A 56,166-nucleotide genomic window follows, 5' to 3' on the forward strand; every position below is an offset into this window, starting at 1 on the left:
CCGCCGGCCGCCGGCGCCGGCGCGCCGCCGCCCTCGGGGCGGGTCTGGCTGCCCGGCTGCAGCGTGGCGGACACGCGGCACTGGGTGTTGCCCTTGCCGCACTCCACCCGCGACACGCCCGTCGTCATGTCGACCACCAGCCGGTCGCCCTTCACGGCGTTGGGGCCCTGCGAGATGACGACATTGCCGATCAGCGTCACCGTGTTGGTCTTCATGTCGAAAATGCCGTTGTCGCCGATCGCGGTCTGATCCTTCTGGGTGACGACGACGTCGCCGCGCGCCTCGATGCGGCGGATCTGCTGCGAGCCGGCCGGCCCGGCGGCTGCGCCGGCGGCCGGCTTGGCGCTCGCCGTCTGGGTGGCCTTCGGGTCGGCGGCTTTGGGATCGGGGGTTTTGGCGTCGGGCTCGTAGAACACGACGAGGCTGCGGCATTTCAGGGTGACGTCGCCCTGCACCAGATGCACGTCGCCCGCAAAGGTCGCCATCTTCTCCTTGTCGCGCACCTCGAGCGAGGCCGACTCGATCTTCACCGGCTTGTCGCGGTTCTGCGAGAAGCCCTGCAAGGCGTTCGGTGTGTTGTTGGCCGGCTGGGCCGCCGCCGGCCCGATGGTCGCGCCGACCGCCAGCGGTGCGACCACCAGCGGGCTCACCGCGAGCAGGCCGGCGATGGCGGCGGCCGCGAGGGTCCCGCGATACGGGGTTCGGGGTGGCGAGGACATCATCGGGCAATCGCCCGCGCCGCGGCGCTGGCTGTCGGCGTCCGGGTCACCGCGGGTGTCGGCACCGCGACCGGCGCCGGCACCGGTGCCGGCGCTGGCGTGGACGCGGTCAACCCGGCGGAATCCTTCGGAGCCTCCAAGTAGAGACGGGTGAGCACGCCTTTGCTGAATCGCACCACCGCACCGCCCTCGGAGATGTCGAGCCGGTTGGCATCGACGGTTCCGTTCGGCAGCTTCACGGTGACGGGCGCCTCCGACACGATCGTCCCTTTCTTGACGTCGAGCACGGCCTCCTCCAGGCGCGCCTCGAAGCCCTTGCCGGTCCGCACCACGATGTTCTCGGTCAGCTTCAGATTGTCCTTCTTGGAGTCGTAGAGGCCGTTGACGGCCGTGATCGTGATGGCGCCCTGGTCGTCGGTCTGCACCTGGGCGCGGAGCTCCTTGAGCTCGAGCAGGCTGGGATTCGCGAGATCCTGGGCGGCCGCCTGGGCGGTCAGCTCGTAGGGCTTCTGGTCGTTGGTGAAGCCGGCGAGCCGCGGCAGCTCCATGGTGATCTTGGTGCCGCTGACGACCAGCTTGCCGGGATCGATCGCCGTGTCCATTTTCTTGAACGGGTTGAAGAACACGGCCACCACCAGCACCGCGAAGCCGGCCACGATGGCGACCGGGATGGTGACCCGCATGACCCGGATGAACCGGCTGTGCCGGGCGGCGCGGCGGAACCGGCGATCGCTGTCGTCCGCCGGCAGGAACCGCGCGCGGGCGAAGTCTCGGTCCGTTGCGGCCACGGCGGTCAGGTGGTTCATCCCCAGCGTCTCGATCCGGAACCGCGCATCTCTCGCCCGGCCGAATACGGCCCGACAAGGTCGCCTTTGAATATGGCCGTCCCGCGGCGGCTGCGGATCTCACGAATGGGCGAAGATGTCCTCGCTCGCCCAGCCGGCGAGATCGAGCTTCGCCCGGGTGGGGAGAAACTCGAAGCAGGCCGCCGCGTAATCGGTCCGCCCCTCGCGCGCCAGCATCTCGTCGAGGCGCGTCTTCAGGGCATGCAGATGCAGCACGTCGGAGGCCGCATAGGCCACCTGGGCGTCGGTCAGCTCGCTGGCGCCCCAGTCGGAGAGCTGCTGCTGCTTCGACACGTCGACGCCCAGAACCTCCTTGGTGAGGTCCTTGAGGCCGTGCTTGTCCGTGTAGGTGCGGGTGAGCCGCGAGGCGATCTTGGTGCAGTAGACCGGCGCCGGCATCACGCCGAAGGTCTTGTACAGGATCGCCAGGTCGAAGCGGGCGAAGTGGAAGATCTTCAGCTTTCGCGGATCGGCGAGCAGCGCCTCCAGGTTGGGCGCGCGCGGGTTCTCGCGCGGAATCTGCACGACGTCGGCAGAGCCGTCGCCGGGCGAGAGCTGCACGACACACAGCCGGTCACGTCCGGGGACGAGGCCCATGGTCTCGGTGTCGATGGCGACGGCGCCCTGATAGCGCGCCAGGTCGGGCAGGTCGCCGCGGTGGAGACGGATCGTCATGGGCTCGCTTCGTGGTCGGCCGCCGAACACCGGAGCGGCGGCCGCGGGACCCGCGCCGTAGCTCCAATCATCTGATCGACAAGCGCTTTTGCCTCAATTCGGCCACCTGTGTAGCACACAGGGAAACGTGGTCAACGGCGCGGGTTCCAACGGTGCGCCGACGCCATGGGGGCAACGGCCTTCGGGCCGCACGAGGAACGGCTGCCGCGCCGACGACGTTGACGTCGGACGGGCGCACGGCCGTCGGGGGACATCGGCATGGCAGCCTTGTCGGCGCGTGCATCGATCAGACGTGCGCTTTTGCTGTGTGCGGCGGCTTCGGCCGCCTCGGTCGGCTTGTCCGGCGGGCTGGTGCTGCCCGACGCCACAGCGTCGGAGATCCGGCCGGCCCAGGCTCCCGTGCAACGGCTGGCCGCGGCCGAGCAGCTCTCCGCAGCCGAGACCGGCGACGACGTCGCGGCGGTTCCGATGCCGCGGCCCCGGCCGGCCGCCGCCGCCGCGCGGCCGGCGACAGAGCCCGTACCCGTCGCCCGAACCGCCTCCCTGGTTCCGCCGTCCATTCCGCTGCCGCGTGCTCGCCCGGCCGGCGCCACGGCGCCGATGCCGGGGCCGGCGGAAACCTCTCGCTGCGGCCCCAATGGCCGGCTGGTCCGCTCGGCCTATTACTGGCAGGGCTCCCACACGGCGAGCGGCCAGCGCTTCAACCCGGACGGGTTCACGGCGGCGCACCGGACCCTGCCGTTCGGCACCAAGCTCAAAGTGACCAATCCGCGCACCGGCCGCTCCGTCGAGGTGGTGGTCAACGACCGCGGCCCCTACACGGCCGGCCTGCACATCGACATCAGCCGCGGGGCGGCGCGGGCCATCGGCCTCCAGGGCACCGGCACGGTCTGCCTGCTGTGACGGCGAGACTGCCCCCCGCGGTCAGCGGCCGGCCGGCCTGACGCGGTCGAGTAGTGCCCGCCGGTAGGCGTCGCCGGGCGGCGATTCGTCGAACATGATCCGGTACACGATCGGCGCCACCACGTGGTCCATGACGGCGTCGATATCGACCGCCGGCTCGCCGCGCGCGGCGGCGCGCGCCGCGATGGTCTCGATCTGCCGGCGCGTGAAGGCCGAGCACTGCGGCGCCGCCCCGGCCGTGCAGGCCAGCACGTCGCGCGTCATCGCCCGACCCGGCGCCGAGGCCATCTCGTCGACGAACTGCTCCAGCCAGGCGTCGAGGTCGCCGCGCGCCGAGCCGGTGTCGGCGGGCTCGCCGTCCGGCCGCAGCCGCTCGACCGCGACGTCGGCGAGCAGGTCCTGGAGCGTGCCCCAGCGGCGATAGATGGTCGACGGCGTGACGCCCGCCCGCGCCGCCACGGCCGGAATGGTCAGCTCGGACCGCTCCACCTCGCCCAGCAGATCCTTGACGGCCTGGTGCACCGAGGTCTGCACCCGGGCGCTGCGTCCGCCCGGTCTAAGGCTTTCTTTGATCGCCATATTTTTTACTCCCAGCAGATCCGGGCGCATGTCTTCGCGGTGTCTGGCGCGCCCGGCTCCGTGCTGGCGTCAGTGCGTTTGGGGTCGCTAACGCAAAATATTTGCTTTTGTAGGCGGAGTGTCCTACATCCGGCGAACGCAAAGACTTTGCTTTAAGCCGCAGGAGCCCTCATGTCCACCCTGCCACGCCCCGATGCCGGCCCCGTGCGGCCCGATGATCTCCGTCGCGATGCGGAAACGCCCCGGCCGGGCGCCGCCCTGTTCTTCGCCGCCACGCTCGCCACCTTCATGGCTGCGTCGAGCGCACCGACGCCGCTCTACCGGCTCTACCAGGCCGAGTGGTCGTTCTCGCCGGCCGTGCTGACCGTGGTGTTCGGCATCTATGCGCTCGGCCTCCTAGCGGCCCTGCTCACCGTCGGGGGGCTGTCCGACCATCTCGGGCGCCGCCCGGTGATCTTCGCGGCCCTGCTGCTGCAGGCCGCCGCCATCGCGCTGTTCATCGCGGCCGACTCGACCGCCGCCCTGATGGTCGCCCGCGCCGTGCAGGGTTTTGCCACCGGCGCCGCGACCGGGGCACTGGCCGCCGCCCTGCTCGATGCCGACCGGGACCGCGGGCCGCTGATCAACAGCCTGATCAACCCGGTCGGCATGGCGCTGGGCGCGCTCGGCGCCAGCGTCCTGGTCGACTACGCGCCGTGGCCCATGCGGCTCGTCTACGGGGTGCTGCTGGCGGCCTTCGTGGTCCAGGCCGGCCTCGTCTGGCTGGTGCCGGAGACACTTGCGTCCGAATCTCCGTCGTCCCGTCCCGGCGCGCTGGCCTCGCTGCGCCCGAAGATCGCCGTCCCGCCGAGAGCGCGCGAGACGCTCGCCCGGATCACGCCCGTCAATGTCGCGGTGTGGGGGCTCGGCGGCTTCTACCTGTCGCTCGCCCCGTCGCTGCTGCGGGCCGCGACCGACGTCACCTCGGCGCTCGCCGGCGGCAGTCTGGTCGCCACCCTGACGGCGAGCGGCGCGCTGGCCATCCTGGTCCTGCGCGGCCGGCCGGCGCATGCGGTCCTGACGGCCGGCGCGGCCGTGCTGGCCGCGGGCGTGGCGACGATCCTGCTCGGCGTCCACGCGCACCACCTCGCCCTGCTGTTCATCGGTACGATGGTGGCGGGGTTCGGCTGGGGCGGGGCGTTCCTCGGCGTGCTGCGGGTGCTGCTGCCGCTGGCGGCGCCGGCCGAGCGCGCCGGGCTGATGTCCGCCTATTTCGTGCAGAGCTACCTCGCCATGAGCGTGCCGGCGATCTTGGCCGGCGTCTTGGCGCGCTCGATCGGCCTCGTCCCGGCGACCGACGTCTACGCGGCCGGGCTGCTCGCCCTCGTGGCGCTGGCGCTTGCCGGCGCGATCCCGCGCCGGATCACGGCGCCGTCGTGCCCGGCAGCTCGGCATCTTCCTGGGCCAGAGTGCGGATGATCTTGGCGAAGCGCGCCGCGATCGGCGACAGCTTCTCGCCGCGCCGCCACACCAGGCCGACCGGGCGCAGCGGCCCGACATCGTCCAGCCGGATCACCTTCAGCCGGCCGGCCGCCGCCTCGACCTCGACCAGCCGCGGCGAGATCACCGAGACGTAGCCGGACTTCATCACGATCGACTTGATCGCCAGGATCGAGTTGGTGCTGATGCCGCGGGCCGGCCAGTCGAGGCCGGCGGACGCGAATACCAGCTCCATCTGCTGGCGGAATGCGCTGCCGCCCGCCGGCAGCACCCATTGCACGTCCGCGAGGTCGCTCAACCGCACCGAGGCGCGCCCCGCGAGCGGGTGGTCGGGCGCCGTGATCAGCGACCAGTCGACGTCGAACAGCGGCTCTTCCTCGATGTCGGAATGCCGGGCTGCTATGCCGAGACGCCGCACCAGGAGGTCGAGCTGGCGGGTGCGCAGCATCTCGGTGATCTCCTGGTCGAGCCCGTCCACCACCGAGATGGCGATGGCGGGCGTCTCGCGGGTCAGGATCTCGATGCAGCGCGGCACCAGGTCGACGGCCGTGACCGGGGTGATCCCGATGGCGAGCGTGCCTTCGAGCCCCAGCGACCGCATGCGGATTTCCTCGCCGGCGCGGCCGAGCAGCGATTCCAGCGCCTGGGCGTAGAAGACGAGTGCATTGCCGAAATCGTTGAGCCGGGCGCCCTGGCGGCCGCGCTCCAGCACCTTCACGCCGACCTCCCGCTCCAGGAGGGCGATGCTCTGGGAGAGCGCCGGCTGCGACATGTTGACGGCCTCGGCCGCCCCGCTGATGGAGCCGTGCCGCGCCACCGCCAGCAACTCCAGGAGCCGGCGTGGTTCGATCTTCATCGGGGGGTCATCCTGGTCGGCGGTCGCGTCCGTTGCGCGCCACTATAATCCGGGCCGATAGCCTTGCCAAAAATCCGTATTGGACCTTCGTCGCACAACGCTCTTAATGTCCGCCCCGACGACGACCTTCAACCCCCGAAAGGTCGACATCGACAAGCCATTTCGAGCAGTCGGCGAACCACCGACGACGGTCGCCCCGCAGCGACCGTGACGACCGCTCCCGCGGTCGCCGGAGGTCGGGGAAAGTCACCGGAAACGCCTGCATTCGAGGAGAAGAGAGCATGAAGCTAGCCACATTCAAGGTCGGGTCCGAAGAGCTCGTCGGCGCCGTCGACGGCAACGAGATCGTCGCGATCGACGTGCCGGACATGCGCACGCTGTTCGCCCTCGGCACCCCCGTGAAGGCGCAGGCCGAGAAGCGCATGACCAACCGCCGGTTCAAGCTCGCCGACGTGAAGCTGTGCGCCCCGATCCAGCCGAAGAAGATCTTCCACACGGCCGGCAACTATGCCGAGCACGCCCACGAGGGCGACCGTTCCAACTGGGTCGCGGCGATCAAGCCGTGGATCGTGTTCTTCCAGAACGTCGACGCCGTCATCGGGCCGGACGACCCGGTCGTCTATCCGCAGCACCTCACCAAGTGCCTCGACTACGAGCTCGAGCTGTGCGTCGTCCTCGCCAAGCCGGGCAAGTTCTTCACCGAGAAGGAAGCCCCGGACTACATCGGCGGCTACGTGATCTTCAACGACATCACGGCGCGCGACATCCAGCGCCGCGAGATGGAATCGGCGAACTTCTGCTTCTCCAAGTCGATCGACACCTTCTGCCCGTTCGGTCCGTGGATCGTCACGCCGGACGAGATTCCGGACCCGTACAATCTCCATCTCGAGCTGCGGGTGAACGGCGAGAAGCGCCAGATCTCCAATTCGAGTCACATGTCGGTGACGATCCCGCAGCTTCTCTCGAAGTTCTCGCCGCTCGGCTACAACGCCGGCGACATCCTCACCACCGGCACGGTGTCGGGCGTGGCCGCCTTCAGCAAGGATCCGGAGGCCTGGTATCTCAAGCCGGGCGACGTGATGGAGGCCGAGATCGAGAAGATCGGCGTGCTGCGCAACAAGGTGATCTCCTGGAAGGACGCCTACGGCGTCGACGCCCCCGAATTCCAGCCGTTCTGAGAGGTCGACATGATCGATCGTTCCAAAGTCTGGTCCGGCACCATCAACGACGTCGCCCTCGCCGGCCGTCCGAAGCGCACGGCTCGTTTCTACGACACCACGTTGCGTGACGGCGAGCAGGCGGTCGGCGCCGCCTTCGATCCCGAACAGAAGCTCGAGATCGCCAAGCTCGTCGACGGGCTCGGCGTCGGCCGCATCGAGGCCGGCTTCCCGCGCGTCTCCGACGAGGACAAGGAGGCGATCGGAGCGATCGCCAAGGCCGGCCTGAAGGCCGAGGTGTGGGGCTTCTCCCGCGCCCTGGTCGACGACGTCGCGGCCGTGGTCGAGCTCGGCCTGAAGTACTGCGTCATCGAGGCGCCGATCTCCGATCCCAAGCTGGCGGCGCTCGGCGTCACCCGCGAGGCCGTGCTGGAGCGCATCAAGAAGGCCGTCTCGTTCGGAACCGAGAACGGCATCCACGTCTGCTTCTTCGGGGTCGACTCGACCCGTGCCGACCTCGGCTTCTTCGAGCATGTCTACAAGACGGCGCTCGACGTCGGCGCCAAGGAGATCGCGGTCGTCGACACGCTCGGCATCGCCACCCCCGAGGCGGTGTCGTTCCTGATCGGCAAGGCGCACGAGTGGGTCGGACCGAACGTGCCGATCCACTATCACGGCCACAACGACTTCGGGCTCGCCACGGCGAGCGCGGTGGCGGCGATCTATGCCGGCGCGTCGTGGATTCACGGCACGGTCGACGGGATCGGCGAGCGCGGCGGCAACGCCAACATCCCGGAAATCGCGCTCGCCCTCGAGCTGCTCTACGGGATCGATACCGGGCTCCGCCTCGATCTCGTGCGAAAAGCCTCCGAGCGGCTGCGGCAGATCGCCCACTACGGGCTCGAGCCGTGGAAGCCGGTGGTCGGCGAGAACCTGTTCGTGCGCGAGACCGGCGCCGTCGCGGCGCAGTTCCACATCCCGCAGGCGATCGAGCCCTACGCCGCCTCGCTGCTCGACACGCCGCGCGGCATCGTGCTCGGCAAGAAGAGCGGCGCCGCCTCGATCACGCTGAAATGCGAGGAGCTCGGGCTGAAGGCCGGGGACAACAAGATCCCGGTGCTGCTCGCCGAGGTCAAGAAGCTGGCGTTGCAGAAGCGCGGCCTCGTGACCAACGAGGAATTCGTCGAACTCGTGAAGCGCCTCGGCTGAGACGACTCCGTTTCCGCTCGTCCCCGCGAAGGCGGGGACCCAGGCGCCACCCGATGGGGCGCCCCTGGATGCCCGCTTTCGCGGGCATGAGCGGAATGTGGGTCAAACTCGGCGAAGAACGCGCTCACGCCTCAAGAAGGAAGACTGAGATGGGTCGTTTCCAGGACAAGAAGGTGCTCGTGACCGGTTCGGGTCGCGGCTTCGGCGCCGTGCTGGCGCTCGCTTTCGCGGACGAGGGCGCCGACGTCGTCGTCCACTACAACTCCTCCGCCAAGGGCGCCGAGGAGGTCGCGAACCAGATCCGCAAGCTCGGCCGCAAGGCCATCACGGTGAAGGGCGACATCGCCTCGCACGCCGACGTGCTGAAGATCGCCGAGACCTGCTTCGGCGAGTTCGGCGGCTGCGACGTGCTGGTCAACAATGTCGGCGACATGGCGCTGGACCAGAAGTCCTGGCGCGAGTTCGACGAGAAGGTGATCGACCACACGCTCGCGGTCGACATCAAGGGCACGATGTTCATGATCCACGAGATCGGCTCGCGCATGCTCGACTCAGGGCGCGGCGGCGCGATCGTCAATATCGGCTCGCAGGTGGTGATCGCCGGCTCGCCGCGCGCCCCCCAATATGCGGCGGCGAAATACGGTGTCATCGGCCTCACCAAGTCCTATGCCCGCGCGCTCGCGCCCCTGGTGCGGGTCAACACGCTCGGCGCCGCCTTCATGGAGACCGAGGCGCTCAAGAACCGCTATGACTGGCAGCACGGCCGCCGCGAGGAAGTGCTGCGGCAGACCCCGCTGGCTCGCATCGCCACCCCCGAGGACATGGTCGGACCGGTCATGTTCCTGGCGAGCGACGACTCCAAGCACATGACCGGCCAGTTCCTGCTCGCGAACGGCGGGCTGGCGATGGTCGGTGCCTGAGCGGGGCTGACGCGCCGGAGGCGGGCCGCCGAATTCCTCCCACGGCGGCCCGCCGCCCCCGGCCGACTTGCGACGCGCGGATGCGGACCCGGTATGATCCTATGGACCCGCATCCACAGAAAGGCGCGATCATGACTGCAAGCACTGCGAGCCTCGAGGTCTCCCGGAGCAACCATGTGATGCTCCTGAAGATCGTCGACCCCGGCACCCGCAACGCCCTGTCGGGCGAGAAGTTCTACCGGGCGATCGAGGAGGCGGTCCGGGTCGCCAACGCCGACATGGACATTCGCGCCGTGATCGTCACGGGCGACGGCAAGGCGTTCTCGTCGGGCGGCAACGTGCGCGACATGCACGGCCGCAAGGGCATGTTCGGCGGCACCCCCGAGCAGATCGCCGAGCAGTACCGCACCGGCATCCAGCGCATTCCGATGGCGTTCTGGAAGCTCGACGTGCCGGCCATCGCGGCCGTCAACGGCCCGGCCATCGGGGCCGGCTGCGACCTCGCCTGCATGTGCGACATCCGCATCGCCTCCGACCGCGCCGTGTTCGCCGAGAGCTTCGTCAAGGTCGGCATCGTCCCGGGCGACGGCGGCTCCTGGCTGCTGCCGCGCGCCATCGGCTATGCGCGCGCCGCCGAGATGGCGTTCACGGGTGATCCGATCGACGCCGACGAGGCGCGCGAGATCGGCCTCGTCTCCCGGGTCGTGCCGCACGACCAGCTCATGACGGTCGCCTTCGAGCTCGCCGGCCGCATCGCTGCCAATCCGCCGCACGCGCTGCGCTGGAGCAAGCGGCTGCTGCGCGAATCCCAGACCGCCCGGCTCGACACCGTGCTGGAGATGGCGGCCGCCTACCAGGCGCTCACCCACACCACCGAGGACCATGCCGAAGCCGTGACGGCGCTTTTGGAAAAGCGACGCCCGGTGTTCAAGGGACGCTAGAGGCTTCGATGAAACCGATGCGACTCTTCTCTGCGCTCGTCCCCACGCAATCGCTCGGGCATGCGCATATCGGGCGCGACACACATGAGCTGTCATGCGCGGGCTCGACCCGCGCATCCATCCCATGTCGCAACAACGCTTGTTTCGCAGAGAAATGGATCGCCGGGTCGAGCCCGGCGATGACGCCGGGGGGACCTGCCGCATGACCACCGACACCGAAAACCCCCTGCTCCTGGTCGAAAAGCCCACCGACGGGATCGCAGTCGTCCGCATCAACCGGCCGGAGGTGCGCAACGCTCTCAATCTCGCGCTGCGCCGCGCGCTCGCAGCGACGTTCCAGGATCTCGGCACCGATCCGGCCGTACGCTGCATCGTCATCACGGGCGACGACAAGGCGTTCTGCGCCGGCGCCGATCTCTCCGAATATGTCGACGCCTCGCCGGTCGATATTCTCGAACGCGACATGGGCCGGCTGTGGGATGCCATCGCCGACTGCCCGAAGCCCGTGATCGCGGCCGTCAACGGCTTCGCGCTCGGCGGCGGCTGCGAGCTCGCCATGCATGCCGACATCATCGTCGCCGGACGATCGGCCAGGTTCGGCCAGCCCGAGGTGCTGATCGGCATCACGCCGGGCGGCGGCGCGACCCAGCGCCTGACCCGTGCGGTCGGCAAGTTCGTCGCCATGCGGCTGATGCTGACGGGCGAGATCATCGACGCCGAGGAGGCGCGCTCGGCCGGGCTGGTCAGCCGGCTGGTCGACGACGCCGCCGTGATGCCGGAGGCGCTGCGGCTCGCCGGCCTGATCGCCGGCGCCGCGCCGCTGGCGGTGCGAAAGACCAAGGAGCTGGTGATCGAAAGCATGAACGTGCCGCTCGCCGCCGGACTGCGCAGCGAGCGCTCGGCGTTCCAGCTCATGTTCGACACGCGCGACAAGACAGAGCGCATGCGGGCCTTTCTCGATCGCAAGAGGAGCCCGCGGCGATGAGGCGGAGCATGTCCCGACGAAGCGGAAACCGGTTCGCCGCGAGGACATGCGACACGGACGAACGGAACGACGGGTGCAGGTTCAGGAGGGTTCACCCGCTGGACGATCGATAACCGGACCCCCTATTCGGAGAGGATGACATGTCTGAAACAACCGCGACCGCGGGCGGCGGAGCTATGCCCGGACCGGCCGCCAGCAGCAAGACGACGCCGGCCTTCCGGAAGCTGGTGGTGGCCTCGTCGCTGGGCTCGGCGATCGAGCACTACGACTTCTTCATCTACGCCTTCACGGCCCCGCTGGTGTTCGACCACTTCTTCTTCCCGAAGATGGACTCGGTCGCCAGCATGATGGCCGTCTACGCCACCTTCGCGGTCGGCTTCGTGGCGCGGCCGCTGGGCGGCATGGTGTTCGGCCACTTCGGTGACAAGATCGGCCGCAAGGCGATGCTGATGATGACGTTCCTGATCATGGGCGTCGCCAGCTTCCTGATCGGCTGCCTGCCGAGCTACGACTCGGTCGGCCTGCTCGCCCCGCTCGGCCTGGTGTTCCTGCGTTTCATGCAGGGCTTCGCCTTCGGCGGCGAGTACATGAATGCCGTGTCGTTGACGCTGGAGAACGCGCCGCAGGCCAAGCGCGGCTTCTTCGCCTCCTGGGTCAACGCCTCCGGCCCGATCGGCATCATCGTCGCCTCCGGCCTGATCGCCCTGCTCAGCAGCTCCTACGGCCGCGACGAGTTCATCAACTGGGTGTGGCGCATCCCGTTCCTGTTCAGCTTCATCCTGGTCGTGCTCGGCACCTATATCCGCCACTCGGTGGACGAGTCGCTGCTGCTCAAGAAGAAGCAGGAGTCGTCGGGTACCGAGAAGGCCCCGATCCTCACGGCGTTGAAGTCGTGGAAGAAGTCGATCGTGCTCGGCTGTCTCGCCAACATGGTCCACTCCTCGTTCCAGTATCTGTCGACCGTGTTCGTCATCGGCTACGCGGTGCGGACGCTCGGCATGTCGCAGGGCAGCGTCACCTCGGGTCCGATGTTCGCCAACATCGCCGAGATGATCATGGTGCCGATCATCGCCCACTACAGCGACCGCTTCGGCCGCAAGCCGTTCATGATCCTCGGCATCGTGCTGGCGATGATCTGGTTCCCGATCTTCTTCCAGATCCTGGCGCTCAAGGATCCGCTCCTGCTGATCGGCGGCCTGGTGGTCTCGATCGGCCTGATCCACGGCCTGATGTTTGCTCCCGAGGCGGCCTTCACGGCCGAGCTGTTCCCGACCGAGGTCCGCGTCTCCGGCTCGTCGCTGGGCAAGCAGTTCGGCATCATCTTCGGCGGCGGCATGGCGCCGCTGATCGCCACCTGGCTGATGGGCATGTGGGGCGGCAGCACCGTCCCGGTGATCGTCTATTTCGAGGTCATCGCCGTGCTCGCCTTCGTCGGCATGCTGCTCGCCCCGGAGAACTCCAAGAAGGTCCTGGACTGAAACGGCGAACGGGCGCACCACGCGCCGCGGAGCCGGGGATTCGCGCCCCGGCTCCTTTATCCCAGAGACTCCCGGCCGCAACGCGATGCGGCCGGCGAACCCGGACGACAACGATGAGCCAAGACATTCGACCGGCCGATATTCGATCGGTGGCCGTGATCGGCGGCGGCACCATGGGGAGCGGCATCGCCGCGGCCTGCGCGGCGGCCGGCCGCGACGTGCTGCTGCTGGAGGCGAGCGACGCGCTCGCCGACAAGGCGAAGGTGCGGGTCGATGCGCTGGCGGCGAACGACGCCGAGCGGTCGCTGTTCCGCGACAAGATCGCGGTCGGCACCATGGAGCGCGACCTGCCGCGGCTGTCCGCCTGCGATTGGATCTGCGAGGCCGTGATCGAGACGCTCGAGGCGAAGCGCGCCGTGCTGAGCGCCATCGAGCCGGTGCGACGCGACGGCTCGATCGTCTCCACCAACACGTCGGGCATTCCGCTGCGGGCGATCGTCGAGGACGCACCGGCGCGGCTCAAGCGCGACATGCTGGTAACTCACTTCTTCAATCCGGTGCGGGTGATGCGTCTCCTGGAGATCGTCACCGGGCCGGACACCCGCCCCGACGCGTGCGAGACGCTTTCGGCCTTCCTGCGCGGCAAGCTCGGCAAGGGCCTGGTGACGGCCAAGGACACGCCGAACTTCATCGGCAACCGCATCGGCCTCTACTTCATCCTGTCGGGCCTGCATGCCGGCGCCGGCCATCGCGCCGCGGGCGTCGACATCGCCCGCATCGACGCGCTGCTCGGTGCGCCGGTCGGATTTCCCGGCACGGCGCTCTACGGCCTCGTCGACCTGATCGGCCTCGACGTCATCGACTCGATCGCCAGGAACCTCGCCGCGACGCTGCCCGAGGGCGACCCGGGGCGCGCCGTCGCCTCGCTGCCGGCGGCGGAGCGTCGCATGGCGGAGCGCGGCCAGCACGGCCGCAAGAGCGGCGGCGGCTTCTATCGCATGCAGAAGGCGGCCGACGGCAGCAAGCTGAAGGAGATTTTCGATCCCGAGGCCGAGACCTGGAATGCCGCCCGCAAGGTCGCGCTCGGGCCCGACTCGGCCGATCTCGCCACGCTGTTCTTCGCCGACACGCCCGACGGCGCGCTGCTGCGCGACGTGCTCGGCGGGACGCTGGTCTACGCCGCCGATCTGGTGCCCGACATCTCCGACGACATCGTCAATGTCGATCGCGCCATGCGCTGGGGCTTCGCCTGGGGCAAGGGTCCGTTCGAGCTGATCGACAGCATCGGCCCGGCCCGGCTGATCGCGCGGCTGCGCCAGGAGGGCCGCCCGGTCCCTCATATGCTCGCGGTGCTGGAGAAGGCCGGAGCGAAGAGCTTCTACGACGCACAGGGCTATCTCGGCATCGACGGGCGCGTCCGCCCGCTGCCGCCGGAGTGATCCAGGCCTCATGAAACGTCTCACCCCCGGCGTGATGTGGCCGCGCGCGGAGCGCGTCGCGCCCCGTCCCGCGACCGACGGCACGACCTCGCTCTATCTCGTGCTGATGCGGGCCTCGCCCGGCACCCGCCGGCCCGCCGGACTGCGCCCGCCCGCGGGTGGGCGCATCGAGCCGTCGCGGCGATCCTATCGCGGATCACCGCCGTGACGGCGCGTCACCCCCGAACGAGAGCATGGGGCGACCTCGGCCGCTCTTTCGCAGGATCGACGGTCACGGTGCCGTCCGACATCGTGGCGGAGGGCCGGGTCGGCACCCGCGGATTCGGGCCTTTCGGATTGTCTCGGACATGCTGACGAGGAACACTCCTTGACTATTCACAGACGAGACCTGCTGCTTACCGGGACCCTGGCGGCGACCGCGGTCGCGGCGCACGCGACCACGTCGGTCGCCCAGGTCGACACCTCGGCCCGACCGTCCGCCCAGGCCGATGCGGCCGCGGTCCCCTATGTGGCGCCGTCCTCCGAACAGAAGATCAACGTCATCAATCTGCGCGACATCGCGGCCCAGGCCGAGAAGGTCCTTCCGCCGTTCGGGTTTCACTTCATCGCCGGCGGCAGCGGCGACGAATGGACGCTGCGCGAGAACGAGGCGGCGTTCGATCGGCTGGTGATCGAGCCGAGATTCCTGTCGGGCGTGAAGGCGCCGGATCTGACGACCACCATCCTGGGCTCGAAGCTGTCGATGCCGGTCGTCGCCTCGCCGATGGGCATGCACGGCTTCGCCCATGCCGGGAAGGAGGCCGGAACCGTCAAGGGCACGGCCGCGGCCGGGGCCCTGTATGTGACTCCGTCGGTCTCCAACTTGTCGATGGAAGACATCGCGGCGGCGGCCGGCGCCGGTGCCAAGTGGTTCCAGATCTATTTTCCCGAAGACCCGGGCTATGCGCGCGAGCAGCTCCAGCGCGCCAAGGCGGCCGGCTACACGGCGATCGTGCTGACCGTCGACGCGACCTCGTTCGGCAACCGCGAGCGCGCCGCCAGGCTCGGCCTCAAGCCGCCGCCCCATCTCGGCTTCGGCAACATGCCCAAGTCGCCCGCGCTGGTCGGCCAGAATCCCGACCTGCAGAAGAAGGATCTCACCTTCGACGACGTCGCCTTCTGTCAGAAGGAATCCGGGCTGCCCGTCATCGTGAAGGGGGTCCTCACGCCGGGCCTCGCGGCCGACTGCGTGAAGCACGGCTGCGCCGGCGTCTGGGTGTCCAACCACGGCGGCCGTCAGCTCGACCATTCGCCGGCGACCATCTCGGTGCTGCCGCGGATCGCCGACGCGGTCGGCGGCAAGGCCCCGATCATCGTCGACAGCGGCATCCGGCGCGGCCAGGACGTGTTCCGGGCGATCGCGCTGGGCGCGTCGGTGGTCGGCATCGGTCGTCCGCTGCTCTACGGGCTCGCGCTGGGCGGCGCCCAGGGCGTCCAGGCGGTTTTCGATCGGCTTCGCGCCGAGCTCGCGATGACCATGCAGCTCGCCGGTGTCGGGACGGTCGGAAAGATCACGTCCGACTACGTGGCCTCGACCGCGAAACTGTAGTCACGACTGTCATCTCGGGTGGCCGGGCGGCCGGCCACCCGATCCAACGAGGATATCGGAAATGGCCTACGAGACCCTGCTCATCGAGACCGTGGGGCGCGTGGGCGTCATCCGGCTGAACCGGCCGAAGGCGCTGAACGCGCTGAACTCGACGTTGGCGGAAGAGCTGCGGGTGGCGTTCGCGAACTTCGACCAGAACGACGAGATCGGCTGCGTGGTGATCACCGGCACGGACCGCGCCTTCGCGGCCGGGGCCGACATCAAGGAGATGCAGCCGAAGTCGTTCATCGACACCTTCACCAAGAACTACATGGCGAACTGGGACAGCCCGGCGCGCTCGCGCAAGCCGACGGTGGCGGCGGTGGCGGGTTTTGCGCTCGGCGGTGGTTGCGAGCTGGCGATGCAGTGCGACCTGATCATCGCGGCCGACAATGCCAAGTTCGGCCAGCCGGAGATCACGCTCGGCATCGTGCCCGGGCTCGGCGGCACGCAGCGGCTGACCCGGGCGGTCGGCAAGGCGAAGGCGATGGACCTGGTGCTGACCGGCCGGATGATGGACGCCGTCGAGGCGGAGCGTTGCGGGCTGGTCTCGCGGGTCGTGCCGCTCGCCGAGCTGATGGACGTCGCCATGAAGGCGGCCGAGACCATCGCGTCGATGTCGCTGCCGGCCGTGATGACGGCGAAGGAGCTGGTGCAGCGCGCCCACGAGCTGCCGCTCGCGGAAGGGCTGCGGTTTGAGCGCCGCGCGTTTCACGCGCTGTTCGGCACCGACGGCCAGCGTGAGGGCATGACCGCCTTTTTGGAAAAGCGGCCGCCGCACTTCAACCAGCCGCACCACCAGCCGCCGCCCGACAACCTCTCAGATGCGGCGGAGTAACGTCGAACAAGCCGCCCCGCCGCCGTTCTCTTGACGGTGGTTCGGCGGCGGTCGATTGCTCGTCAGGTCGGCGACCCGCCGTGGCGCGCCGGACGGTTTGGATCAGGTCAGGAGTGCAGCATGCGACCCTATTTCGAGCGGATGCCCGGGTTCGGCAAGGTTCTCAAGGAAAACCGCATCGCCCGCACGACGGAGAGCCGGCACAGCCTCGAGGGCGTCGAGGCCGAGATCGGCAAGCTGCGCGAGGCGCGCCGCGAGGTCGGCATCCCGACCGCGGAGATCAACAAGCGCGGTGCCCTGACGGTGTGGCAGCGCCTCGGCTATCTGGTCGATCCCGGCACCTGGCATCCGCTGCACAGCCTCTATGATCCGGAGGAGAACGTCGAAGGCACCACCAACGTCGTCGACGGGCTGGCAAAAATCGCCGGCCGCTGGGCCGTGGTGATCGGCTTCGACAACAAGGTCTTGGCCGGCGCCTGGATTCCCGGCCAGTCGGAGAACATCCTCAAGGTCACGGACATCGCCAAGCGGCTGCGCGTTCCGCTCGTCTGGCTGGTCAACTGCAGCGGCGTGAAGATGCCCGAGCAGGAGCACTTCTACGGCGGGCGGCGCGGCAGCGGCACGCCGTTCTACCGCCACGCCGAGCTGGAGCAGCTCGGCATCCCGATTCTCGCCGGCGTCTACGGCACCAATCCGGCCGGCGGCGGCTACCAGGCCATCAGCCCGACCATCCTGATCGCCCACAAGGACGCCAACATCGCGGTCGGCGGCGTCGGCATCGTCTCCGGCATGGCGCCCAAGGGCGGCTTCGACGTCGCCGTGCTGGAGGAGCTGATCGCCAAGACGCGCGACATGCGCACCAATCCGCCCGGCAACATCGCCACCCATTTCGAGCACACCGGCTTCTTCACCCGCGTCTACGACGAGGAGACCGGCGTGCTCGACGGCATCAAGGAGTACATGCGGGCGCTGCCCGCCTACGACCCGATGTTCTTCCGCGTCGCGGCGCCGGCCGAGCCGGTCTATCAGGCGTCCGACCTCTATCACCTGCTGCCCTTCGACCAGGGCGAGACCTATTCGTTCGACGACGTGCTGTCGCGTCTCGTCGACGGCAGCGAGGCGATGGAGTTCCGCCCCGGCTACGGCCCCGAGGTGTTCACCGGGCTGGTCAAGATCGACGGTTTTCCGATCGGCGTGATCGGCAACCGTCAGGGCCTGCTGCCACGCGGCTATCCCGAATACGCCGACTACCCCGGCATCGGCGGCAAGCTCTACCGCCAGGGCCTGATCAAGATGAGCGAGTTCGTCACCCATTGCGGACGCGATCGCGTGCCCGTCATCTGGTTCCAGGACACCACCGGCATCGATGTCGGCGACGTCGCCGAGCGCGCCGAGCTCTTGGGGCTCGGTCAGTCGCTGATCTACTCGATCCAGTCGACCGACCTGCCGATGATGCTCGTCGTGCTGCGCAAGGGCTCGGCCGCCGCGCACTACATCATGGGCGGCCCGACCGCGAACCGGCACAACGCCTTCACGCTCGGCACCGCGGCGACCGAGATCTACGTGATGCACGGGGAAACCGCGGCGGTGGCGAGCTACGCGCGCCGCGCCGTCAAGGACAAGGACGCCGGCAAGCCGCTGCAGCCGATCGCCGACAAGATGAACGAGATGGCCAAGAAGTACCACGACACCTCGCGCCCGGCCTGGTGTGCCAAGCACGGGCTGGTCGACGAGATCGTCGATCTCGGCAGCCTGCGCAGCTATCTGACGGCCTTCGCCGGTGCCGCCCACCAGAATCCGGGCTCGCTCTGCCCGCGCCACCAGATGCTGCTGCCCCGCCTGATCCGCGGCTGAGCCGCGACCCGACGTCGCGGCGAGTGCTGCGCCGCACGCGGGGGTGACGGATGCGGGCGACACGTCCCGTCGCTATCGCTTGACTTGCCTCGTCAAGTTCGCCTGACGACGCGCCGCACACCTTGCTGCGGCGCGGCATGCCGTCCACCACCCTGAGGCGTGCTTTAATAATCCATTAACCATTGGAATTTTAGTATGTCAGCGGAATGTGTTAGTCATCATCTCTGATGTGATTCGTCAGAAGTTCACACGCCCGATCAAAGCTTTTCATGATCCGGGTGTCGCCCGTACCGTAGTCATTGTTTTACAGATGGAGACAGATCCATGCCCTCAGAGTCGGCAATCCGCGGGTTCGATCGGACGTTCTGGACACGCGCCCTCGGTGCGGTCCTCCTGGTGTCCATCGCGGTCGGCAGCACGGCCGCCATGGCGGCGACGCCGGCTGATGCGTCCTTGGTCGAGGGATCGCAGCGGCTGCTGATCGCGAGCGTTCTCGTCTTTGCCGCGATCGGGTTCGTCGGTTATCGGATCGCCGGCGACTATGTCGAATCGCTGACCCACCACGACGAGGTCGCGATCGCCGAGCCGGCGAACGACGACGTCCCGGCGACCCCGGCCCGCCGCACCGCCGAGCCGGTGCGCGCCGTCGCGCCTGTCGTCAGCCCGGTCGTGAGCCCGGTGCGCGCCCGCACAAACGAGGACCGCTACGCCCGTCCGATCCGGGTCGCCCCGACCATCCCGGAGCCGCAACCCGTCCAGGGCCTGTTCATGCGGTCGTCGGAGCCGAGCCGCGCCGAGCCGCGCAGCCGGGTGGAACCGCGCAGCGCCGTCACCAGCCGGGTCGAGCCGCGCAGTGCGGTCGTCAGCCCGGTCGCCCCGCGCAGCACCGTCGCCGCCCCTGTGGCCGCCCGCAGCGCCCCGGTCACCCCGGTCGTCAGCCCGGTGCGAGGGCGCCAGCCCACGGACCGCTTCGCCGCTCGCACGGTCGCGCCGACTGCGAGCCCGAGCCGAGCCGAGCCGACCCGCAGCGAGGCGGCCCGCAGCGAAACCCGCAGCGTCCCGTCGACCCGCACCGTCACGACCCCGGTTCAGGGCGTCCGCGGCCGCGAGTCAGCGGTCCGCGCCAGAGCCTGAGTCGCGGTCGCGCGGTCGACGACCGGCCGCCACCGCGGCCGGTCCGCTCCAGCGGACATGCGAAGACGACGTGCGACGACTGTCGCACCGGACGGGATGCCCCCCGACCGACCCCCGTGCCGATCTGATGATCGGCCACGGGGGTCTTTTTTTGAGTCCGCTGCGATTTCTGTCCGCTGCGATCGGTATGCGGCGCGCCCTACGGCAGCGGGCGGCGGCGCGGCATCGGGACGTTCGACAGGGGAACGGCCGGCTCGGTGCGCGGCGCGGTGCCCGATCTGTCGGCTCCCCGGGTCTCCGGCGCCGCGCAGCGCCCGGCCGCCCGCGGGGCCGGCCCTTCCTCGGCCGGCTGGCGGGATTGCGGCGTCCAGCTCGGCGCGACGATGTCGGCGCACCCGCAGCCCGGGTCCCCCCCGCCCTCCGGGTCGGGACCGGACAGGCCGGGCGACCGGCCGCAGGCGGCCTCGTGCTCCGACATCCGCAGCGCCGGCTCGGCGCGATCCGCCGAACCCGCGTGCATCGGATCCGGATCGGTCGCCACCGGGCCCTCGGGCGCGCGGGGCGCGGCGACGGTCGGCACCGGTTCCGGCACGGGCACGGGCACCGGCACGGGTATTGCGATGGGTCCTGGAACCGGCGCCGGCGTCCGGGCCACAGGCTCGTCCGGCCGCAGATGGACGACGCCGGCATAGAGCGCGACGACGACGGCGGCCCACACCAACGGCCGCCAGGGGTCGAGACGCCGCACCCGAATGCCCTGCGGCGCCGCGGCCTCGCCGGCGAGTCCGGTCCGCGCCGGCGAGGCCGTCGACCGGAACAGCCCGCTCAGGGCCCGGGCGAGGTCGCCGATCCGCGACGTCCGCCGGCGCAGGTCGATGCCGGTCCGCGCGGCGAAATCCGACAGCGACGGCATCGCGTCGACGCTGCCCTGGCAGAGGGCGGAAAACGCCCGCGCGGCCCGCTCGAGCCCGCGGGTCCGGCGCAGCGCCGACAGGATCGCCGAGCGCGTCGGGTTCTCGAAATCCGCCTTGCTGAACAGCAGGCCGTTCTCGACGACATTGGACCTGTACAGGTGCGGCGCCACGATCGCCGTGTAGAGGCAGAGATAGATGGCGATCGCCGGGAAGCGGTCGATCGTCGGCCCGAAGGCCTGCTGCCGCCGGCCCGGGTGCTGATAGTTCAGGTGGCCGTGCTCCGCCGCGGGGCGCCCCGCCAGCGCCGGGACATACATGCCATCGTAGTCGATGAGCCTCAGGCGATCCGAGATCCGGATGTTCTCGTGCTGGAGATCGCCATGGGCGAAGCCGTGCTGCTCGGTCAGATCCGCGAAGGCCAGCAGCTCCAGCGCGACCTTGCGGAGCGCCTCCGGCGTCTCGAGATTGTGGACGATGAAGGCGTCGAGCGTCGCGCCATGGGCCCAGTCCATCAGCAGGCCCGGATAGCGGACGTGCTCGATCTCCACGGCCGTCTCGAGATAGGCGAAGCCGACGAAGCTCCGCGGTCCCAGCCGGCCGAGGAATTCGGCGATGGCGCCGTACCGCAGGCCGCGGTCGGCGATGTGGCGGGTGAACAGCTTCAGGGCCTTCGGCTCACCGTGCTGGTCTTCGAGTGCGAAGGTCGCCGAGAAATTCCCGGTGAACAGCACCGGCCGGGCGACCCGCTTCATCCGCCGGTAGTTCAGGCCGTCGAGGTGCCGATCGACGAAGGCTCGGCGCGCGACGGCGAGCGAGTAGTCGTTAGCGGTCGGCCAGGTGCTCATCGCCACGATCCGACGTCGACGATCATGACCGTGGTGTCGTCCCGGTGCAGACGTCCGGCCGCCCGCTGCTCGGTCACCAGCGCCGCGAACGTCGCCTCGGTCTCGATCGCCTGCAGACGGCCGATGGCGGCGGCCGGGTCGGCCAGGAACCAGGCGCCCAGCGCATCGGTCATGAGATAGAAGGCCGCGCGCCGGTGGAACCCGTAGCGGCCGAGGCTCCAGACAGACGCTCCCCGGAGGAGATGAAGCCCGTCGACGACGTTGGCGTGGTCGTTGGTCGACAGCAGGACGGGGTGTCGATTGAACTGATGCGGGTCGGCGAGCGGAAACGAGCTCACCACGTCCGGTCCGTCGGCAAGGACGCAGATCGAATCGCCGATCGCCTGGACGGCGTACAGGCGTTCCCTGGGCCAGATCATCAGTCCGGCGAAGGCGGCGTAGCTTCCCCGTCGATAGGCGTTGCGGCGATAGGGCGGCCACTTCCGCTGGTCGAAGGATCGCTCGTAATCGTGCCGCGCGCCGGCCAGCAAGGCGTCGTCGAGAGGCGGATGTCCGACGAACGAAGTGGCGAGCCCGCGCGCCCATCGGCCCGAGGCGAAGGATTCGGTCGCGCCGTCGCACACGGCGAAACACGTGGCCTCCGCATTGACGGCGAACGCGTCCTCGTTCTCCGAGGGCGCGTCAAACCGCTTCGGGACGCTCCAGGCGCGAAGCCGCCGCATCGTCGCGCAACACGCGATCAGGCCGGCGCGGTCTCCACCGGTGCCGCTGCCGGAGCAGGGGCCGGTACCGGTGCCGGCGAGGTCGCCTCCGCCGGCGGCTGGAACACCGGCGCATTGGCCGGCCTCGTGCCGATCTGGAAGAACTTGGTGATCGTCTCCGCACCCGCCTTGAAGCCGAAGAACCGCGAGGCGGGCGTGATCGGATAGGACTCCTGCGCGGCCGGCCGCAGCGGCTCGGGGATCACGCTCGACATCCGGAACAGCTTCTTGGCGTAGTCGCCCGGGAGCTGATCCTCGGCCGACGGGAAGACGACCTCCTCGCCGGGCTCGCGGCTGACATGGAGGTTGAACAGCAGGCAGGCGCCGTCCCGGGTCGTGATCTGCTTGATCTCCATCGCGGCCGGCTCGGGATCGCCGTCGGTCGGCTCGCCGTCGGTCACGTGGAAGATGATCGGCGGAAACGACGCCGGATGATCCTTCACCCACGCCGCGACGATGTCGCGGGTCTTCTCCAGGGCCTTCACCATCGGGGTGTCGCCGACGGCGGACGCTTCGAACCAGACCTCGGATTCGACCTGCTCGATCCGGGTGATGCCGAACTCGTCCGGATACTTGAAGGTCACGACCTCCAGCCGGGCGGGCGCGTCGGCGATCTGCGAGATCGGCTGGAAACAGGCGCTCGTGTTTTTCCAGACGCTCTTCACCTCGCCGTCGGAATAACAGAGAGCGGCGACATGGAAGTAATCGCGAACGGACTCGTCGCCGCGGGTGCACTGGTTCACGAGCTCGCGAAGAGCCTCGTTGACGCAGCTCGCCAGGAAGCTCGCCAATGTCTTTCGGGTCCCGTGCAGGGTCTCGCGCATCGACGACGACTGGTCGAGCAGGAAAATAAATGCGGCCGGATTGTTCCGGCTGATCTCGGCGTTGTATGGCATGGTCAGTCTCGCAAGGGGTGTGGCCGGTCATAATGGACCGCAAGCCCATCCATGATACCGTCCCGGCCGTCGTTTCCCGACAGTAAATCGACGGATCAGCACGACGTGATCGCGCGTGGCGTCAGGCGGCCTCGCCATGGCCGGTGCGATGGTCTGCGGCGGACGTTCGACATGCCTGGGCGGGCGCGATGTGGGTGGAGTGCCTCAGCCGGGGCGGCCATGATCCGCCTTGACGTGAGCCGCGCCCGGCTTTCCTGCAGGACAACGTACGTTGCGGCGAAACACACGACGAAAATGAAACCCGCGGCCGGCTCAGCCCACCATCCGAATCCGTCTGGCCGCGTGTGGAGGCCCCGGTGTCGGGCGCCAGCAATCGTCTCGTCTGTCGGGAAAATCAGGGGCTTGGGCTGGGCTTGGTGCCCAGGAAAGGACTGGGCGGGCACCTGCCGAGGCCACTGATTTCTTGAACTAATCCGCCCTGCCGGAATTACGGTGACAGTGCACTCAATTGCGGGAATTACGGTGACAGATTACAGTGACAGTGCACTTAACTCCGATGCGCTCTACGTCGCGAACTCCGTGCCGTCGTAAATTTAGTGCACTGTCACCGTAATTCCCCGTAATTCCCGTAATTCCGTAATTCTGCGGCCTGCCAACCGATGATCTGGTCCCGCTCGCCGGCGAGCTTCTCGGGGTCGACCGCGAGCTGATCCGGACGTTGGAATTGCCTGAGGCACGCCTTGCTGGACATGCTCTTCGGCGGCAGTTGAGGGCTTAACAAGGAGCAACTCTTTCGGACCGGTCGAGTGCCGCAGCGCGAGGGGTCCTGGTTCAATCCGCGCACCCGCACCCGTTCCGCCCCGGTCTTAACAAAACCTCCGGTTCCCGACGGTTACGGACCCAGAGGTTCCGCCGCTGCGACGAACGCCCGCCAACGATGCGTCGCCGTTGATGTAGCGCTTGAACGCGGTGCTGTGCGAACGGTGTCTGGCCATGGGCTTCCATCCTTGGAAAGCCCGGCGCCCCGGTCAATCGTCCGCCGTCACAATGTCCGGCTCGAGGGGCGCACTCCATTTGAACGCCGATTGACAACCGAATTTACCATCGACACAAGAGGTTCGGCCTTCGTCCGCAGTCGTGGCATTATCCAGATCACTTGCCGGCGTGGCGCGTCGTGTGCGCGCTCGGTTCGTCGGCCCTCATGAACGGGGAGGATTGGCAGTCATGGCGGTGCATCTCTATTTCTCTTTGATTCCCGAAGCGCTGATCGCGTCGATGCTCCCGCCGGAAAAGTTCGGGCAGTACTACGCGACCGGCCACAAGTACAAGTCGAAGGGCCAGGAGATCTTCTTCGAGATCGACCCCGCGTTCCGGCATCCGTTTTTCGAGATCGACACCGCAGTCTCGCGCTGCGTCCCGCATCCGGACGGTGCGCCGAAGAACTCGGTCTACGTGTCGGTCTACCGCGTGCTTGAACACATTCCTGTGAGCGCCATCGGCAAGATCTACCTCACTACCGCGTACGGTGCGACCATCGGCCTCGACCGCGGCACGCTCCCGACCGAGTGGCCGCGGTGCCTGCACTTTTACCAGGATCTGGCGCCCGTCAACAGCCTCGTCGTCAGCAACCAGGATCCGGTCGGCTACTACGAGGGCGTGACGAGCAAGGCGCCGAAGTTCATCCGCTTCCCGGGCCTGTGCTTCGTCGAGCTGCAGCTGGGCGCGCTCGCGACCGACCCCGAGGGCGGCGCCGTGGGCGACCTGCCGTACTCGTTCATGCACCACTTGCGCGAAGCGCTGCTGACGCTGGAGCCCGGCGCGAAGGAGAGCAAGCTCGTCCACCGCGTGCACTCGCTCGAGTTCCCGTACCGGATGGTCAAGGGCGGCTTTTACATCGGCAACGGGCGCGACATCGCGCACTACCCGATGCCAACCGTCGCCGAGCTGCAGCGCGATCACCCGAGCTGGTGGCGCTCGGCGAACATGTAGCCGCAGCCGGGACTGCGCCGAATGCGAAGGCGGCCGCGTCGGAAGGCGCGGCCGCTTTGCCTTGCGGCCGCCCCCGGCGGGGCGCGGACGGGGGCGACGGAATTACGGTGACAGTGCACTCAATTGCGTGCCGCAGCCGGGGCGGCCGTGATCCGCCTTGACGTGACGCGCCCGGCTTTCCTGCAGGACAACGCGCGTCGCGGCGAAACACACGACGGAAAAGAAACCCGCGGCCGGCTCGGCCCACCATCCGAATCCGTCGGACCGCGCTCCGCGCGTCCCGTCAGGGCGCCAGCAATCGTCTCGTCTGTCGGGAAAATCAGGGGCTTGGGCTGGGCTTGGTGCCCAGGAAAGGACTCGAACCTTCACGGCCGTTAAGCCACTGGCACCTGAAGCCAGCGCGTCTACCAATTCCGCCACCTGGGCCCAAGGGCGCACACATAAGGGTCCGGATTCTGTCTTGTCAACGGCGCAGGCGCCGGGAGCGCCGCGGCCGTCGCAATCGCGTCATGCGGGCGGGCCGCGGCGGGCCGGTTCCGACGGTCCCGGATCGGGCTCGGATGCCGCCGGGCCGGCGCGCATCCCGGCTCCGGCGGGTGGCGTCGGAGGGAGTCAGGCGCCGCCTCCCCTGTACAGCCGCGCCGCCATCCTGTATTCCGCCGGAACGCCCGTTCGCGCCGCCCCGGCGCGGTTTTTCGCGCGAATCGCAGGACCCCGTGGCCATGGCGATGACCAGCTCCGACACCCTCGTCACCCTTTTCGGCGGCTCCGGCTTTCTCGGCCGGCATGTGGTCCGGGCGCTGGCGCCCGACATCGCCCGCATGCGCATCGCGGTGCGCCGGCCGGACCTCGCCGGCCACCTGCAGCCGCTCGGCCGGGTCGGGCAGATCCACGCCGTCCAGGCGAACCTGCGCAACGCCGAATCGGTCGCCGCCGCGGTGCGCGACTCGGCCGTGGTGATCAACCTGGTCGGCGTCCTGTTCGAGCGCGGCAAGCAGTCCTTCGAGGCCGTGCATGTCGAGGGCGCCGCCAATGTCGCCCGCGCGGCCGCGGCGCAGGGCGCCCGGCTGATCCATGTCTCGGCGATCGGGGCCGATCCGAACGCCGCCGCCCTCTATGCCCGCACCAAGGGCCGGGCCGAGCAGGCCGTGCTCGATGCGGCGCCCGACGCCGTGATCCTGCGCCCCTCGGTGATCTTTGGACCCGACGACGCCTTCTTCAACAAGTTCGCCGCCATGGCCCGCATCGCCCCGGCCCTGCCGCTGATCGGCGGCGGCCACACCCGTTTCCAGCCGGTGTTCGCCGGCGACGTCGCCGACGCGGTCCACAAGGCGGTCGCCGGCGACGTTCCGGGCGGCACCGTCTACGAGCTCGGCGGACCCGACGTCGCCACCTTCAGGGAGCTGATGCGGCTGGTGCTCGACATCACCCAGCGTCGGCGCCTCTTGCTGCCGGTGCCGTTCTGGGCCGCCAGGCTGTTGGGCGGCGTCCTGAAGTTCCTGCCCAACCCGCCGCTGACGCCCGACCAGGCCGAGCTTCTGAAGAGCGACAACGTGGTCTCGGAGTCCGCCTTGCGCGAAAACCGCACGCTCGCGGGGCTCGGCATCGAGGCGCGCACCATGGCGGCGATCGTGCCGTCCTATCTGTGGCGCTACCGCAAGACCGGCCAGTTCAAGAACCGCCGCAGCCTCGCCTGATCCGGCTCCGCCGGACCGAGGGGGCGGGGGCCCGGCAATGACGCCGATCACCAGCATCGCCGATCTGCGCGCCGTCGCGTCGCGAAAAATTCCGCGCGCCCTGTTCGGCTATGTCGACAGCGGCTCCTACGACGAGATCACCAAAGAGGCCAATGCGGCCGAGCTGGCACGGCTGCGCTTCCGCCAGCGCGTGCTGGTCGACACTTCGGGCCGCTCGATGGCGGGCGAGATTCTGGGCCGGCCCGTCGCCATGCCGATGGCGATCGCGCCGACCGGCCTCACCGGCCTGCTGCACGGCGACGGCGAGATTCTCGGCGCCCGCGCCGCCGAAAAGGCCGGCATCCCGTTCTGCCTGTCGACCATGTCGATCGCCACCATCGAGGACGTCCGGGCCGCCACCCAGGCGCCGTTCTGGTTCCAGCTCTATGTGCTGCGCGACCGCGACTTCAGCCGGTCGATGATCGAGCGGGCGCGGGCGGCCGAATGCCCCGTGCTGGTCGTCACCGTCGACCTGCCGCTGCGCGGCCAACGCCACGCCGATTTGAAGAACGGCCTGACGGTGCCGCCGCGCGTCACGCTGCGGAACGTCTTCGATGTCGCCACCAAGCCGCGCTGGGCGCTCGGCGTGCTGCGCGGCAAGCGCCGGACCTTCGGCAATATCGAGGCCTATCTGAAGGGCCGGGTCGGCCTGATGGGCGCCGGCGAATGGTCGTCCAATCATTTCGACCAGACGCTGACCTGGACCGACATGGCGTGGATCCGCGACCTATGGCCCGGCAAGCTGGTGCTCAAGGGCATTCTCGATGTCGAGGACGCCCGAAAGGCGGTGGAGATCGGGGCCGACGCCATCGTCGTCTCCAATCACGGCGGCCGCCAGCTCGACGGCGCACCGGCCACCATCACGGTGCTGCCCGAGATCGTCCGCGCCGTCGGCGACCGGCTGGAGGTGCTGTTCGACGGCGGCATCCGCTCCGGGCAGGACGTGATGAAGGCGCTGGCGCTCGGCGCCCGCGGCGTGCTCATCGGCCGCGCCTGGCTGTACGGGCTCGCGGCCTTCGGCGAGCGCGGCTGCACCATGGCGCTCGACATCATCCGCCGCGAGCTGGAGATCACCATGATGCTCACCGGCGTGACGGATCTCCGCACCATCGGCCCCGAGGTGCTGTACGGGGTCGAGGCGAAGGCGGAGGCGGAGGAGTAGCGGGCGCGTTTTAGCCTCCCCCTGGGTCGCGCGGAGAACCATTGTAGGGTGGGCAAAGGCGCGCAGCGCCGTGCCCACGCGGACGACAATGCAGGGCGTCCTCCATGTCGCGCTATCGCCGCGCAAGGATCGAAGGCGGCTTGTTCTTCTTCACGGTCGCGCTTGCGGATCGCTCGACCGACCTTCTTGTGCGCCACATCGACCGGTTACGCCGAGCCTATCGCGTGGTCCAGGAGCGACGGCCGTTCGGGACCATTGCGATTTGCATCCTGCCTGACCACCTGCATGCGCTCTGGTCGCTTCCCGAAGGGGATGCCGACTTCGCGTCCCGCTGGGCGATGATCAAGATCGGCTTTTCGCGCGGGCTTTCGCCGGCGGTCGGTCGGTCGGCCAGCAAGGTCGCCAGACGCGAGAAGGGCTTGTGGCAGCGACGCTTCTGGGAGCACGCGATCCGCGACGACTCCGATTTCGCGCGGCATGTCGACTACATCCACTATAACCCGGTCAAGCACGGCCACGTCTCCGCCGTTGCCGACTGGCCGTACAGCAGCTTTCATCGCTGGGTCGATCAAGGTCTCCTTCCTCTCGACTGGGGCGGCGACGTCGCAGATCTCCCGGGATGCTTCGGTGAATAGTCGCGTGGGCACGGCGCTGCGCGCCTTTGCCCACCCTACAACGCTACAGCATCCGCACCATGAACCGCGCCGCTGCGCCATAGCTCGCCAGCTTCTCCGCCAGCGCCGGATCGTCGATAGCCAAAAATCCCTGCCGTCCCCAGAAGCCGGCCGAGTTGCCGACCGCGACCAGCGACATCGTCTTGAAACCGGCGTCGCCGGCGTGCCGCGCCAGCGTGTCGACCATCGCGGCGCCGGTGCCGTTCTGTCGCGCGGCGGGCATGAGTGCGAGGTCGTGCAGGTAGACCGTGTCGGCGCCGTCCGGCAGCGTGCCCAAAAGACTGTTCAGGGCGGGCGGCGATCCGGCCCGCCAGGGATGGCTCACCACATAGCCGGCGAGCGGCGTCGGCGCGTCGGCCGCGGCCAGCACGAAGCATCCGGCCGGCCACAGCCGCAGCCGCTCGGCGAACACGCAGGCGTCCTCGGGGAAATCGGGATGCACCACGGCCGCGACGGCCAGGACCGCGGCGAGGTCGGCCTCGGCCATGGGGCGCCAGACGGCTGTCGGGGCGGCCGTCCGGGGTGTCGACTGATCGGGCATAACGAAGGTCATGGCTGGTGGTGAGCGACGGATCGGGCGATGATGTATCCGTATTTTGCCGTTGCGCGGCGTTTCGCCACTGGCGCGACGCAGGGCGCCAACCACATTTTTACGCCATGAGCGATCATCCAACCGACGAGTTTCGCCAAAACCGGTCAGAGCGTCCCCGCGCCGAGCCCGAGATCATCCCGCCGGGCGCGCCCGATCCGCGCCGCCCGGGCGCCCAACCCGGGCACAATGCCGGGCCGGAGGACTTTTCCGGCACCGTGTTCATCACGGTCGATCAGGACGGCCGCACCCACTACACCAAGATCGAGCCGCCCGGCCCGTTCGCCGTCGCCATGGGCCTGATCGTGCTGGGCGTCATCGTCGGCGCCATTCTTCTGGTCGCCCTCGGCATGGTGCTGTTCTGGGTGCCCGTGGTGGTGATCACCATCGCCGTGCTGGTGTTCTCCAGCTACCTGAAGGCGGCGTGGGCGCGCTTCATGGGGCGGTGAGGCGCGCGTCCCGCCGATCAGGCCTTCACGCCGCCCATCCTGCAGATCGTCTTCCACTCGGCCGCCGTCACGGGCTGCACGGACAGACGTGACTGCTTCAGCAGCGCCATCTCGGCCAGGCTCTTCTCCGCCTTGATGGCGGCGAGCGTCACCGGCGTCTTCAGCGGCTCGACGGCCTTCAGATCCACCACCACCCACGGGTCGCCCGGCTGTGCGGTCGGGTCCGGATAGTGCTCGCGGATGATGTCCACGACGCCGACGATCCGCTTCTCGTCGACCGAGTGGTAGAAGAAAGCGCGGTCGCCGGCCTTCATCTTCATCAGGTTGAGCTTGGCCGTGTGATTGCGCACCCCGGTCCACGGCTCGCCCTTGGCGCCGCGCTTCACCTGGTCGTCCCATGACCAGGTCGAGGGCTCGGACTTCACCAGCCAGTACGCCATCGGTTGCTCCACCTTCGTGCCTTCTTCTGTCGTTCCGGGGCGGCCCGAAGGGCCGAGCCCGGAACCCATAACCCCTGTCTTTCGTGAGTCACCGAAGCAGGGCGTATGGATTCCGGGCTCGCGGACCTGAAGGTCCGCGCCCCGGAATGACGATGAACACTCAATGCTCCGCCCGGAACGGCCGGGTCATCAGCGCCTCGATCGCCTGGTCGACGCTGAGATGGCCGTCCAGCACGGCGGCGACCGCGCCGGCGATCGGCATGTCGACGTCGCGCTCGCGCGCCATCTCGACCAGCACGGGCGCCGTGAAGGCGCCCTCGGCCAATAGGCCGCCGCGCCGCGCCTCGTCGGGCGACACTCCTTCGCCGAGCGCGATGCCGAGCGAAAAATTGCGCGACTGGCGGCTCGAGCAGGTGAGGATCAGGTCGCCGAGGCCGGACAGGCCGGTGAGCGTCTCCGTGCGGGCGCCGTAGGCGCGGCCGAACCGCACCAGCTCGGCGAAGCCGCGCGTGGTCAGCGCCGCCGCGGCGCTGACGCCGAGCCGGCGGCCGCGCACGATGCCGACCGCGATGGCGAGCACGTTCTTGGCGGCGCCGCCGATCTCGACGCCGCGCGTGTCGATCGCGTGATAGGGCCGGAACGTGGTGGTGCCGAGCGAATGGGCGAGCGCGGTCGCGACCTGCTCGTCGGCGGCCGCCAGCGTCACGGCGGTCGGCAGGCCGCGCGCCACGTCGGCCGCGAAGCTCGGCCCCGACAGGATCGCCGGCGTCGCGCCGGGCAGCGCCGCGGCGATCACCTCGGTCATGAAGCGGCGGGTGCCGCGCTCGATCCCCTTGGCGCAGGCGACCACCGGCACGCCTGGCCGCAGCACGCCCGCGAGCGTCGCGGCAACGGCGCCATGCGCCTGCGCCGGCACCACCAGCAGCACCGCGTCGGCGTCGGCGACGGCCGCCGGGCCGGCCGCGATCTCGATCGTGGCGTCGAGCGCCACGTCGGGCAGGTGCGGCGAGGCGCCGGCCGCGCGCAGTGCGGCAGCGGCCGTGTCGTCACGGGCGATCAGCACGGTGCGGCGCCCGGCCCGCGCCGCCACATTGGCGAGCGCCGCGCCCCAGGCGCCGGCTCCGACCACGGCAATCCGCTCGTACGTCATGGGAGAGGTCACGCAGGGGTGGGGTCGAAGGTCGGATCGAGACGCGGCTCATCGGCCGGCTTGCTCACCTGGTCGAGCGGCCAGCGCGGCTTCGGGGCGGTGTCGAGCGTGTCGGTGAGCCCGTAGGCGAGCCGCTCGGCCCCGGCCCAGGCGATCATGGCGCCGTTGTCGGTGCACAGATCCGGGCGCGGCAGCACCAGCACGGTGCCGCCGTCGAGTGCGCAGGCGTTGAGGAGCTTGCGGATCGCCTGGTTGGAGGCGACGCCGCCGGCCGCGACCAGCGCCATCGGCGGGCCGAATTTTTCGCGAAAAAGCTTCAGGCCGGCCCGCAGCCGGTCCTTCACCATATCGGCCACAGCCTGCTGGAACGAGGCGCACAGATCGCTGACGTCCTGGTCGGACAGCGGCGCGCATTTCTCGGCCTCGAGCCGCAGCGCGGTCTTCAGGCCGGACAACGAGAAATTGGCGTCGGGGCGGCCGACCATCGGGCGTGGCAGCGCGAAGCGGGCCGGGTCGCCATCGCGGGCGGCGCGCTCCACCGCCGGTCCGCCCGGATAGGCGAGGCCCAGGATCTTGGCGGTCTTGTCGAAGGCCTCGCCGATGGCGTCGTCGAGCGTGGTGCCCAGCCGGACATAGTCGCCCACGCCCAGGATCGCGACGATCTGGGTGTGGCCGCCGGAGGCGAGGAACAGGCAATAGGGGAACGGCAGGTCGTTGGTCAGCCGCGCCGTCAGGGCGTGCGCTTCGAGATGGTTGACGGCGATCAGCGGCTTCTCGTGCACGAGGGCGATCGCCTTGGCGGTGGTGAGGCCGACGATCAGGCCGCCGATCAGCCCGGGCCCGGCCGCCGCGGCGACGCCGTCGAGGCTGGCGAAGCTCTTCCCGGCCTCCTGCATGGCCTGGGCGATCAGGCCGTCGAGAATCTCCACATGGGCGCGGGCGGCGATCTCCGGCACCACGCCGCCGAAGGCCGCGTGCTCGTCGATCTGGGAGAACACCACGTTGGAGAGAATGCGGCCGCGCCCGTCGTCGTCGCGCTCGACCACGGCGGCGGCAGTTTCGTCGCAGGTCGTCTCCAGCCCGAGAACGATCATGGATACCGGCGACTACTCACTTCGCCTCCGTCCCCTTCCCTCGCGCGGAGCCCGCTCTTATAACGGCGTCGTGCGCGGACCCGCTTCCATTAGGGTTTCGGCGTAGCATTGTGAGGTCCCATGGCGCAATCCTCGTCCCCGCCGTTCGTCCGTATCGGCACACGCGGCAGCCCGCTCGCCCTCTGGCAGGCCCATGAGACGCAGAAGCGCCTCGCCGCCGCCCATGGGGTGCCGCTCGACGCGATCGCCATCACCATCATCAAGACCTCGGGCGACATCATCCAGGATCGCCCGCTCTCCGAGGTGGGCGGCAAGGGCCTGTTCACCAAGGAGATCGAGCAGGCGCTGTTCGACGAGACGGTCGACCTCGCGGTCCATTCGGCCAAGGACATGGAGACGGCGCTGCCGGACGGCCTCGTCCTCACCGCCTGCCTGCCGCGCGAGGATGTTCGCGATGCCTTCATCTGCAAGAAGGTGAGGACGCTCGCCGAGCTGCCGGCCGGCGCCGTGGTCGGCACCGCGTCGCTGCGGCGCGGCGCCATGGTCAAGCGGCTGCGGCCCGACATCACGGTGGTGTCGATCCGCGGCAATGTCGACACCCGCATCCGCAAGGTCGAATCCGGCGAGGTCGACGCGACCCTGCTGGCGCTCGCCGGGCTCAAGCGGCTCGGCCTCGCCGACCATGCGACCTCGCTGTTCGACCCCGAACAGTTCCTCCCCGCCGTCGGCCAGGGTGCCGTGGCGATCGAGTGCCGCGAGAACGACACCCGCACCCGCGAGCTGCTCGCTGCCATCGACGACGGCGTCACCCGCACGGCGCTGACGGCCGAGCGGGCTTTCCTGGGCGCGCTCGACGGCTCCTGCCGCACCCCGATCGCCGGCCACGCGACCCTGTCGGGCGACCGCCTGTTTCTGCGCGGCCTGATCGTCAAGACCGATGGCAGCGTCGCCCACGAGACCTCGCGCGAGGGGGCTGCGGCCGATGCCGCGGCGCTCGGCGCCGACGCCGGGCGCGAGCTCAAAGTCCGCGGCGGGCCGGACTTCTTCGCCGCCTGAACGGAGGAGAGCCGTTGCGGCTTCTGGTCACCAGGCCGGATCCGGACGGCGCCCGCACGGCGGCGGCCTTGCGCGAGCGCGGCCATGCCGTGCTGGCGGCGCCGCTGCTGCGAATCGAATCGATCGACGAGCCGCCGATCGGCGAGGGTCCGTTCGCCGCCGTCGCGGTCACCAGCACGAACGCGGTCAGTGCCATAGTGTCGCATCGGGCCGGCGGGGCGCTCGCGGCCGTGCCGGTCTTCGCGGTCGGCGGCAAGACGGCGCGGGCGGTGCGCGAGGCCGGGCTCGCCGACGTGCACTCGGCCGACGGCGACGTCGAATCGCTAGCCGGCCTGATCGCGGCGACGCTCGCCGGTGCGACCGATCCGGTGCTCTATCTGGCCGGCGAGGACCGGGCCGGCGACCTCGAGGGGCTGCTGGCGGCGCACGGGCTGGTGGTCCGCACCGTCGTGGTCTATCGCGCCGTGGCGGAAGCCCGCTTTCCCGTGGACGTCAGCGCCGCCCTCGCGTCGGGCGCGGTCGATGCCGTGCTGCACTACTCGCGCCGCACCGCCGAGGCTTTTCTGGCCGCCTGCGCCGTCGATGGCCTCGACTCGGCCGTCCGAAATGTCCGCCATCTCTGCCTGTCGGCCCAGGTTGCGGCGCCGCTTCTCGCCGCCGGCGCCACCGACGTGGTCGCGGCGGCGAGGCCGGATCAGCCGAGCCTGTTCGGACTTCTTTAGCGATCCGGCAGCGAACCGGGGGATGGCGTTGTTGCCGTCACCAAACCGGCGCAGTATGCCGGTGTGATCCGCATTGCCGCGGAATGGTCCGCAATTGCAGCGGGAGGGGTGGATGGCCGACGACAAGACGCCACCGAACGACAAGCCAGACAATCAAGCTCCGCCGCCTCCGCAGGGTGCGTCGTCGCTCGACGCCACTGCAGCGAAGGCCGGTACGGGTCCCAAGCCCGCAGACAAGCCGGACAGCGCCTTGGCGGCGCGCCCCGCCGAACCGGCGGGCCGCACCAGCCCACCGCCGGGTCCAAGCCGAGAGGACACCACGATGGCGCGGTCGACGCGCACGCAATCGAACTGGGGATCTGCGCTGACGGCCGGCGTGGTCGGGGGCGCCGTGGTTGCGCTCGCCGCCGGCTTCGCCTGGATCACCCTGAAGCCCGGCGACGAGGGTGCCGTCAGCGAGGCGAACGCCAAGCTGGCCGCGCTGGAGCTGCGCCTCGGCGAGCTCGCCGCCCGTCCGGTCGCCTCCGGCCCGGCGCAGGTGCCGGCCGAACTCGCCGGCCGCCTCGGCCGCGTCGAGGCGGCGGTCGCCGCCGCGGCGCGCCAGACGGGCGGAGATCCGGGACTGACCGGCCGCGTCGCCGCGCTCGATGCGGCGATCGCCAAGCTGAACGAGCAGCTCGCCCGTGCCGACAAGCGGATCGACGAGACCGCCAAGAGCGGCGTCGGCGGAGCCGCTCCGGCGCCCGCCGCGCCGGGCGTGCAGCCGGCCGAGCTCGACGCCGTCGCCGGCCGCGTCACCGCGCTCGAGCGCACCCTCACGGCCCTGCAGCAGCAGGTGACCCAGCGCGCCAATGCGCCGGTCTCCGACAAAGGGGTCCGCCTCGCCGTGCTGACCTCGGGCCTGCGCATGCTGGTCGAGCGTGGCGCGCCCTATGCGGGCGAGCTGGCCGCCGCCAAGCAGCTCGTCAGCGATCCGCAGACCTTCGGGCCGCTGGAGCCGTTCGCGGCGTCGGGCGTGCCCAGCGCCCTGGTGCTCGGCCGCGAGCTCGGCGACATCGGCCCGGCGATGCTGAAGGCCGGCGACCTCCCGGCTCCCGACGACTATCTCGAGCGCCTGCAGTCCCGGGCCGAAAGGCTGGTGCGGGTGCGGCCCGTCAAGGACGCGCCCGGAGACGACCTCGCCGCTCTGATCGGCCGGGCCGAGGCGAAGGCCCGCCAGGCCGATCTCGCCGGGGCGCTGGCCGAGCTCGCCAAGCTGCCGGCGCCGGTCCGCGCGCCGGCGGAGCCGTGGATCAAGAAGGCCGAGGCCCGTCAGGCCGCCGTCGCCGCCGCCCAGCGTGTGGCTTCCGCCGCCCTCGCCGCCCTCGCCACGCCATAGGACCGCATCCGATGATCCGTGTTCTTTTATTCCTTGTCGCGGTCACCGCGCTGTCGTTCGGCGCCGTCTGGCTCGCCGACCGGCCCGGTGACGTCGCCATCACCTGGCTCGGTTATCAGCTCGAAACCTCCATCATGGTGGCGCTCGCCGCGCTCGCCGCGCTGGTGGTCGCCGTCATCCTGGTGTGGTCGATCCTGCGGGCCATCGTGCGCGCGCCCGCGGCTTGGTCGGCCCATCGGCTCGATAAGCGGTCGCGGAAGGCCTACAAGGCGATCTCCAACGGCATCGTGGCGATCGGGGCGGGCGACGCGATGTCGGCCCGGCGCTTCGCCAACGAGGCGCAGCGGCTCGCCCCCAAGGAGCCGCTGGCGCTGCTGCTCGGCGCCCAGGCGGCCCAGCTCGGCGGCAATCCGGCCGAGGCCGAGCGCACCTTCCGGGCCATGGCGGCCCGCGAGGACACCAAGCTCCTGGGCCTGCACGGGCTGTTCATCGAGGCCCAGCGCAGCGACAACGGGGCCGCCGCCCGCACCTATGCGGAGGATGCCGCGCGGGCGTCGCCGTCGCTCGCCTGGGCGGCAGAGGCGGTGCTGCAGTATCGCTGCGCCGCCGGCGACTGGACCGGCGCGCTCGCCGCGCTCGAGCGCAACATGCGCAGCGGTCTGGTCGGCAAGGACACCTACAAGCGCCAGCGCGCCGTGCTGCTGACCGGCCGCGCCCTGTCGGGCGAGGTCGATCCCGAGGGCTCCAAGGCGCTGGTGATGGAGGCCCTGAAGCTGTCGCCCGGCCTGGTGCCGGCGGCGTCGCTGGCCGGGCGGCTGCTCACCGAGAGCGGCCAGACCCGCAAGGCGGCCAAGGTGGTCGAGGCGGCGTGGACCATCAACCCGCATCCCGACCTCGCCGAGACCTACGCCGACATCTTCCCCAACGAGTCGAACCGCGAGCGGCTCGGCCGCATCCGCGCGCTCGCCAAGCTGGCGCCGAACCATCCGGAAAGCGCCGTGACGATGGCCCGCGCCGCCATGGACGCCCAGGAGTTCGCGACCGCGCGCACCAGCCTCACCCCGATGCTGGCGATGCCGACCCAGCGCATGGCGGCCCTGATGGCCGAGCTGGAGGAGAAGGAAGGCGGCGACGTCGGACGGGCCCGCGAGTGGATGCGGCGCGCCCTGCAGGCGACCCGCGATCCGACCTGGACGGCGGACGGGATGGTTTCCGCCAAGTGGATGCCGGCCTCGCCGATCTCGGGCCGCATCGATGCCTTCGAATGGCGGATTCCGCTCGCCGATCTCGCCGGGCCGGTGATCGAGCACGACAAGCCCCGCCGCGGGCAGATCGCACCGGCCCCGGCCCCGGCTCCGGCCCCGGCTGCGGCGCCGAAGCCGTCGCCGGCCCCGCCCGCCAAGGCGGCCGAACCGCCGGCCCCGCCTGCGGCTCCGCTCGATCGGGCTGCCGCCGCCAAGCCGGTGTCGCCGCCGCCGGTGGCCGAGAAACCGATCCCGCTGCCGCCGCCGCCCAGCAAGGCGTCGGGGCGTCCGGTTCCACCGCCCCCCGCCCCGCCGGCGCCCCCGCCCGTCATCGACGCCTCGTCGCCACCGCCGGTGGTGGAGACGCCGGTCCCGCGCGCCGGCCGTTCCAGCCGGCGTGACGCAACGGCCGGCACCGAGTCGGAGACGGCCGAGAACGTGATCCCGCTGCCGCAGCCGCCCGACGTCGCAGCGTCGGGATCGAAGCCGGCCGGCGAGGTCGAAGCCGAGAAAAAGGCCGCTTCAGCCAAGCCGGAACGGCGCCCGTTCTTCCGCTGATCGGCAGCCGATGCCGATGCGGTGGCGGTCCGCGGCTGCTCGGTTGGGGTTCGGACTGATCGTGATCGCCGTCCTCGCGGCGGCGATCACGACGCGGCCGGCGAAACGTCTGATCGACTTCGATCAGACGTTCTATCTCGCCATCGCCTACGACCTCGTCCACCACGGGGTGTTCAGCAACGGCATCTTCGATGCCGTCGACGGCACCCGCGCGGCGCCGCCGCCCGGCATGTTCTTCGCGCCGCTCTATCCGTGGGCCGTGGCCGCCGTCACGGCGGTCGACCCGCGCTTCGCCCGGGCACTGGACTGCGCCGTCGAGGCGAACGAGAAGCACCGCGATCTCTCCACCTGCGAGATCTACGCGACTCCGATGCTGCTCCTGCATGCGCTGCTGCTGGCGATCGGCGTGATCGCGATCGGCCGCGCCGGCGAGATCGCGACCGGCGAGCCTCGCGTGCTCTACGCCGCCGGGGCCATCGCGACGGCGGGCTTCGCCGCCGAGGCCGAGCTCTTCTCCTACGTGATGACCGAGAGCCTGAGCGTCGCGGGCTTCAGCCTGTTCGGCCTCGCGCTGGTCGCGGCGCTGGCACGCTGGCGCACCGCGACCTTCGCGCTGTGCGGCCTCGCGCTCGGCCTCGCCTGCCTGACGCGGCCGACCTATCTGATCCTCGCGCCGGTGACGCTGATGATCGTCGCCGTGGTCGGGCGCTGGTTCTCCGGGCCGGAGCGCCGCCCGTTCTTCCGCCCGGCGGCGACGCTTTGTGCCGCGCTCGCCGTGATGCTGGCGCCGTGGCTCGCCCGCAACGCCGTCTCGGTCGGCAAGCTCGGGTTCACCGAGGAGTACGGCAGCGTCGCGGTGATCGAGCGCTTCGCCTTCAACGACATGACGCTGCGCGAATACGTCTGGGCGTTTCCGGCCTGCGTCCCGCTGGTCGGCCCGGCCGTGGTGGCGCGGCTCGCCGGCCCCGACGCGATCGCGCGCTTTGCCTGGGATTCGCCCGGCAGCTTCTTCGAGCGCGGGCGGGCGCGCCGCAACGCGCTGGTCGCCGAGCACGGACGGCTCGATCCGATCATGGGGGCGCTCACCCGCGAGGAGCTCGCGCGCGACGGGTGGCGGCATCTGGCGACGTCGGTGCCGCTCGCCTGGTGCGGCCTGTGGGTCGGCGGCGCCTTCAGCCTGCTCGTGCTGCCGCTCGCCGCCGCCGGGCTGGTCCGCGCCGCGCGCCGCGGCCGGCCGCTGGTGATCGCCTATGCGGTGCCGGCGCTGCTGCTGGTCGGCGTGCACGGCCTGCTCGCCAACCACTATCCCCGCTACAATCTCGGCTTGGTCGGCCCGATGGCGGTCGCGGCCGCGTGGCTCGTCATGGACGCGGCTGCGCGGCGGACCGGGGCTCGCCCGGCGCGGTGAGCGTGCGGGCCGCCTCGGCGAGCGCGATCGAGCGGGCCAGCCGGGTGATCTCCTCCATCTGGGCGCGCAGCTTGAGGTGCAGGTTCAGCAGCATCAGCAGGCTGATCACCACCCAGGTGTAGACGACGAGGTCGCTGCCGCGGCCGATGCCGGCGGCATGCGCCAGCCAGGTCGCGTGGCCCGGCAACCAGACCAGATAGAGGCCCGCGAGCGCGGCGGCGACGGCCAGGAAGCCGACCACGGGCGCCTTGCGGTGCGCGCTCCAGGCGTACAGCACGACCAGCGACAGCAGCACGGTGAGGAAGAGTTGCGCGATCATCGGTGCATCCGGTGCGCGAACAGATCGACCAGGATGGTGAAGGCGTCGCCCATGCGCTGGCCCTTGGCGAGCGAGTAGGCGCTGTACTCGATGGTGATCGGCGTCTCGATCCAGGCGAGGCCGCTCTTGGCGATCTGGTGCAGGATCTCGGAGGCGTGCGCCATCCGGTTCTGCCGCAGCCGCAGCCGCGACACGCCACGGCGCGTCATCGCGCGCAGGCCGTTGTGGGTGTCGGTGACGGCGAGCCCGGTGGTGATCCGCGTGAAGGCGGTGGCGGCGGCGAGCAGCAGGCGCCGCGCCGCCGGCAGGGCAATGGTGTCGCCGAGGAAACGGCTGCCGAGCGCGTAGTCGGCCCCGCTCGCCTGCAGCGCATCGACCAGGCGGGCGATGTCGGCGACGCGGTGCTGGCCGTCGGCGTCGAACGTCACGACGATATCGGCGTCCTGCGCCATCGCCCAGTCGAAGCCGGTCTGCAGCGCGGCGCCCTGGCCGAGATTGATCGGATGGACGACGACCATGGCGCCGGCGGCGCGCGCCAGCGCGCCGGTGCCGTCGGCCGAGCCGTCGTCCACCACGACGACCCGCCAGCCGGCCTGCACGACGCCGGCGACGACGCCGGCGATCACGGACGCCTCGTTGAAGGCGGCGATCACGACGCAGACGGAGGGAGCGGATGTCGGCATGGCGTCTACCCCGCCACCAGCACCAGCCCGCCGGCGATCACGGCGATGCCGACGAGAAGCCGCAGCGACAGCGGCTCGGCGAAGACCAGGCCGGCGACAAGCGGCGTCACCGCGAAGGCGAGCGCGACGAACGGATAGGCGCGGGCGAGCGGCGTGAAGGTGAGGACCCACACCCACATCACCGAGAGCACGCCGTAGAGCAGCAGCGCGGCGATGAACCAGCCGTTCTGCGCGAGTCCGGCGAGGCGCGCGCCCGTTCCCGCGTCTGCGGGAACCCGCAGGGCCGCGAGCTTGAACAGCATCTGGCCGGCCACCATGCCGAGCGCGTAGCCGACCAGGACGAGGATCTGAAAGGTGCCGAGCGTCTCCTTCATGGGGCCCTCAGGGCTTGCGCAGCACGACGCGAATGGCGTCGAACAGGTTGACGGGGAGGCCGAGCCGGCTCGCCGCCGGCACGGTCCGGGCGCCGAGCCCGGTCATCCGGCCGAGCTGGTGCAGGATCAGCGACGCCGGCACGATCTTCCAGGGATGGTCGACATGCGCGACCACGAGCCCGTGCGCGGCGGCGAGGCGGTGCAGGCTCTCCACCGTGAAGAACCACAGGTGCTGCGGCGGAGTCATCAGGCGCCAGCCGCCGCCGGCGAGCCGCGCGACGGCCGAGCCGAAGTCGCCGGTGGTGAGCACGACGATCCCGCCCGGGGCGAGCCGCTCCGCGATCAGCGACAGCGTGTCGTCCGGCGCCGGCAGGTGCTCGATCACGTCGAGCATCACCACGGCGTCCGGCGTCCCGAGCCGGTCGAGGGTCGCCGGCTCGACCACGCCGGTGACCACGTCGAGGCCGCGGCTGCGGCAGAAGGCGGCGGCGTCCTCGGCGATCTCGATCCCGGCGACGTCGTAATGGTGCGCCGCCTCGGCCAGAAAGAAGCCGTAGGCGCAGCCGGCCTCGATCAGCCGGCCGTGGTTACGGAAGCGGCGGATGAAATCGACCGTGCGGGCGAACTCGCGCCGCAGCACCGGCTCGGCGCCGCGATAGTCGGCATAGCCGTCGGCATGCTCGCCCGAGAAATAGCCGTCGGTATAGTACGTGGCGGGATCGAAGCCGGCGGTCTCGGTGCGGCCGAGGCCGCAGCCCTCGCAGCGCAGGATGGCGCAGCCGTGCTTGCGGTAGAGCAGGCGCTGGCGCGTGAGCCCGCCGCAGGCGGGACAGGCGAGCGTGTCGGGCACGGACCTCTGCAGCACGCGAAACCCTCGGACGGAACGGCGGATGGGTGCGTCGGCGTCGGAAAACGACGTCGGGATCTGCGAAATCTGCCGAAAAGGCGGCCCCTGCGCTGAATGCGCGGCCGGGAGACAAGCCTAGGGGGCCGTCGCACTGCAGCGCAATCGCGGAGGGTGCGGCAATACGGCGCATCGCGGCGGGATATCCGCCGGCTCGCCTACCCGAAGAGGTCGGCGACCTCGACCACGAGACCGGGCGGATCGAGCCGTAACGCGCCGGCGGTGAGCGTGCTCGCCACGATGATGCTGTCGGCGGCGCGAGCGTGGTGGGTCACGATCCTCCCGTCCGGGTCGATGACCAGATAATGCCGCACGCTGGCGAGCTTGAAATAGCCGATCAGCTTGGCGCCGGTGTCGCGCTGCGCCGAGCGCGGCGAGACCACCTCGGCGACGATCACCGGGTCCGTCACGATCATGCCGGCGCCGGGCAGCGGCGCGCCGCAGCGGACCATCGCGTCGGGCTCGTAGGCCGTGCCGGCATCGATCGGCACCAGCATGCCGTTGGTGAAGGTCTCGCCGGCGAGCCCGGCTGCGTCGAGCGCGTGCTGCAGCACCCGCGCGGTCTTGAACTTGGTGCGATTGTGCGCCGATCCCTCCGGGGCGACCGCAACGATCTGCCCGTCGATCAGTTCGACATGCGGCGGTTCGGCATGGGCTTCGGCCCAGGCCAGGAAGGCCGACACCGTGATGGGGCGGGGTGTCGTCGCGGTCATGGACCGCGAATAGCACCCAAAACCGTGGAGCGGTAGGGGCCGGCGGATATCGGATTCATTGGCTGGGACGCTCGGCCCGGCCGAGGCCGGTGTCAGGCCAGGAGATCGGCCACCTCGACCGCCAGTCCGGGCGGATCGAGCAGCAAGCGACCCGCCGAGAGCGTTCGCGCCGCGATGCTGCCGTCGGCGCTGCGGGCATGGTGCATCACCGTACGGGTGTCCGGATCGATCACCAGATAGTGCCGCACGCTCGGCAGCTTGAAATAGCCGATCAGCTTCGCCGAGGTGTCGCTGTGCGCCGACGACGGCGAGATCACCTCGACGACGATCACCGGGTCGGCCACGATCATGCCGTCGCCTGGCAGCGGCGTGCCGCAGCGGACCAGCGCATCGGGCTCGTAGGCCGTGAAGCTGTCGATCGGCACGGTCGGACCGTCCGGAAAGACCTCGCCGATCACGGCGGCCTTCGCCAGGGCCTCGCGCAAGGCGACGTAAGCCGAGGCCTTGATTCTGGTATGGACCAGGCGCTCGGACGCCATCATGACGATCTGCCCGTTGATCAGCTCGGCGCGCTGCGGCTCCTCCTGGGACGCGGCCCAGGCGAGAAACGCGTCCACGGTCATCATCGTGCGCAGCGGGATGTTCATGGGGCAAAGACTAGCATCCGCAACCGCGCGGCGGTAGGTGCGGCGGGTTCGGGATTCCATCGACGCCCGTCACTGTCGTCGTCCGCGCAGGCGGACGACCCAGCAATCCCAGTATCCCAGGTGTTACGACGCAGCGCCGGGATTACTGGGTGCTCCGCCTTCGCGGAGCACGACGGAGCGAGGTGGTTCGCCGCCGGGCGTGAAAAGTGCGCCCAGCCTCACACGCCCTCGGCGACCTTGCGGCGCTCTTCCTTCTTGCGGTCGTTGGGGTCGAGGATGCGCTTGCGCAGGCGGATCGACTTCGGCGTCACCTCGACCAGCTCGTCGTTCTGGATGTAGGCGAGCGCCTTCTCCAGGCTCATCCGGATCGGCGGGGTGAGGCGCACGGCCTCGTCCTTCGACGTGGTGCGGATGTTGGTGAGCTTCTTGCCCTTGAGGACGTTGACCTCGAGGTCGTTGTCGCGGGTGTGCTCGCCGACGATCATGCCCTGATAGACCTTCCAGCCCGGCTCGATCATCATCGGGCCGCGGTCCTCCAGGTTCCACAATGCGTAGGCGACGGCCTCGCCGGCATCGGTGGAGATCAGCACGCCGGTGCGCCGGCCCTGCACCTCCCCCTTGTAGGGCGCGTACTGGTGGAACAGCCGGTTCATCACCGCGGTGCCGCGGCTGTCGGTCAGAAGCTCGCCCTGGTAGCCGATCAGGCCGCGGGTCGGCGCGTAGAACACCAGCCGGGTGCGGCCGCCGCCGGAGGGGCGCATCTCGATCATCTCGGCCTTGCGCTCCGACATCTTCTGCACGACGACGCCCGAGTACTGCTCGTCGACGTCGATCACCACCTCCTCGATCGGCTCGTTGATCTCGCCCGTCGCCTCGTCGCGCTGCATCAGCACGCGCGGGCGCGACACCGAGAGCTCGTAGCCCTCGCGCCGCATGGTCTCGATCAGAATGCCGAGCTGCAGCTCGCCGCGCCCGGCGACCTCCATCGAATCCTTCTCGTCCGACTCGCTGACCTTGAGCGCCACGTTCCCTTCCGCCTCGCGAAGCAGGCGGTCGCGGATCATGCGGCCCGTCACCTTGTCGCCCTCGGTGCCGGCGAGCGGCGAGTCGTTGACCCGGAACGTCATCGACAGGGTCGGCGGGTCGATCGGCTGGGCCGGCAGCGGCTCGGAGACCTCGAGGGCGCAGATCGTGTGGGCGACGGTCGCCTCCGGCAGACCGGCGACCGAGACGATGTCGCCGGCGACGCCCTCGTCGACCGGCACGCGCTCCAGCCCGCGGAAGGCCAGCACCTTGGAGATGCGGCCGGTCTCGATGGTCTTGCCGTTGTGGTCGAGCACCTTGGCGGGCTGGTTCGGCTTGATGGTGCCGGACGTGATGCGGCCGGTGACGACGCGGCCTAGATACGGGTTCGCCTCCAGGATGGTGCCGAGCATGCGGAACGGGCCGTGCTCGATGGTCGGCTCCGGCACGTGCTTGAGCACGAGATCGAGCAGCGGCGTCATCGTCTCCTTCGGGCCGTCGATGTTCGCCGCCATCCAGCCTTCCTTGGCGGAGCCGTAGAGCACCGGGAAGTCGAGCTGTTCGTCCGAGGCGTCGAGCGCCGCGAACAGGTCGAACACCTCGCTCGCCACCACGTCGGGCCGCGCGTCGCTGCGGTCGACCTTGTTGATGGCGACGATCGGCCGAAGGCCGATCTTCAGCGCCTTGGAGACCACGAACTTGGTCTGTGGCAGCGGGCCCTCGGCGGCGTCGACCAGCACGATGGCGCCGTCCACCATGTTGAGGATGCGCTCGACCTCGCCGCCGAAATCGGCATGGCCCGGGGTGTCGACGATGTTGATGCGGACGCCCTTCCAGACGATCGAGGTCGCCTTGGCCAGGATGGTGATGCCGCGCTCGCGCTCCAGGTCGTTGGAGTCCATGGCGCGCTCGGCGACCCGCTGGTTCTCGCGGAAGGAGCCCGATTGCTGCAACAGCCGGTCGACCAAGGTGGTTTTCCCGTGGTCGACGTGGGCGATGATGGCGACGTTGCGGAGCTTCATGGGGGTCCCTTGAGAAACGGAAAGCGGGCCCCCGGGGCCCGCGAAACTTTGGGCGGAATATAGTCGAGGGCGGGCGAGAGGCAATGGCCCGGCTGGGACGAAACGTGAATCTGGCTGGCGCAGCAGCCCTGCGGAGGGTCACGGACCGCCGCCGGCACCCTCGATCGGCATGCGGCGCCGCCGCCAGCCGGCCCGGATGGTCGCCACGCCGCCGGCCGCGATGGCCACGCAGACGACCCACAGCAGCATCAGCGCCGGCTCGGCGAAGCTCTTCGGGTCGCTGATCCCGATGCCGACCGCGAAGGCGACCGCGCACACCCCGGGCAGCACCAGGATGGCCCCGACGATGATCAGAAGGACGGCCAGCATTCGGGGCTCCCCCGTTTGTGCGACGGTATCATGACGCATCGCCCGGCGGCGCCCGATCAGCCTCCACCGGGCTCCGGCGCAACCGGCGGGCGCCCAGCAGCACCACGATACAGAAGATCCAGCCGATCGCCGACCCGATCAGCATGACGACCGATACGCTCTGCGCGAGGGGATCCTTGTCGAACAGCAGCGCGCCGCCCGAAATGGTGAAAAACGCCGAGCACAGGCCGGATGGCAGCGCCAAGAGGCCGATCAGCACGGTGAGCACGACCTTTCGGCCGGTCTCGGTCATGCGGGCGCTTCGGCGCGGGCGGTCGCGGCGAGCCGCGCCCGGATGCCGTCGATCGCGCCGTCGCGATAGAGCAGGTTGTAGGTGTCGAACGGGATGATTTGCCCGGCCGGCGTGACGAAGTGGATGCAGGAACGCTTGACGCCGCCGAGACAGAAGTTGAAGCGGTCCATGAACTGCACGATCGCCACCCGGAAGACGTTCTCGTAGGACAGGCCGGCCGGCACCGTCGCCTTCGGCAGGCAGCACAGGAACTCGGCCAGCCGCTCGGGCGCGTTGAGCGCGCCCGACGACAGCGAGAACAGCTCGATGAACTTCTGCTGCAGGGCCGGCTGCTTCTCGAAATTGATGGTGTTCGGCATCACGGCGACCAGATCCTCGCGCGACAGCATCGCGGTCACGGGCAGCACGCGCTCGCCGTTGCGCAAGCCATAGCCGATCGAGATCGTCTCCGGATTGCACGGCAGCGGGATCATGTCGGCGTCGCCGAACACGCCGGAGTCCTCGATCACGCGGCGCCTGATCTCGGACAGCACGATGCGGTTTCGTTTCGAGTCGAAGCTCTCGTTGCGGCCGGCGTCCTGGACGGGCTGGAACGTCACGCCGCGCACGCAGCGCCAGGTCAGCGCATGCTTCACGATGGCGCCGACCTCGTGATCGTTGACGCCGCGCTTCACCGTGACGACCAGGGTGGTCGAGAGACCGTGCCGCTCCAGATTCTCCAACGCCTCCCGGCGCACACGCCGCAGATCGGCGCCGCGCAGATCCATCAGGGCGTCGCGCGTCAGCGAATCGAACTGCAGATAGATTTCCAGCCCGCGCTTCCTCTCGGCAAGCCGGGCACAAAAATCCGGGTCGCGCGCCAGCAAAAGCCCGTTGGTGTTGACCATCACGTGGCGGATCGGCCGCTTTCGCGCCGCGTCCAGGATGGCGAAAAAGTCCGGATGCAGGGTCGGCTCGCCGCCGGAGATCTGCAGCAGATCCGGCTCGCCTTCGCTCGCGACCAGCGCGTCGAGCATGCGCTCGATCGTCGCCAGCGGCAGATGCGTCGTGTGCTGCGGCGACGAGCCGGCGAAGCACACCGGGCAGGTGAGATTGCAGTGGTCGTTGATCTCGATGAGGGCGAGGCACGAGTGCTGCTCGTGGTCGGGGCACAGGCCGCAGTCGTACGGGCAGCCGTGCTCGGTGCGGCCCTGGAACACGAGCGGCTTGTCGCCCGGCTTGATGTAATCCTTGCAGCGCTTCCAGTAGGCGGCGTCGGTCGAGATCAGGGTCGACTGCACGCCGTGCCTGTCGCAACGCTTCTCGTACCAGACCTCGTCCCCAAAGATCTGAATCTTGGCCGGCACCAGCGCCAGGCAGGTCTCGCACAGCGACGTGGTCTGGCCCCAGAACACATAGGGCCGCGATCTACGCGACGGTGCGGTCATTCGGGTCTCCCGGTTCGGGCGCGGTCGCCAGCATGACGACGGCCCAGACGACGAGCGCGGCGGAGAGCAGGTGGAACACCGTGAACGGGCCGACCAGCGTGCCATAGGGCTTGAGGAATTCCCAGGCGAAGCGCTGCGCCCCGTAGAACCCGACCGCCGCATAGAACCCTCGGTCGATCCAGGCGGTGTCGCGGTTCATCACCTTGACCACGTAGAGGAGCGCGAACGTCGTCATGGCGGCGCTCTCATAGAGCTGCACGGGATGGCGAAGAACACCGTCGCCGAAATCGTGGCCCCACGGCAGCGTCGTCGGCGTGCCGTGGGTGAAATCCTCGATGCCGGCGAGGTGGCAGCCGATGCGGCCGACCGCGACGCCGACGGCGAGCGGCAGGGCGAAGCGTGCGCCGGTGCGCAAGCGCAGGCCGGTGGCGTATTTGTAGAGCTCGACCGCGACAATGCCGCCGGCGATCGCGCCCTCGATCGAGCGGCCGGCGCCCGGCATGCCCGAGACCGTCATGTTGAGCGTGCCGAACAGCACGGCGCCGAGGCCGGCGCCCAGCACGACGGCGGCGATGTAGGGCAGGTCGGTGGTCGCGGCCGGAAAGGCGATCTTTTGCACGCGTGTCAGCCACAGGGCGGCGAGCCCCGCGGCCATCCAGGCGAAAACGTCGAAGACGGTGTGGAGGACAAGTCCGGACATCGCCTCGCTTCCGTCGTTCCGGGGCGCGGGCGTCAGCCCGCGAGCCCGGAACCCATAACCCCGGCTGGGCGTATGGATTCCGGGATCGCGTCGGTGGCGCGCCCCGGAATGACCGAGAGCATGCTCTTTGTCACGCCCCCTCGGGGCCCGTGGTGGCGATGCGCAGCCGCGTCACGCCGCTCGCGGTGCCGCCCGCGGCCGGATCGGGACGGGCGGGCGGACCCGCCACGGTGGCCGTCTCGGGCGCGTCCTCGCCGGACGCCAGCGCGGCACGGCGGGCCGCGACTGCGGCGCGGGCCTGATCGAGGGCGAGCCCGTAGGCGGCGAGCGACGTCTGGTCGAGGGCGTTGCGGTCGCCGAGCAGCAGGATTTCGGACAGGATCCCGTCGATCTCCTGGTCGAGCTGGGCGAGGTCGTCGCGGCTCACCGCCTCGCGGGCGCTCCTCAGGATCCCGACCAGCCGCTCCAGCAGCTTGAGGCGCCGCACCCGCGTGTCGGCGCGGAAATGGCCGGCCAGCCAGGCGAGGCCGGAGCCGATGCCCGACACCGCCATCACGCCGAGATAGATGAGATCACTGTAGCGGTCGAAGAAGGTTTTCTGCTCGTCGTCGATATAGGCGGCGGCGCCCGGATGGGCCGGCACGGCGGCGTCGCGGTCGGTGTCGGGCTTCTCGATGCGGGCCGCCATCGGGAACTCGCCGGAGAGCGTCTGTCGCACCGCGAAGAGCTGCCGGGTGAGGTCGGCGATGGTGTCCTCGGGCACGCTGCGGCGGGCGACGATGTAGTGCTTGAACGCGATCGTCTCGACAGTCTCGGGCGGCTGCGGGGTCTGGCCGCCGAACACGCCGGCCTTCAGCTCGGCCTCCTCGTAGACCGGCGAGCGCGCCGCGATCGCCTCGGAGGCGCCGATCTCCAGGAAGGTCGGGCCGGTGCGGCCGTTGCTCGATGCCGCGATCACGGCGGCGACATGCGGGCTCGCCACCGGGCCGAGCGCCAGGATGGCGTCGACCGGGGCGTTGCGCAGCGAGGTGGCGACGTCGCGCGGATCGAGCGGCACCACCGTCACCTTGTCGGGCAGCACCTGGTACTGGCGCAGGATCGCGTCGAGCACCTCGCGGTCGCCCATGCCGGGGCCGACCAGGCCGATCCGGCGGCCGGCCAGATCCTCGATGCTGTCGATCTTCTCGGGGGCGGGCGGCGGAGGCGGGGCAGGCGGGGCCTTGCCGCCGCGCTTGCGGCGCTGGGCCGTCGCGGCGGGCGGCGGGGCGGGCTTAGGGCCGCCGGCCGCGATCGAGCCCTCGGCCGGCACCACCAGCACGGCGATATTGTCGTGCAGCACCACCACGGCCTGGCCGGAGACCGGATAGCCGACGTCGCGCCGCACCACCGCGAGGTCGACCTCGCGGGCCTGCAGGGCGCGGGCCGCCGCCCCCGGTCCCTCCTTGATCACGGGCGTTAGCCGAACGCTGCTGCCGCGCTCGCGGCCGAATTGCTGGGCGATGGCGTGGACGAGCCGCGCGTCCTCGCTGCCCGGCGGCCCGACGGCGATCCGCAGGGTGCTGGGCCGGTCGTTGAAATAGAAGACCGCGCCGGCCAGGCCGGTGACGATGAAGACGCCGAGCAGCAGGATCAGGGGCGTCTGCCGCAGCATCAGGCGCAGCCGGCGGCGGGTGCGGCCCGAACGGGTCCCTGTCAGCCGGTCGCGGGCCACCATGGTGGCAGCGATGCGGCGAAGCGGCGAGGGCATGCGGGAGCGTCTCCGGACGGGGGCAGTCTCGGTTGTATGTGGGCACGCCGGTGCGGCGGCGCCAAGGCATAACGCCGTCGCGGCGGGATCTTCGCTCCGGACGGTAAAAGCAGTGTCGTCGGGACCCGCCAGTCCGCTCGTCCGCGAAGGCGGGGACCCAGGACGGCTCACCGGCTGGCGCGCTCGAACTGCCGCAACAGATCGTTGCCGCGGCGCACCGCGGCGTCGAGCGCCTCGCCCGCCGTCGCCTTGCCGGCGAAGGCGAGCTCGAGCTCCTCCTCGATGACGTCGCGGACCAGGATGAAGGAGCCGAGCCGCACCGCACGCGAATTGTCGGTCGGCGGATGCAGCGTGATCTGCTCGATGGCGATCGCGGCACCCGGATTGCGCTCGTAGAAGCCCTGCGCCCGGCTGTGCTCCCAGGCGGCCCGGGTGAGCGGCAGATAGCCGGTGGCCTGGTGCCAGCGCGCCTGCACCTCGGGCCTCGCCAGATAGGCGAAGAGCCGCGCCGCGCCGCGATACTCCGCCTCCGGCCGGTTTCGCAGCACCCACAGGCTGGCGCCGCCGATCATCGAGTTCTGCGGCGCGCCGGGCACGTCCGGCCAGTAGGGCAGCATGCCGTAGCCGACCTCGAACCTCGCCTTGGCGCGGATGTCGGCGACCAGCCCGGACGAGCCGAGAAAGATGCCGCACTCGCCGGCATGCAGCATCGGCTCGGCCTTGGTGCCGCGTCCGCCATAAGCGAAGAGCCGCGTCTTCTGCCACTCGGCGAGCGCCGCGACATGGCGCACCAGCACGGGATTGTTCAGCGTCAGCTCGGCGTCGGGCCCCAAGAGGCCGTTGGCGCGCGTGGCGATCGGCAGGTTGTGGAAAGCCGAGAAGTTCTCGACGTTCACCCAGGACGGCCAATGCGTCGAGAACCCGCAGGGCACGCCGGCCTGGCGCAGCCGCCGCGCCGCCTCCTCGACCTCCGGCCAGGTCCGCGGCGCCTTGTCGTCGAGCCCGACGGCGCGGAACAGAGTGCGGTTGTAGTAGAGGATCGGGGTCGAGGCGTTGAACGGGTAGGACAGCAGATTGCCCGCCGTGTCCGAGTAGAAGCCGGATACCGCCGGCAGGATCGCGCCGGCGTCGAAGCGCTCGCCGGCCGCCGCCATCAGCTCGTGGACCGGATAGATGGCGCCCTTCGCCGCCATCATGGTGGCGGTGCCGATCTCGTTGACCTGGACGATCGCCGGGTGGGTTCGGGTGCGCACCGCGAAGATCGCCGCCGTCACGGTCTCGGTGTAGCTGCCCTTGAACACCGGGACGACCCGGAGCTCGCTCTGCTCGGCATTGAACGCGGCGACGATGCTCTCGATCTGCCGGCCGAGCTCGCCCGCCATGGCGTGCCAGAGCTGGATCTCGGTGGCGGCCTGCGCCGGACGCGCGATCAGGGCCGCGCCGAGCCCGGCCAGCACGGCGCGCCGGTCCGGCCCGTGGAGGCGCCGGCCCCACGGGGCCCGTCCCGGACGGGCCGCCACAGGATCACCACGGAACACCGGCATGGACATCGGGAAGGCCACCAGATTCGCAACTCACATGCGGCCCGCGGACTGCGGCCCGGCCGATCAGGATGGCCATCCGACCATGGTTTCGCTAAAATTTCGAGATTCACGACGACGAGCCCCGATGGTCCGACCACAAGGCGGTGCAAATTTGTCGCCAGCATGGAGCCTCCGCGTCCGCGCTCCGGGCCTGCCGGTTCGGGCCGTCGCGGTCCTCGCCGCAGCCCTCGCCGCGATGCTCGGCGCCGCTGTCGGGCCGGGCGTGGCGCGCGAGTTCCGGGTCGCCGACACCCAGGTCGAGGACTATCCGACCGTGCAGGCGGTGAACCATATGGGCCGCCTGATCGAGGAGCAGACCGGCGGCCGCCATCGCCTGCGGGTGTTCCATTCGCGCCAGCTCGGCGAGGAGCAGGACACCATCGAGCAGACCCGTGTCGGCGCCATCGACCTCAACCGCACCAATGTGGCGCCGATCGGGGCCATCGTGCCGGCCGCCAACGTGCTGGCGCTGCCGTTCCTGTTCCGCTCGACGGCGCATCTGCACACCGTGCTGGACGGACCGATCGGCGACGAGATCCTGGCGAGCTTCGAGCCCTACGGCTTCATCGGCCTGACCTTCTACGATTCCGGGGCGCGGTCGATCTACACGCGCAACCGCGAGGTCCGCAGCCTCGCCGACCTGAAGGGCCTGCGCATCCGGGTCCAGCAGTCGGACCTCATGGTCGCGATGATCAAGGCGCTCGGCGCCACACCCGTGCAGCTTCCCTACGGGCAGGTGGAGACCGGCCTCACCACCGGGCTGATCGACGGCGCCGAGAACAACTGGCCGTCCTATGTCACCACCGGCCATTACAAGGTGGCGCCCTACTACACGCTGACCGAGCAAACCATGAGCCCGGAGGTTCTGGTGATGTCGCTGCGCGCCTGGCAGAGCCTGTCGGACGAGGACAAGGCGACCTTCCGCAGCGCCGCGCGGGCCTCCAACCGGATCATGCGCGAGCAGTGGAACGCCCTCGAGGAGCGCTCGCGCCAGCAGGCCCGGGCGGCCGGCACCACGATCATCGCGACCTACGACCGCGCCCCCTTCGTCGAGGCGATGAGCGGCGTCTATGCCGGCGTCATGGCGAACCCGCTGCTGCGCCGGCTGGTCGAGCGCATCCGCGAGAGCGAGTGACCGTGTCGTTCTCCCCGACGGTGCCGAGCGAGCCGCCGACCCAGGTCGTCAACCACGCCGTCGACCAGGCGTCCGGCGCAGCCGCGCCGGGACGGCGCTTCGATCTCGAACGCCTCGTCCGGGCGCTGCCGATCCGTTGGCGGATCCTGTCGATCGCGGTGCTGAACTCGGCCGTCGTGATCATCCTGGCCGGGCTGATCTGGAACGGCGCCATGGCCCTCGGCCGCGCCTGGGACGAGGTGCGCGAGGTCCGCGAATCCGACATCGTGCTGGTGCTGCTCGAAGGCGAGGCCGGGCGGCTGCAGAACCTCATCCACCGCTACATCAACGAGCCGAGCCCGGAGATCTTCGCCGAGATCCTGCTGGTGCGCGAGGCCGTGCTCGGCACGCTGCGGACCCGCAAGCCGGCCGATCCGATGCTGGCCGACGCCATGGAAGGGCTCGCCGGCGTCACCGAGCGCTTCCTCGACGGCTTCGGCGATCTGCGCGCCGTGCAGGCCGCCATCACCGGCGTCTACGAGAACGAGGTGCTGCGGCCCGCCCGCGAGATGGCCGGCCTCTACTCGATCGTCGAGGGGGCGGCCGGCCGCCGCGAGGCGCTGATCTGGCCGGCGCTCTCCAAGTCCCGCGAGGCCTTCACGGCGAGCCTCGTCGCCGCCAATGCCTATTATCTCTCGCTCGCCTCGTCGGCCGCCGACGAGGCTCGGCGCAATCTCGAGACCATCGAGCGCACCATCCCGGTGCTGTCGGATCTCGCCGAGGACGACATGCAGCGCGCCGCCCTGGAGGCGCTCGGGCAGCGCGCCAGCGCCTTCCGCAAGGGGCTCACCGCGCTCGGCGAGCGGTTCGCGGCGCGAACCCATATCCTGCGGACCGCCATCGACGGCAACCAGGCCTCGATGATCTCCACCATCGACGAGCTGCAGAGCGAGATGCGCCGCCGCGAGAACCGCGCCCAGGCGACGCTGGAGCGGACATTGGCGGCCATCTTTCGCCAGGTCCTGCTGGTCGCGACCGGCTTCCTGCTCGCCATCCTGGTCGGCGCCGCCATCGTGACGCGCAGCATCCGCAATCCGCTGAAAGAGCTGATGTCGGCCATGCACGCCATCGTGGCCGGCCATTACGGGCAGGTGATCCGCTCGACCCGCGAGCGCGACGAGATCGGCGCCATGGCGCGCGCCGTCGAGGTGTTCCGCGAGAACGCCATCGCCAAACGCCAGGCCGAGAACGATCTTCGCGCCGCGAAGGAAAACGCCGAGACGGCGCTCACCGAGCTGCGCGAGGCTCAGAAGAGCCTGATCGACGCCGAGAAGCTCGCCGCGCTCGGCGGGCTCGTCGCCGGCGTCGCCCACGAGGTCAACAATCCGGTCGGCATCAGCCTGACGGTGGCGTCGAGCCTGGTGCGGCGCTCCGAGGTGTTCGCCGAAGAGATCGCGAAGGGGCCGCTGCGGCGCTCCAAGCTCGACGACTTCGTCTCCGGCACGAACGACGCGGCCCAGCAGCTCGTCGCCAACCTGCACCGCGCCGGCGAGCTGATCCAGTCGTTCAAGCAGGTGGCGGTCGACCGCAGCCATGCCGAGCTGCGCGACTTCGACCTGCACGAGGCGACCGAGCAGATCGCCGCCAGCGTCCGCCCGGTGCTGCGCAAGGCGCAGATCACGCTCGCCGTCGAGGTGCCGGACGGCATCGTCATGGACAGCTTTCCTGGCTCCTACGGCCAGGTGCTGACCAACCTGTTCCTCAACTCCGTCGCCCATGCCTTCCCGGACGGCCAGGCAGGCATGATCGAAGTCCGCGCCCGCCAGCTCGGCGCCAACCATGCGGAGGTCATCGTGTCGGACGACGGCGTCGGCATGACCGAGGACGTGCGCCGTCGCGCCTTCGATCCTTTCTTCACCACGCGGCGCGGCCAGGGCGGCACCGGCCTCGGTCTGCACATCATCCACAGCCTGGTGACCCAGAGCCTCGGCGGCAAGCTGACGCTCGACACCGCGCTCGGCCACGGGACGACCTTCCGCATGGTGCTGCCGCGCCGCGTGTCGCGCGCGAGCGCCGACGTCCCCGTTCTCCAGATCACGGACCGAACCCATGGTTGACCCCGACGACATCGTCGACATCGTCGACGACAGCGACGATGTGCCGGTCGAAACCGGGCCGCGGTGGAAGATCCTGGTGATCGACGACGAGCCGGCCGTGCACGACGGCACCCGCTTCGCGCTCGCCGACTACTCGCTCAACGGCCAGGGCCTGGAGATCGTCTCGGCCTACTCGGCCGCGGAGGGCCGCGCGCTCTTGTGCGCCCATCCGGACACGGCCGTGGTGCTGCTCGACGTCATCATGGAGAGCGACACCGCCGGCCTCGACCTGGTCGGCTTCATCCGCACCGAGCTCGCCAACGAGACGGTCCGCATCATCCTGCGCACCGGCCAGCCCGGGCAGGCGCCGGAGCGGCGCATCATCGTCGACTACGACATCAACGACTACAAGGCCAAGACCGAGCTGACCGCCGACAAGCTGTTCACCTCGCTCACCGCGGCGCTGCGCAGCTATCAGCAGCTCGAGCGCATGGTGGAGACGCGCCGCGGCCTCGAGATCATCGTCGACGCGGCCTCGACGCTCTACGACTTCCAGTCGATTCAGCGCCTCGCAGAGGGCGTGCTGGTGCAGCTCGCCTCGCTGCTCAATGTCGACTGCGACGGCATCCTGGTGTTCCACGACGGCGGCCGCGAGCGCCCCGTCTCGGTGCTCGCCGCCGCCGGCTGCTACACCAAGCTCGTCGGCGCCGACGGCGTCTCTGCGCTCGCCCCCGAGCTGCGCGAGGTGGTCGAGGAGGCATTCCGCCGCCGCGCCCACCAGTTCATGCCGCGCTGGTCGGCGCTCTACATCCGCACCGGCAGCGGCCGCGAGGTGGTGGTGGTGCTGCATGTCTGCCGGCCGCTGTCCGACACCGACCGCACGCTGGTCGAGATCTTCACCAGCAAGCTGTCGATCGCCTTCGACAACGTCATTCTCTACGAGCAGCTCCAGGAGGCCAACAGCCGGCTCGAGGACCGCGTCAACCAGCGCACCCGCGAGCTGACCTCGGCGAACCGCCGGCTCGCCTCGCAATGGGCACGGCTGCAGCGCGCCAACGCCTTCAAGACCGAGATCCTCGGCACGGTCGCGCACGACCTCAGGAACCCGCTGTCGGTGATCATCGGCCGTGCCGAGATCCTCGAGCGGATGGTGACGGGGCCGGCCGTCAATCCGGAGGCCGCCAAGACGCAGATCAAGCACATCCACAACGCGGCCGACCGGGTCGCCGACATGGTGGAGAGCCTGATCGCCGACGCCATGACGGACGCGCTCGACATCACGATCCGGCGGGACCAGGCCGATCTCGCCAGCGTCCTCGAGGAGGTCGCCGAGGCGAACCAGCCGCTCGCCGCCAAGAAGGAGCAGGTGATCGCCGTCACGGCCGAGACCGGCGCGCCGGTGGTCTGCGACGTCGACCGCATCCGCGAGGCGGTCGACAATCTGGTCAGCAACGCCGTGAAGTACAGCGCCATCGGCGGCCGCATCGAGGTCGGCCTCGCCCATCTGCCGGACGGTGCGCGCATCAGCGTCAAGGATGCCGGGCCCGGCATGACGCCGGAGGATCTCAAGCGCCTCTACGGGCGCTTCCAGCGCCTCTCGGCCAAGCCGACCGGCGGCGAGAGCTCGATCGGGCTCGGCCTCTCCATCGTCAAGCGCATCGTCGACCTGCACGGCGGCACCATCATGGCCGAGAGCGCCGGCGAAGGGCTGGGCACCACCTTCACGCTGATCCTGCCGCTCAAGCCACCCGAGAGCGACGCTGAAGCGCCGGCCACGCCACCGCCTGAGGGGTGAGGCGCGGGTTTTCAGCGACAGGACTCCCCATCGTCGTCGCCCGCGCAGGCGGGCGACCCAGTATCCACTGACGTCGATGTTCCAATCGGGAAGCTGCGGCGTACTGGGTGCCCCGCCTGCGCGGGGCACGACGGTTGAGGTGCCTTACCGCCCTACCCGATTCGTTAAGCGGCGCCTTGTAGCCTGCGCCCGAGACCCGATCCCGCGGACCCGTGATGCTCGCCCGCAGCGCCCTCGCCGCCCTTGCGCTTCTCGCCGCCAGCGTATGCACGGCCGCGGTCATGACCGCGCTGCGGCTGCCGACGGGACTGCTGCCGCCGGTTTTCGCGCTGCTGCTCGTCGCCGGCGCCGTCGCGTTCAGCCGGCTGCCGCTGGTCGCCGATGCGAGCGGCCCGCGCTGGTTCGAGGGCGCACTGATCGGCTGGGCGGCGCTGATCCAGCTCGTCCGCCTGGTGCCCTACACGGCCCAGTATGTCACAGGACATCTCGGCGCGGCCGTCAACTACGACGACAACTGGCATTTTCAGGAACTCGCCAGCCTGGTCCACGGCGCGCGGTTTCCGCCGCTGCTGAACTATCAGCCCGACACCCATCTCCACTTCTATTACGTCGCCTGGATGCCGGCCGCCGCATTGGGCGAGCTGTTCGGGCTCGC

The 56,166-nt window shown here is 70.0% G+C and carries 53 protein-coding genes and 1 tRNA gene (1 of these 54 only partly in view); 28 read left to right on the plus strand and 26 right to left on the minus strand.

The genetic code is table 11. The features are described from left to right. The 3 genes from HXX10_RS22515 to HXX10_RS22525 all read right to left on the minus strand — a co-directional run. Window positions 1–722 (minus strand): LptA/OstA family protein (locus HXX10_RS22515; protein WP_296525457.1); only part of this gene is annotated, 722 nt, incomplete at its 3' end. Next, complete coding sequence (gene lptC / locus HXX10_RS22520) at window positions 719–1,525, minus strand: LPS export ABC transporter periplasmic protein LptC (protein WP_296525459.1); 807 nt, start codon at window positions 1,523–1,525, stop codon at window positions 719–721. The genes lptC and HXX10_RS22515, both read right to left, overlap by 4 nt. Before the next feature lie 99 nt (window positions 1,526–1,624). Next, the gene (locus tag HXX10_RS22525; protein ID WP_296525460.1) at window positions 1,625–2,239 is read right to left on the minus strand and encodes a ribonuclease H-like domain-containing protein; all 615 of its coding nucleotides are present in this window, start codon (window positions 2,237–2,239) and stop codon (window positions 1,625–1,627) included. Between the two features lie 258 nt (window positions 2,240–2,497). Here HXX10_RS22525 and HXX10_RS22530 point away from each other — a divergent pair, with 258 nt between their 5' ends. Continuing rightward, window positions 2,498–3,142, plus strand: coding sequence for a septal ring lytic transglycosylase RlpA family protein (locus tag HXX10_RS22530; RefSeq protein ID WP_296525462.1), 645 nt, complete (start codon window positions 2,498–2,500; stop codon window positions 3,140–3,142). Window positions 3,143–3,163: 21 nt separating this feature from the next. Here HXX10_RS22530 and HXX10_RS22535 read toward each other — a convergent pair whose 3' ends face one another. Further along, window positions 3,164–3,721, minus strand: coding sequence for a TetR/AcrR family transcriptional regulator (locus tag HXX10_RS22535; protein ID WP_296525464.1), 558 nt, complete (start codon window positions 3,719–3,721; stop codon window positions 3,164–3,166). Window positions 3,722–3,892: 171 nt separating this feature from the next. On the opposite strand from HXX10_RS22535, the gene HXX10_RS22540 reads away from it, so the two are divergent. Then, window positions 3,893–5,179 carry an MFS transporter gene (locus HXX10_RS22540; RefSeq protein WP_296525465.1) on the plus strand — a complete coding sequence of 429 codons (1,287 nt, stop codon included), beginning with the start codon at window positions 3,893–3,895 and terminating at the stop codon, window positions 5,177–5,179. On the opposite strand, the gene HXX10_RS22545 is transcribed toward HXX10_RS22540, so the two are convergent. Continuing rightward, on the minus strand, window positions 5,124–6,056 hold the full coding sequence (locus HXX10_RS22545) for a LysR family transcriptional regulator (RefSeq protein WP_296525467.1): 933 nt from the start codon (window positions 6,054–6,056) through the stop codon (window positions 5,124–5,126). The genes HXX10_RS22540 and HXX10_RS22545 overlap by 56 nt on opposite strands. 281 nt (window positions 6,057–6,337) lie before the next feature. On the opposite strand from HXX10_RS22545, the gene HXX10_RS22550 reads away from it, so the two are divergent. From HXX10_RS22550 to HXX10_RS22605, 12 genes are all read left to right on the plus strand, one after another. Next, complete coding sequence (locus HXX10_RS22550; RefSeq protein WP_296525469.1) at window positions 6,338–7,234, plus strand: fumarylacetoacetate hydrolase family protein; 897 nt, start codon at window positions 6,338–6,340, stop codon at window positions 7,232–7,234. A gap of 9 nt (window positions 7,235–7,243) precedes the next feature. Next, complete coding sequence (locus HXX10_RS22555; RefSeq protein ID WP_296525470.1) at window positions 7,244–8,422, plus strand: hypothetical protein; 1,179 nt, start codon at window positions 7,244–7,246, stop codon at window positions 8,420–8,422. A 149-nt stretch (window positions 8,423–8,571) separates the two neighbouring features. Beyond that, window positions 8,572–9,342, plus strand: coding sequence for an SDR family oxidoreductase (locus HXX10_RS22560; RefSeq protein WP_296525471.1), 771 nt, complete (start codon window positions 8,572–8,574; stop codon window positions 9,340–9,342). Window positions 9,343–9,473: 131 nt separating this feature from the next. Beyond that, window positions 9,474–10,283: a crotonase/enoyl-CoA hydratase family protein gene (locus HXX10_RS22565; RefSeq protein ID WP_296525473.1), complete on the plus strand. Its 810-nt coding sequence runs from the start codon at window positions 9,474–9,476 to the stop codon at window positions 10,281–10,283. A 202-nt stretch (window positions 10,284–10,485) separates the two neighbouring features. Next, complete coding sequence (locus HXX10_RS22570; protein ID WP_296525475.1) at window positions 10,486–11,268, plus strand: enoyl-CoA hydratase-related protein; 783 nt, start codon at window positions 10,486–10,488, stop codon at window positions 11,266–11,268. Between the two features lie 140 nt (window positions 11,269–11,408). After that, window positions 11,409–12,746 (plus strand): MFS transporter, encoded by a 1,338-nt coding sequence (locus HXX10_RS22575; protein ID WP_296525478.1) that lies wholly within the window; start codon window positions 11,409–11,411, stop codon window positions 12,744–12,746. Window positions 12,747–12,859: 113 nt separating this feature from the next. Beyond that, complete coding sequence (locus HXX10_RS22580; protein ID WP_296525480.1) at window positions 12,860–14,185, plus strand: 3-hydroxyacyl-CoA dehydrogenase family protein; 1,326 nt, start codon at window positions 12,860–12,862, stop codon at window positions 14,183–14,185. A gap of 10 nt (window positions 14,186–14,195) precedes the next feature. Further along, window positions 14,196–14,393 carry a hypothetical protein gene (locus HXX10_RS22585; RefSeq protein ID WP_296525482.1) on the plus strand — a complete coding sequence of 66 codons (198 nt, stop codon included), beginning with the start codon at window positions 14,196–14,198 and terminating at the stop codon, window positions 14,391–14,393. A 159-nt stretch (window positions 14,394–14,552) separates the two neighbouring features. Next, window positions 14,553–15,773: an alpha-hydroxy acid oxidase gene (locus HXX10_RS22590; protein ID WP_296525484.1), complete on the plus strand. Its 1,221-nt coding sequence runs from the start codon at window positions 14,553–14,555 to the stop codon at window positions 15,771–15,773. Between the two features lie 61 nt (window positions 15,774–15,834). After that, the gene (locus HXX10_RS22595; protein WP_296525486.1) at window positions 15,835–16,650 is read left to right on the plus strand and encodes an enoyl-CoA hydratase; all 816 of its coding nucleotides are present in this window, start codon (window positions 15,835–15,837) and stop codon (window positions 16,648–16,650) included. Window positions 16,651–16,770: 120 nt separating this feature from the next. Continuing rightward, complete coding sequence (locus HXX10_RS22600; RefSeq protein WP_296525487.1) at window positions 16,771–18,504, plus strand: acyl-CoA carboxylase subunit beta; 1,734 nt, start codon at window positions 16,771–16,773, stop codon at window positions 18,502–18,504. Between the two features lie 324 nt (window positions 18,505–18,828). Further along, complete coding sequence (locus HXX10_RS22605) at window positions 18,829–19,638, plus strand: hypothetical protein (RefSeq protein ID WP_296525489.1); 810 nt, start codon at window positions 18,829–18,831, stop codon at window positions 19,636–19,638. A gap of 199 nt (window positions 19,639–19,837) precedes the next feature. Here HXX10_RS22605 and HXX10_RS22610 read toward each other — a convergent pair whose 3' ends face one another. The 3 genes from HXX10_RS22610 to HXX10_RS22620 are packed head-to-tail and all read right to left on the minus strand — an operon-like array spanning window position 19,838 to window position 23,054. Then, window positions 19,838–21,397, minus strand: a complete 1,560-nt coding sequence (locus HXX10_RS22610; RefSeq protein ID WP_296525491.1) for a hypothetical protein — start codon at window positions 21,395–21,397, stop codon at window positions 19,838–19,840. Continuing rightward, window positions 21,394–22,119 (minus strand): hypothetical protein, encoded by a 726-nt coding sequence (locus HXX10_RS22615; RefSeq protein ID WP_296525492.1) that lies wholly within the window; start codon window positions 22,117–22,119, stop codon window positions 21,394–21,396. Before HXX10_RS22615 ends, HXX10_RS22610 begins: the two co-directional genes overlap by 4 nt. A 17-nt stretch (window positions 22,120–22,136) precedes the next feature. Continuing rightward, window positions 22,137–23,054, minus strand: a complete 918-nt coding sequence (locus tag HXX10_RS22620; RefSeq protein ID WP_296525494.1) for a vWA domain-containing protein — start codon at window positions 23,052–23,054, stop codon at window positions 22,137–22,139. A 1,224-nt stretch (window positions 23,055–24,278) separates the two neighbouring features. On the opposite strand from HXX10_RS22620, the gene HXX10_RS22625 reads away from it, so the two are divergent. Further along, window positions 24,279–25,043, plus strand: a complete 765-nt coding sequence (locus tag HXX10_RS22625) for a hypothetical protein (protein WP_296525496.1) — start codon at window positions 24,279–24,281, stop codon at window positions 25,041–25,043. Window positions 25,044–25,382: 339 nt separating this feature from the next. Here HXX10_RS22625 and HXX10_RS22630 read toward each other — a convergent pair. Continuing rightward, window positions 25,383–25,469, minus strand: a tRNA-Leu gene (locus HXX10_RS22630). 302 nt (window positions 25,470–25,771) lie between these two features. Between HXX10_RS22630 and HXX10_RS22635 the strand changes: the two genes are divergently transcribed. The 3 genes from HXX10_RS22635 to HXX10_RS22645 all read left to right on the plus strand — a co-directional run bounded on the left by HXX10_RS22635 (window position 25,772) and on the right by HXX10_RS22645 (window position 28,576). Next, a complete protein-coding gene (locus HXX10_RS22635; protein WP_296525561.1) occupies window positions 25,772–26,740 on the plus strand; it encodes a complex I NDUFA9 subunit family protein in 969 nt (322 codons plus the stop codon). A 37-nt stretch (window positions 26,741–26,777) separates the two neighbouring features. Beyond that, window positions 26,778–27,941, plus strand: a complete 1,164-nt coding sequence (locus tag HXX10_RS22640) for an alpha-hydroxy acid oxidase (RefSeq protein ID WP_296525499.1) — start codon at window positions 26,778–26,780, stop codon at window positions 27,939–27,941. 104 nt (window positions 27,942–28,045) lie between these two features. Continuing rightward, complete coding sequence (locus HXX10_RS22645; RefSeq protein ID WP_296525501.1) at window positions 28,046–28,576, plus strand: transposase; 531 nt, start codon at window positions 28,046–28,048, stop codon at window positions 28,574–28,576. Window positions 28,577–28,619: 43 nt separating this feature from the next. Here the strand turns inward: HXX10_RS22645 and HXX10_RS22650 are convergent, their stop codons facing one another. Beyond that, window positions 28,620–29,102: a GNAT family N-acetyltransferase gene (locus HXX10_RS22650; protein WP_296525503.1), complete on the minus strand. Its 483-nt coding sequence runs from the start codon at window positions 29,100–29,102 to the stop codon at window positions 28,620–28,622. A gap of 170 nt (window positions 29,103–29,272) precedes the next feature. On the opposite strand from HXX10_RS22650, the gene HXX10_RS22655 reads away from it, so the two are divergent. After that, window positions 29,273–29,653: a hypothetical protein gene (locus HXX10_RS22655; protein ID WP_296525504.1), complete on the plus strand. Its 381-nt coding sequence runs from the start codon at window positions 29,273–29,275 to the stop codon at window positions 29,651–29,653. A 17-nt stretch (window positions 29,654–29,670) separates the two neighbouring features. Here HXX10_RS22655 and HXX10_RS22660 read toward each other — a convergent pair whose 3' ends face one another. From HXX10_RS22660 to tsaD, 3 genes are all read right to left on the minus strand, one after another. Further along, a complete protein-coding gene (locus HXX10_RS22660; RefSeq protein ID WP_296525506.1) occupies window positions 29,671–30,093 on the minus strand; it encodes an EVE domain-containing protein in 423 nt (140 codons plus the stop codon). A gap of 160 nt (window positions 30,094–30,253) precedes the next feature. Continuing rightward, window positions 30,254–31,243 (minus strand): NAD(P)H-dependent glycerol-3-phosphate dehydrogenase, encoded by a 990-nt coding sequence (locus HXX10_RS22665; protein WP_296525508.1) that lies wholly within the window; start codon window positions 31,241–31,243, stop codon window positions 30,254–30,256. An 8-nt stretch (window positions 31,244–31,251) separates the two neighbouring features. Next, entirely contained in the window at window positions 31,252–32,337 is a 1,086-nt protein-coding gene (gene tsaD, locus HXX10_RS22670; RefSeq protein ID WP_296525510.1) for a tRNA (adenosine(37)-N6)-threonylcarbamoyltransferase complex transferase subunit TsaD, read from the minus strand. Between the two features lie 120 nt (window positions 32,338–32,457). On the opposite strand from tsaD, the gene hemC reads away from it, so the two are divergent. The 5 genes from hemC to HXX10_RS22695 all read left to right on the plus strand — a co-directional run bounded on the left by hemC (window position 32,458) and on the right by HXX10_RS22695 (window position 38,703). Continuing rightward, complete coding sequence (gene hemC / locus HXX10_RS22675) at window positions 32,458–33,393, plus strand: hydroxymethylbilane synthase (RefSeq protein ID WP_296525512.1); 936 nt, start codon at window positions 32,458–32,460, stop codon at window positions 33,391–33,393. A gap of 14 nt (window positions 33,394–33,407) precedes the next feature. Then, window positions 33,408–34,115 carry a uroporphyrinogen-III synthase gene (locus HXX10_RS22680; protein ID WP_296525514.1) on the plus strand — a complete coding sequence of 236 codons (708 nt, stop codon included), beginning with the start codon at window positions 33,408–33,410 and terminating at the stop codon, window positions 34,113–34,115. 322 nt (window positions 34,116–34,437) lie between these two features. Further along, a complete protein-coding gene (locus HXX10_RS22685) occupies window positions 34,438–35,493 on the plus strand; it encodes a hypothetical protein (protein WP_296525515.1) in 1,056 nt (351 codons plus the stop codon). Window positions 35,494–35,504: 11 nt separating this feature from the next. Beyond that, window positions 35,505–37,295, plus strand: coding sequence for a heme biosynthesis HemY N-terminal domain-containing protein (locus tag HXX10_RS22690; RefSeq protein WP_296525517.1), 1,791 nt, complete (start codon window positions 35,505–35,507; stop codon window positions 37,293–37,295). Window positions 37,296–37,356: 61 nt separating this feature from the next. Beyond that, on the plus strand, window positions 37,357–38,703 hold the full coding sequence (locus HXX10_RS22695; protein ID WP_296525519.1) for a hypothetical protein: 1,347 nt from the start codon (window positions 37,357–37,359) through the stop codon (window positions 38,701–38,703). On the opposite strand, the gene HXX10_RS22700 is transcribed toward HXX10_RS22695, so the two are convergent. The 13 genes from HXX10_RS22700 to ugpB all read right to left on the minus strand — a co-directional run bounded on the left by HXX10_RS22700 (window position 38,657) and on the right by ugpB (window position 50,473). Then, a complete protein-coding gene (locus HXX10_RS22700) occupies window positions 38,657–39,022 on the minus strand; it encodes a DUF2304 domain-containing protein (RefSeq protein WP_296525521.1) in 366 nt (121 codons plus the stop codon). The genes HXX10_RS22695 and HXX10_RS22700 overlap by 47 nt on opposite strands. Continuing rightward, window positions 39,019–39,705, minus strand: coding sequence for a glycosyltransferase family 2 protein (locus HXX10_RS22705; protein WP_296525523.1), 687 nt, complete (start codon window positions 39,703–39,705; stop codon window positions 39,019–39,021). Before HXX10_RS22705 ends, HXX10_RS22700 begins: the two co-directional genes overlap by 4 nt. 5 nt (window positions 39,706–39,710) lie before the next feature. Next, window positions 39,711–40,079 carry a hypothetical protein gene (locus tag HXX10_RS22710; RefSeq protein WP_296525524.1) on the minus strand — a complete coding sequence of 123 codons (369 nt, stop codon included), beginning with the start codon at window positions 40,077–40,079 and terminating at the stop codon, window positions 39,711–39,713. Window positions 40,080–40,086: 7 nt separating this feature from the next. Then, window positions 40,087–40,944 carry a class I SAM-dependent methyltransferase gene (locus HXX10_RS22715; protein ID WP_296525526.1) on the minus strand — a complete coding sequence of 286 codons (858 nt, stop codon included), beginning with the start codon at window positions 40,942–40,944 and terminating at the stop codon, window positions 40,087–40,089. Window positions 40,945–41,141: 197 nt separating this feature from the next. Next, window positions 41,142–41,696, minus strand: coding sequence for a Uma2 family endonuclease (locus HXX10_RS22720; protein WP_296525528.1), 555 nt, complete (start codon window positions 41,694–41,696; stop codon window positions 41,142–41,144). A gap of 92 nt (window positions 41,697–41,788) precedes the next feature. Beyond that, window positions 41,789–42,343: a Uma2 family endonuclease gene (locus HXX10_RS22725; RefSeq protein WP_296525530.1), complete on the minus strand. Its 555-nt coding sequence runs from the start codon at window positions 42,341–42,343 to the stop codon at window positions 41,789–41,791. A gap of 218 nt (window positions 42,344–42,561) precedes the next feature. Further along, window positions 42,562–44,388, minus strand: a complete 1,827-nt coding sequence (typA, locus tag HXX10_RS22730) for a translational GTPase TypA (RefSeq protein ID WP_296525533.1) — start codon at window positions 44,386–44,388, stop codon at window positions 42,562–42,564. Between the two features lie 138 nt (window positions 44,389–44,526). After that, window positions 44,527–44,757, minus strand: a complete 231-nt coding sequence (locus tag HXX10_RS22735) for a hypothetical protein (protein ID WP_296525535.1) — start codon at window positions 44,755–44,757, stop codon at window positions 44,527–44,529. Window positions 44,758–44,785: 28 nt separating this feature from the next. Next, window positions 44,786–45,049, minus strand: a complete 264-nt coding sequence (locus tag HXX10_RS22740; protein ID WP_296525537.1) for a hypothetical protein — start codon at window positions 45,047–45,049, stop codon at window positions 44,786–44,788. Next, entirely contained in the window at window positions 45,046–46,476 is a 1,431-nt protein-coding gene (locus HXX10_RS22745; RefSeq protein ID WP_296525539.1) for a radical SAM protein, read from the minus strand. The genes HXX10_RS22740 and HXX10_RS22745 overlap by 4 nt, the downstream gene beginning before the upstream one ends. Then, complete coding sequence (locus HXX10_RS22750; protein ID WP_296525541.1) at window positions 46,457–47,176, minus strand: prolipoprotein diacylglyceryl transferase; 720 nt, start codon at window positions 47,174–47,176, stop codon at window positions 46,457–46,459. Before HXX10_RS22750 ends, HXX10_RS22745 begins: the two co-directional genes overlap by 20 nt. Before the next feature lie 130 nt (window positions 47,177–47,306). Continuing rightward, a complete protein-coding gene (locus tag HXX10_RS22755) occupies window positions 47,307–48,923 on the minus strand; it encodes a TAXI family TRAP transporter solute-binding subunit (protein ID WP_296525542.1) in 1,617 nt (538 codons plus the stop codon). 167 nt (window positions 48,924–49,090) lie between these two features. After that, on the minus strand, window positions 49,091–50,473 hold the full coding sequence (ugpB, locus tag HXX10_RS22760; RefSeq protein ID WP_296525544.1) for a sn-glycerol-3-phosphate ABC transporter substrate-binding protein UgpB: 1,383 nt from the start codon (window positions 50,471–50,473) through the stop codon (window positions 49,091–49,093). Window positions 50,474–50,702: 229 nt separating this feature from the next. Here ugpB and HXX10_RS22765 point away from each other — a divergent pair, with 229 nt between their 5' ends. The 4 genes from HXX10_RS22765 to HXX10_RS22780 form a co-directional block, all read left to right on the plus strand. Further along, window positions 50,703–51,641 carry a TRAP transporter substrate-binding protein gene (locus HXX10_RS22765; protein ID WP_296525562.1) on the plus strand — a complete coding sequence of 313 codons (939 nt, stop codon included), beginning with the start codon at window positions 50,703–50,705 and terminating at the stop codon, window positions 51,639–51,641. A 125-nt stretch (window positions 51,642–51,766) separates the two neighbouring features. After that, on the plus strand, window positions 51,767–53,737 hold the full coding sequence (locus tag HXX10_RS22770; RefSeq protein ID WP_296525563.1) for a HAMP domain-containing sensor histidine kinase: 1,971 nt from the start codon (window positions 51,767–51,769) through the stop codon (window positions 53,735–53,737). Beyond that, window positions 53,730–55,511, plus strand: coding sequence for a DUF3369 domain-containing protein (locus HXX10_RS22775; RefSeq protein WP_296525546.1), 1,782 nt, complete (start codon window positions 53,730–53,732; stop codon window positions 55,509–55,511). Before HXX10_RS22770 ends, HXX10_RS22775 begins: the two co-directional genes overlap by 8 nt. Before the next feature lie 215 nt (window positions 55,512–55,726). After that, window positions 55,727–56,166, plus strand: partial view of a hypothetical protein gene (locus HXX10_RS22780; RefSeq protein ID WP_296525547.1) — the 5' portion only. Its footprint extends 1,213 nt past the window's final position; the window shows 440 of its 1,653 coding nt (coding positions 1–440); it begins with the start codon at window positions 55,727–55,729; its stop codon lies beyond the right edge, outside the window.

Source organism: Rhodoplanes sp. (assembly GCF_013377085.1).
GTDB lineage: Bacteria > Pseudomonadota > Alphaproteobacteria > Rhizobiales > Xanthobacteraceae > Rhodoplanes.

Coding starts and splice junctions, on each gene's coding strand:
- lptC (WP_296525459.1), bottom strand. CDS start 1,525: ATGAACCACCTGACCGCCGTGGCCGCAACGGACCGAGACTTCGCCCGC.
- HXX10_RS22525 (WP_296525460.1), bottom strand. CDS start 2,239: ATGACGATCCGTCTCCACCGCGGCGACCTGCCCGACCTGGCGCGCTAT.
- HXX10_RS22530 (WP_296525462.1), top strand. CDS start 2,498: ATGGCAGCCTTGTCGGCGCGTGCATCGATCAGACGTGCGCTTTTGCTG.
- HXX10_RS22535 (WP_296525464.1), bottom strand. CDS start 3,721: ATGGCGATCAAAGAAAGCCTTAGACCGGGCGGACGCAGCGCCCGGGTG.
- HXX10_RS22540 (WP_296525465.1), top strand. CDS start 3,893: ATGTCCACCCTGCCACGCCCCGATGCCGGCCCCGTGCGGCCCGATGAT.
- HXX10_RS22545 (WP_296525467.1), bottom strand. CDS start 6,056: ATGAAGATCGAACCACGCCGGCTCCTGGAGTTGCTGGCGGTGGCGCGG.
- HXX10_RS22550 (WP_296525469.1), top strand. CDS start 6,338: ATGAAGCTAGCCACATTCAAGGTCGGGTCCGAAGAGCTCGTCGGCGCC.
- HXX10_RS22555 (WP_296525470.1), top strand. CDS start 7,244: ATGATCGATCGTTCCAAAGTCTGGTCCGGCACCATCAACGACGTCGCC.
- HXX10_RS22560 (WP_296525471.1), top strand. CDS start 8,572: ATGGGTCGTTTCCAGGACAAGAAGGTGCTCGTGACCGGTTCGGGTCGC.
- HXX10_RS22565 (WP_296525473.1), top strand. CDS start 9,474: ATGACTGCAAGCACTGCGAGCCTCGAGGTCTCCCGGAGCAACCATGTG.
- HXX10_RS22570 (WP_296525475.1), top strand. CDS start 10,486: ATGACCACCGACACCGAAAACCCCCTGCTCCTGGTCGAAAAGCCCACC.
- HXX10_RS22575 (WP_296525478.1), top strand. CDS start 11,409: ATGTCTGAAACAACCGCGACCGCGGGCGGCGGAGCTATGCCCGGACCG.
- HXX10_RS22580 (WP_296525480.1), top strand. CDS start 12,860: ATGAGCCAAGACATTCGACCGGCCGATATTCGATCGGTGGCCGTGATC.
- HXX10_RS22585 (WP_296525482.1), top strand. CDS start 14,196: ATGAAACGTCTCACCCCCGGCGTGATGTGGCCGCGCGCGGAGCGCGTC.
- HXX10_RS22595 (WP_296525486.1), top strand. CDS start 15,835: ATGGCCTACGAGACCCTGCTCATCGAGACCGTGGGGCGCGTGGGCGTC.
- HXX10_RS22600 (WP_296525487.1), top strand. CDS start 16,771: ATGCGACCCTATTTCGAGCGGATGCCCGGGTTCGGCAAGGTTCTCAAG.
- HXX10_RS22605 (WP_296525489.1), top strand. CDS start 18,829: ATGCCCTCAGAGTCGGCAATCCGCGGGTTCGATCGGACGTTCTGGACA.
- HXX10_RS22610 (WP_296525491.1), bottom strand. CDS start 21,397: ATGAGCACCTGGCCGACCGCTAACGACTACTCGCTCGCCGTCGCGCGC.
- HXX10_RS22615 (WP_296525492.1), bottom strand. CDS start 22,119: ATGCGGCGGCTTCGCGCCTGGAGCGTCCCGAAGCGGTTTGACGCGCCC.
- HXX10_RS22620 (WP_296525494.1), bottom strand. CDS start 23,054: ATGCCATACAACGCCGAGATCAGCCGGAACAATCCGGCCGCATTTATT.
- HXX10_RS22625 (WP_296525496.1), top strand. CDS start 24,279: ATGGCGGTGCATCTCTATTTCTCTTTGATTCCCGAAGCGCTGATCGCG.
- HXX10_RS22635 (WP_296525561.1), top strand. CDS start 25,772: ATGACCAGCTCCGACACCCTCGTCACCCTTTTCGGCGGCTCCGGCTTT.
- HXX10_RS22640 (WP_296525499.1), top strand. CDS start 26,778: ATGACGCCGATCACCAGCATCGCCGATCTGCGCGCCGTCGCGTCGCGA.
- HXX10_RS22645 (WP_296525501.1), top strand. CDS start 28,046: ATGTCGCGCTATCGCCGCGCAAGGATCGAAGGCGGCTTGTTCTTCTTC.
- HXX10_RS22650 (WP_296525503.1), bottom strand. CDS start 29,102: ATGGCCGAGGCCGACCTCGCCGCGGTCCTGGCCGTCGCGGCCGTGGTG.
- HXX10_RS22655 (WP_296525504.1), top strand. CDS start 29,273: ATGAGCGATCATCCAACCGACGAGTTTCGCCAAAACCGGTCAGAGCGT.
- HXX10_RS22660 (WP_296525506.1), bottom strand. CDS start 30,093: ATGGCGTACTGGCTGGTGAAGTCCGAGCCCTCGACCTGGTCATGGGAC.
- HXX10_RS22665 (WP_296525508.1), bottom strand. CDS start 31,243: ATGACGTACGAGCGGATTGCCGTGGTCGGAGCCGGCGCCTGGGGCGCG.
- tsaD (WP_296525510.1), bottom strand. CDS start 32,337: ATGATCGTTCTCGGGCTGGAGACGACCTGCGACGAAACTGCCGCCGCC.
- hemC (WP_296525512.1), top strand. CDS start 32,458: ATGGCGCAATCCTCGTCCCCGCCGTTCGTCCGTATCGGCACACGCGGC.
- HXX10_RS22685 (WP_296525515.1), top strand. CDS start 34,438: ATGGCGCGGTCGACGCGCACGCAATCGAACTGGGGATCTGCGCTGACG.
- HXX10_RS22690 (WP_296525517.1), top strand. CDS start 35,505: ATGATCCGTGTTCTTTTATTCCTTGTCGCGGTCACCGCGCTGTCGTTC.
- HXX10_RS22700 (WP_296525521.1), bottom strand. CDS start 39,022: ATGATCGCGCAACTCTTCCTCACCGTGCTGCTGTCGCTGGTCGTGCTG.
- HXX10_RS22705 (WP_296525523.1), bottom strand. CDS start 39,705: ATGCCGACATCCGCTCCCTCCGTCTGCGTCGTGATCGCCGCCTTCAAC.
- HXX10_RS22710 (WP_296525524.1), bottom strand. CDS start 40,079: ATGAAGGAGACGCTCGGCACCTTTCAGATCCTCGTCCTGGTCGGCTAC.
- HXX10_RS22720 (WP_296525528.1), bottom strand. CDS start 41,696: ATGACCGCGACGACACCCCGCCCCATCACGGTGTCGGCCTTCCTGGCC.
- HXX10_RS22725 (WP_296525530.1), bottom strand. CDS start 42,343: ATGAACATCCCGCTGCGCACGATGATGACCGTGGACGCGTTTCTCGCC.
- typA (WP_296525533.1), bottom strand. CDS start 44,388: ATGAAGCTCCGCAACGTCGCCATCATCGCCCACGTCGACCACGGGAAA.
- HXX10_RS22735 (WP_296525535.1), bottom strand. CDS start 44,757: ATGCTGGCCGTCCTTCTGATCATCGTCGGGGCCATCCTGGTGCTGCCC.
- HXX10_RS22740 (WP_296525537.1), bottom strand. CDS start 45,049: ATGACCGAGACCGGCCGAAAGGTCGTGCTCACCGTGCTGATCGGCCTC.
- HXX10_RS22745 (WP_296525539.1), bottom strand. CDS start 46,476: ATGACCGCACCGTCGCGTAGATCGCGGCCCTATGTGTTCTGGGGCCAG.
- HXX10_RS22750 (WP_296525541.1), bottom strand. CDS start 47,176: ATGTCCGGACTTGTCCTCCACACCGTCTTCGACGTTTTCGCCTGGATG.
- HXX10_RS22755 (WP_296525542.1), bottom strand. CDS start 48,923: ATGCCCTCGCCGCTTCGCCGCATCGCTGCCACCATGGTGGCCCGCGAC.
- ugpB (WP_296525544.1), bottom strand. CDS start 50,473: ATGTCCATGCCGGTGTTCCGTGGTGATCCTGTGGCGGCCCGTCCGGGA.
- HXX10_RS22765 (WP_296525562.1), top strand. CDS start 50,703: ATGCTCGGCGCCGCTGTCGGGCCGGGCGTGGCGCGCGAGTTCCGGGTC.
- HXX10_RS22775 (WP_296525546.1), top strand. CDS start 53,730: ATGGTTGACCCCGACGACATCGTCGACATCGTCGACGACAGCGACGAT.